Here is a 53,430-nt window from a genome sequence, read left to right on the forward strand (position 1 = left end):
TGCCGATGTGGCTCAATTGGCAGAGCAGCTGATTTGTAATCAGCAGGTTATCGGTTCGAGTCCGATCATCGGCTTTTTGGACCTTTAGCTCAGTTGGTTAGAGCAACCGGCTCATAACCGGTCGGTCCTGGGTTCGAGTCCCCGAAGGTCCATTTAATTTAATATTCTTCTGGCCCGGTGGCTCAGTTGGTTGGAGCGCCGCCCTGTCACGGCGGAGGTCGAGAGTTCGAGTCTCTTCCGGGTCGCTGCTGTTTTTACAGCTAATTTAATATTTTTTCTTTTATGGGATCTTAGCTCAGCTGGGAGAGCATCTGCCTTACAAGCAGAGGGTCATAGGTTCGAGCCCTATAGGTCCCATATGCCGCAGTGGCGGAACTGGCAGACGCCCGGGACTTAAAATCCCGTGGGTAGTGATACCCGTACCGGTTCGATTCCGGTCTGCGGCATGACCTGAAACCCTTGATTTTCAAGGGTTTTTTTGATGTCTGGATATATTTACACCCTTCTGGATCACCTCTTATTTACCCCAAAAATGGATTTTGACATCAGATTTGACAGCAGATACAAAATATTTAAGCAGTTTCAAAATAATATTCTGGTATAATATTCACTTTTTTTATAGCTGGAAACTGGAATTTCCATGCTTGATAGTTTCAAAGGTTGCGCTTTCAAAAATAAAAGTAAAATAATAGCTTGCTTTACGTAGTCAGCTGCAATATTATTAAAATATTACTGTAGATGAAAATAATCTGACAGGAGGTAGCAACTTGATTAGACAGGAAGTATTAATGCTATTTGTACAAGGGACTAAAAAAATATTAAAAAATAATCTATCCAAACTTATTGTCTATGGTTCTTATGCCCGTGGAGATTATAAGGAAAATTCGGATATTGATGTTATGATATTAACACCTCTTTCAAAAGAAGAAATAGAGCAGGTCGAAAACAGTATTTTTGATCTGGCGTTTGATCTAGAACTGGAGTCAGGGATTGTAATAAATCCAGTTCTGGAGAATGAAGCACATTACAGATACTGGCTGGGAGCATTGCCGTTTTATGATGATGTAGAGAAGGAGGGAATTGTAATTGGATGAGAGACAAAAAGATTTAAGCAATTATCGAATTACACAAGCTGATGATAGTCTGAAAGTAGCTGACTATTGTTTAAAAGAAACCAACGAGTCTATTTATATCACCCAAAATGATGAGGGAGATATGGTAATTAAGAGTATTGATACATATGAAAAGCGTGAACAGTTACTTCGGTTACGTGCCAGAGTACTTCAGGCTGAGTGGGAAAGAATAGATGGTGCCAAAACTATGAGTGCAACTGAAGCACGAAAAAATTTGAGAGAGAGACTCGGAGAGCTGTAGAGTTGACTGTCTGGATAGATACATGTGAAGTCACTGGCAACGTTCCGCGAGGTGTTTTTTGTGGACAAAGTAAGCAATAACATTTTCTCTTCATTTACTGGCACAAGTAATAGTGCAAACCGGTTTTTGATGGATTATTATTAGTATAGAGAATACATGGTCAATTGAAGGAGAATTTTTTACAATATGTGTTCTTTACAAGAATCGAAAACAAAAACAGGTTTTGCGGAGGAGGTGTATGAAGCAGGATAAAAAAGAGAAGCGGAACAATATATTATATTCGGTATTAGGTTTAGTCCTTGGCATTGCCATGTGTGGTATAGGAATATATGGTATGATTTTAAACAGAATTGAAAGCCAGGAGTACAAAAACACTACAGACAAACGAGAGGTTATTGCAGTTGTAGAATCCTGCCGTGAGATTGATAACAGTGATGATAAAGACAAAAATAAAAAGAATTCAAGATCAGTAAAATATCGGACTAAATTAGCATTTGAGGTTGATGGAAAATCCTATGAAGGAGAAGAAACCTATAATCAGAAAGTATACGTTGGTGATAAAGTTAAGGTCGAGGTTTATCGGACTTCAAAAGGAATTTATAAACTCCGCCCATATAACAATTTGGTAAATTTTGTGTTTTATTGTGTGGCAATTCCATTAGGCTTTATCATAGCAATAGCCTCGGTTTACAGTATAAGGCTGATTGTTAAAAAAGAATAAGATCATAGGATTCAGAAATGCTCCCTACTGGGCAGGAATGTGAAAGAACAAAAACCTGTCATTCAGAAGGGAGCATTTTATAATTGTGAATAAGTAGGATCAATCAAAATCTCTGGTAATATTTGTAAGCCATTTTCTTCTGAAATAGTGAATAAATACTACAGGCATTTTTTCAAGTTCATCCAAAGACATTACAAAGTATACCCAGATAGGCGGTAGTTTAAAAACATATGCGGCAAGAAATGTGAGAGGAACTGCTACAAGCCACATAAATATGGAATCAACGATCATTCCAAATCTGGAATCACCACCACCTCTGAAGCAGCCGCATATAAGACAGGTATTAATACCTTCTCCAACAAGACGCCAGGTCGTCATAATGATAAAAACGCCAAGATAATAAATGGCCGTTTCTGTCAGCTTATCCCGATAAAAATCCAGTATCAGGGGGCGAATCGCCAGAATAACGGCACATCCGATCAGGCTTACAATAATGGTTATTCTGAGCATCCGTTTCCCATATTCTCTGGCTGTATCAATGTGATTTTTCCCCAGCTCCTGACTGATAATAATGGTAGTAGCATTGGCAAAACCCCGACAGGCGATAGCACCAATGTTTACCACCATAACAGCGACGGCATTTGCAGCAACCATATCATTACCAATATGCCCAAGAATTGCTGCGAATGCGGAACTGGCAAAGCTCCAGACGAGGTCATTTATTACGGCTGGAGTTGCAATTTTCATAAAATCCTGGAACAGGATCCCCGATTTCGCAAAGAAGTATTTTATTCGGAATCTCACATTTGATTTGTTCAAGGAGTAGATGAGACAAATCAATACCTCTGCGATTCTGGCAATCACAGTACCAAGAGCAACACCGGTAACGCCAAGCTTTGGAAGTCCAAATAAGCCAAAGATGAAGGTGGCATTACAAAGTACATTGACACAAAGGGAGACAATGTATGTAACAGAAGGTAGCATTATCTTTCCGATACTTCGAAGGGCACTCATAAAAACCTGAGAGAATCCCATAAACATAAGTGAAAATGAAAGTACCCTCAAATACTCACTTCCAGCAGCAATTGTATCAGGATTGTCTGTAAAAATCTTCATAACCGTAGTTGGCATGGAAAAGGAGATAAGGAAAAATATCAGAGAGATAATTAAGGTGCATCGCTCTGCTAAGCCGAGAATCTTTTCTACAGTCTTTTTATCACCTTTTCCCCAGTACTGGGCACATAAAACGGAAGTACCGGTGGCCATACCATAATATAGACAAAAAAGAATGAAAGTATATTGGTTGGCAAGTGATGAAGCCGACATGGCAGTCTGGCTTACATATCCAAGCATTACAGTATCAGCAATATTCACCAATGTTGAAATCAAATTTTGAATCATAATTGGAAATGCCAATGTCGATGCATATTTTAAGAAATCTTTTTTATTTAGCATGTTACAGTTTTCCTTAGTTCTTACAATTTATAATATGATGATACCAGGGTCAAAAGGTCAGAAAGCCGATGCAAGCTTGCTTGCAAGAGGCTTTTTGACCTCTTGACCCGCCAAAAACATGAGTAAGTAGCCATTTTTCAAAGAAAAATGAGCGGATTACGAATGTTTTGGAGGATTGCGGGAGCAGCGTAGCTGCGTAGCAATCCGGGTATCAAATGAGTGTCAAAAGACCTTTTGACACTCATATCATTTTATTACAATCAATGAAACAGAGAAAGTGACAAATTATAGTTTAACATATCCGATTAGAATATGCTATATAAAATGTTAAAATAGGACATTGTGAAATTACTTTTTTTAAGCTAAAATGTGAGTGTGCAAAACTTTTGGTTGGGAGTGTGAGAATATGACAAAAAATCTGACTACTGGGAAAATCATGCCCATTCTTGTTAATTTTACAGTGCCTCTTGTTTTGGGAAATTTGTTTCAGCTGACCTATAATGCAGTTGACAGCATTATTGTAGGGCATTTTGTAGGAAAGGAGGCCCTGGCGGCTGTGGGAATCTGTAATCCGGTCAGCACGTTGATGATATTATTTCTGAACGGATTGTGTATGGGAGCCAGTATCCTGATGGGGATTCAGTATGGAGCGAAAGATTATGAGACTTTGCACAGACAGATCAGTACAACTCTGTTGTCTGGTGCGGTCTTTTCGTTTTTTCTCACATTGGTTTGTGTAATATTTGCTGTACCTATTCTGCTGTTATTGCAGGTAGATCCGTCCATTATGGATATGACAGTGCAATATTTGCGGATTATTTTTCTGGGATTAATGTTTACATTTTTATATAACTTTTTTTCAAGCACTCTAAGAGCATTGGGAGACAGTGCATCCCCCTTGTACTTTCTGATCATCAGTGCGATTCTGAACATTTTCGGAGACCTGTTTTTTGTTATCGTATTAAAGGCTGGAAGTAATGGATGTGCAATTTCCACAGTACTCAGTGAGGCACTTTGCTGTTTGTTTTGTATTATCTATATACAGAAAAAAGTACCGATTCTTCGTCTTGGGAAGAAATGGCTGGTTTTTGATGCCAGGCTTTTGAAAAAAACCATTGCTTACGGGTGGGCATCTGCCATGCAGCAGGCAACTGTACAGATGGGAAAAATTGCAATACAGGCACTGGTTAATACAATGGGAGTATCGGTAGCAGCAGCCTTTGCAGTGGTTAATCGCATTGATGATTTTGCCATCACACCGGAACAGAATATTGCCCATGCGATGACCGCATTAATGGCTCAGAATAAAGGAGCTGGAAAAAATGACCGTATGAGGGAAGGCTTCCGATGTGGAATGATACTGGAGCTTGTTTATGGAGCAGCAGTTATGCTGATCTGTCTGGGATTTGCCAGACCATTGATGTCATTATTTGTAAAAGATGAGGAAGTTATCGGACATGGAGTGGTTTATCTCCACTTGATTGCGGTAATGTATATTCTTCCCGCTATCACAAATTCGCTTCAGGGCTTTTTCCGTGGAATCGGAGATCTGAAGGTGACCTTGATGAGCAGTTTTACCAATATGACAGTCCGTGTCATTGCAGCGGCACCGATGGTTTTGTTATGGAATTTTGGTATTGAGGCACTGCCATATTCCTATCTGGCAGGATGGATTGCCATGCTGCTTGTAGAGACACCTTTGATGCTTCGAATTTACCGAAAAAAGTAAAAGTAAAAGAAAGGACATCCTGAAAAAACGGATGTCCTTTTTATAAAAAGAAGTGCATATTATTTGCGAAAGAGACGTTTGACAAAAGCCAGAAGATCAAAATGCCGAGTCTTCGTATAGTCATTTATAAAATTGTCACAATACATATAACGTTCTGCTATGATCCATTCTGGAACGGGAAGTGCATCCAGGGAACTTGTATATTCTGCGAATTTCATATTCACGCCTCCTTTAATTTGTTTTTTAAGTTACTTATATTCTAGCACAAAATTGAGAAAAAACTATGGGGGTGGATTCTAAAAATCAAGGGAAAAATATGTGCTGTCAACACAAAATATATGATATAATAAAGAAAAAATTTGAACATTTTACAGAATGGGTTTGGATAACAAAAAGGGAGGTTTTATGAGTTTTACAATACAGGATATGATGCTGACAGCAGAAACCAGATATGAAATGAAGTTTCTGGCCGGAAAAAATGGATGGTCCAATTCGATCAGCTGGGTACATCTTCTTGAGGATACAACGATTATACAGAATTTCTGGGGAAAGGAGCTTGCAGTGACAACCGGGCTTGGCTTTCCGGAAAAAGAAGACTGGATGCATCTGGCACAGCAGCTGAACCGGTATCATGCATCAGGGCTTGTTATTAATGTGGGACAGTACATTTATGAGGTGCCGGAAGAATTGAAAGCATACTGTGATGAAAATGACCTTCCGCTGCTGACTGTGCCTTGGGAAGTGCATTTATCAGATATGATAAAAGACTTCAGTATTCATGTATTTTTACAGGATACTACAGATGAGCAGATCGCATCCGCCCTGATTGCAGCTATTGAGACTCCGGATAATCAGGATGCATACAGAAAAGATTTATTACAGTATTTTGATGTAGATGGAAGCTTTCAAGTGCTGCTGATGACTTGTGAGGGGCTGGACTCTATGGACACAGTGGAGCGAAAAAAGCTGTCTTATCGAATACAGGTATATCTGGAGGATATCACTCACAATGGAAGCTTTTTTTATTACAACTCTGATTTTGTGCTGGTAGCGAATGCGCTTTCGGAAGAGTATTTGTGCCGTCTTGTAGAGGGTGCCATAAAAAGAGGAAAAAGACGTATGCCAGGACTGCAATTGTGCGTGGGAATCGGGAGCAGATGTATGGATATTTCCCAGCTTTCGGTAAGTTATCAGAGGGCTAAGGCAGCAGCACACATAGCGATGACACAAAAGAAGCAGGTGGTAAAGTTTGATGACTGCGGGCTGTTCCGTCTGCTTTATATGGTGGAAGATAAAGAAATACTGAAGGAAATGGAAACAGAATGTCTGGCAGCATTGGAAGAATATGACAGAAGATATCATGCCGGTTATGTGGAAACTCTTCAGTCATATCTGAAGCATAATGGAAGTATTCAGGCTGTGGCAGCAGAATTGTATACGCACCGCAATACGGTGCTGTACCGCATTGGAAATATCAGGAAAATTCTGGGAAATGAGTTGAAAACGCCGGAAGAGAGACTGCCCTATCAGATTGCATTTTATATCAGAAATATGCATGGGCAGATATAAGTATTGCGCAGTAATGTTTTTCTTGTGCATAGTGTAGCGCAGTCGTATAATAGAAGCAGTTTTTTTACATAAGTAAGATCGTAAAAAAGCAATCAAGGCAGGAAGAAATGGACATATTGCAAAACCAATCAATGTTGATGTAATTCTGGAAAATCTGGACCGGATTTTGGGAAGATAAAGCGGATAAAATGAAGGGGAAATACGTGTGAAAAGCACATAAAATAATGCAGGTCTTGTTCAGACCTGCATTATTTTATGCAACAGGGCGGAGTGTAAATTACTTTGTGTAAACCTCTCAGATTGATGATGTAATCGTAGGTTTATAGAATGCAAAAATTCCTACCAGACAGTATTTTTTCTATTATCCGGAAAATTTATCACCGTAATGAATATGCATGTCCTTCCAGTCCATAAACAATACATAAAATACTCTTCCGTATTGCTGGCTTTCTACGATTCTTCCATGGTCAAGTACAGAGAGGTAAGAGCCGTCAGCTTTTCGAAGATGAAAATGAATATAGTCATTTTCATTACCACTGTCAATCTGTTCCCAGATGCTTGCTTCTATCTGTTTCTGCTCATCCTCCCGAATCAGGTTATGAAAGCTTTTGTTTGTAAGTCGAAAGAGTTCGTCCATATCTTTATATCCGGTCATATGAAGAAACTCCTGGTTTGCATAGAACAGCTCATCATCTTCTTTGTCTGCTCTGTATATGATAAATGCACCCGGAAGATGCTCCGAGACATCCTTAAGCGCAAATCCCAGCTGTTTGCGGACACCTGACTGAAGCCCTTCTCTGTAAGCCATACATCCGTTTTTTCCATGAAGCTTTATTTCATAAAGGGCTGCATCTGCACAGCGCATAAGCTGTGAATGGTTGGAGGCAAATGCCGGATATTCCGCATATCCAAGAGAAATAGAAAAGTGCTGTTCTGTTCCCTTGTAAGCGAAGGTCTTAGGCAGTCTGGTGAATTGATTCAGCTGTGCGTCTGCCTCTTCAAAGGTATAATCAGGCAGAAGAATACAGAACTCGTCCCCACCGTTTCTTCCAAGCAATACATTCGGTGGAAAAAAAGCTTTCATGCTCTCTGCCAGACTTTTTAAAGCCCTGTCTCCGTAAGCGTGCCCATAGACATCATTAATAAACTTAAAGTCATCAATATCAAAAAGTGCGGCCACAAAATGTGCCTTCGGATTTTGGGCGATAATTTTTTCTGCTGCTTCATCAAATCCATAGCGGTTGTTAATACCCGTAAGGGAATCCGTGTGTGCCAGTATCTGAAATCTGTTTTTATTTTCTTTGGACACCAGCCATACCCGGGTAAGAACTGTCAGAAGCAGGATTACGGTAAGAAAAAATCCGGTGACTACAGCTATAAGTGTATTATTTCGCCATCCGCTTTTGGGGGTTACTTCAAATCTCCAGCTCTCTGCGCCTATTTTAAAATCATAAGAAATTGGATGGGTTAGCGGATCATCTGACTGATAAACAACTTTATAGGTGCCGTTCCAGGGAGAAGCCGTCTTTGAAATTCTATATTCATATCCAAAATTTGAAAGAGCATAAATCGAGTCTGAGAAAATATCAGGAACGCGTAGGATAACAATGGTAAATCCCCAGAAATCCTCTTGTTTGTTTGTATCCGTCAGATAAACTGGATTGCGTACAGCAATTCCATAGCCTCCCTGTTTCAATTCAAAGGGGCCTTGTGTAATGACTGTGTGATTGTCTCTTGCGTAACAGGAAATCTCTCCACGCTCTTTATCATGAATCAGATCAATTTTACCTGCTTCATTTCCCTCTGCCGGATAAATATCTGTCACAACACCATCCGGAGCAAGCTGCACGCTCTCAATAGAATCAGACATAAGATTTTCAGCAATCGTGTCAAACTGATTAATCTCTCCGTTTTCACTGATCAGGATCTGCTTTAGAGCATCCGTAATCTCAATTCCGCTCGCAATCTCATTTTTTATACGTTCCCCATAGGTTGTTGCGTTTAATTGTGCTGTTATGTGTCTCTCGTTCTTCTCGTGGGTGTCTGTTTTGTATACAATGAAACCAACAAGGCATATGCCCAGTAAAAAAATGATAAGAGGCACAAGTGTTTTTTTCTTCACCAGGTTTACCTCGCTTTATCTGTCGGAATTTTTATAATAATGCATTATATCACACAAGCTAAAAAAGAAAATGAATTTTCTGAAAAAAAAGACAATATATTTTTTTTACTACGCTCTGGCGAAATATAAAATAGTTACTGTTCACTCCGTTCACAGTAACGCGCTTCGCGATGCACAGAAATCATGCATTCGCATGATTTCGCGCCGCAATTCTCGGGTTTTCTGTGAACTTTGTTCACAAAAAACGCCTCGCGGAACGTTACCAGTGAACAGTAACATAAAATAAGTTAAGTCGAAAGTTGATAAAGAATGAAATGTGGCTTATAATTTATACTAAAACAATGTCAGGAGGAGCAAGCAATGGATATTAATATGCAAAAAAGAAATGAAGTATTGGCTCAAAATGTGATCAAAGGTCTGGAATCTCGCAATATGTCAGGCTATTACGCCGCAGACAGAGAAGCTGCTGTAAAGCAGGCACTGGAACTGATCCCGGAGGGCAGCAGTATTGCCATGGGTGGCTGCACAAGTGCTCATGAGATTGGACTGATCAAGGCATTGGAGGATGGAAATTATAATTATATTAATCGTGCAAAAATGGAACCAAGAGAAAGCCTGATGGCAGCGTATGATGCAGATGTATTTCTTTCCAGTGCCAATGCCATTACCAGTGATGGAGTTATGGTAAACATTGATGGAAATTCCAATCGGGTTTCCTGTATTGCCCAGGGACCGAAGAAGGTGGTTTTCATTGTGGGAATGAATAAGGTCTGTTCAGATCTTGATGCAGCTATGAAGCGGGCAAGAAATGTGGCAGCTCCGGCGAATGCACAGAGATTTGAGGTGAAGACACCTTGCAAAACCGCAGGGAAATGTTTTGACTGTAAATCTCCGGATACGATTTGCTGTCAGTTTCTGATTACAAGATATTCTCGTCATAAAGATAGAATACATGTTATTCTTGTAAACGATACTCTTGGACTTTAAACGGTGAGATTTATTTAGGGCGTAGCTTAGAGCGTGTAAATACACGCTTTTCCAGCCGCTTTTGTGTTACTGTTCACTTCGCGACCAGTAACACGCTTCGCGATGCGCAGAAAGACGAACCTTCTTGTGACAAGCACAAGAAGTAGCGTTTGCTGCGCAAACTTAATTCTCGGGTTTTCTGAGAGCTTTGTTCACAAAAAACACCTCGCGGAACGTTACCAGTGAACAGTAGCACTTTTGTCGAATTATAGGGAAAGTTGTCGGACGATTTTTGTTGCAAAATTTTGATATAAAACGTAGAATAATGACGGTAAGTGTGAGAAAAATGGATTTTTTATCACTGCTTAAATTGTAACCCTAAATAGCTTGGAATCACAGAAGAACAGCTTGTGTGATTCGGGAAAACGTTACCAATGAACCGTGATCTATAAGTACATATCAGGAGGAAAACAATAATGAAAATGACAACAAAAATGATTATGCTTCAGAACATTGAGAAAATGGTGATGGAGCAGCAGCGGGTGGATGAAAATGATTCCTACATCAGACAGGACAATGAGGATCTGAAGTATCTGGAAGAACGATATGACCAGCTGCAATTATCCCACACTGTAAAGCGTGTGATCGATGATTACATCGCCTGCCTGCAGACCCGGGACGAGAGATATTCAGATCTTGCTTATGCAGCTGGGATAAGGGATACTATAAGCTTACTGCAGGGGATGGGAATGCTGAATGGAACTGCTGCAATAAGTGGAAGTTTGTAAAAGTGAAATAAGTGAACTATAACTTTAGCGGATTAAAATGCAAATATTGTTATAAAGATAAAAGAGTTACTATAAGCATGATATCACCTGCGTGCAGGGATACTTGCGGAAATAGTAACTCTTTTGTGTATTAGAAGTTTTGTATCGTAGTATAAAAAATTGATACTCAGGTAATTTTTTCGGTATTTACATAAAGCTTCTTTTATGATGAAATAAAGTTGAGTAAATATATGTATGGAGGGGTGAGTTTATGTACAATATTTTGATTGTGGATGATGAAAAGAAAGAGCGGGAAGGAATTGCGCTTTTATTAAAAAGGTTTGGGTTTCCATTAAGAACAGCATTTGCGCAAAACGGAGAAGATGCGCTGAAAATAATGGAAAAAAATTATTTTGACATTCTGCTCACAGACATAAAAATGCCCTATATGGATGGAATCCAGCTTATACGTGAAACGCAGAAAAGAGGGCTGAATCCAATATGCATTATTTACAGTGCATATGGTGAATTTGAATATGCACAGAATGCCATTTCATTAGGGGTACAGGAATATCTTTTGAAGCCAGTTAAACTGGATGCGTTTAAGGCTCTTTTTGAAAAGATCATAGAAATCTGCCAGGAAAAAGAGATCGAAAAGAAAAATAGAAATGATATCATACAGGCGAAGGAAGAGGCCGCACAGCAAAAACTGAGCTGGAATCTGCTTAATTATCTGGAGTCTGAAGAACTGGAAGAGGGAATTTTAAATCATTGGGAAACTCTGGAAAATGAATTCACCAGTGTTGTGCAGGAAAAAATCTGTATACCTGTAATTATTTCCTGTTATTCTAATTTGTTTTCTATTGAATGGGAAGAGTACCTGAAAGATATCAGGGAATATTTTGGAAAAGAAACTGTGATCATTACAAACACAGATAACCAGATCGTAGTGTTATTGATCCGGGAAAGAGATTTTTATCGGACAGCAGAAACGAAAAAAGAATGTGAGATATTGATCGAAAAATCCCAGAAAAAATATCAGGTAAATATTTTTGTTATATTGGGAAAAAAGACCGAAAGTCTTACAGAACTGAAAAAAGAATATACAGAATTGAAAGACCAGCTTGACTATCAGTTTTTTGTATCCAAAAGTATGGTATTGGTTCATGATGAAGATTATTTTCTAAAAAAGGAAAATGACATGCTTTCCCTGTATTTTGAAAGGATATTTAACTGCGCCAGAATGCAGGATTATTCCGGAATAAAGAAGGAATTTGTGAAAGTATTTGCCTATATAATGAAGCAGACTGGCTTTAGTTCAATTTATGTAAAATATACTTTTACGGATGCGATGAAGCAGATCAGTGAGTACACAGACTCTAATGTGGACATGGTACCATGTATTCAGAAAATATATCAGGCAAGGACACTGGAAGAGGTAAATAAGATAATCGAAAACGTTCTGGATAGAATGCAGGAAGAGAAAAAAGAAGAGGTAAAAGAAAACCGCCTGGTCCGCATGGCAAAAGAACTGGTTTATGAAAAATACAGTGAAAGTGATTTAAATGTATCGTATATCGCAGAGCAGCTGCAGGTATCCTCTGCCTATCTAAGTACTTTATATAAAATGGAAACTGGAAAAAATCTGGTAAAATTTATTACCTGGTATCGTGTTGAAAAGTCAAAAGAACTTTTGCGTCAGACAAATATGAAAGTAAGTGATGTGGCGGAGAGGGTAGGATACCTGAATGTGTCTTACTACATTTCTATTTTCCGAAATCATGAAGGCTGCAGTCCGGTGCAGTACAGGGAAAGGGTGCAAAATGGTGAATAGGATAGCAAAAAGAATCAACAAACAATCATTTTTGAATAAAGTAAGGATCATTTACACGCTGTTAGTTATGCTTCCTGTGCTGGTTCTGGAGATATTTGTATTGTACTCATCTACAAATTTTATCAAGGAGCAGCAGCTTCTGGAAGCGAAAGAAAACATTGAGCGGAACCACCTGAATATTGAGAATCAGATAAAGATGTGCGAAAAATCCGTATTATATGTGACCTGCAACAGTGTACTAAGGGAATTTCTCAGCTTAGATGATTCTGAGTATAAGAAACGCATTCAGATGACTTCAAATGTAAATAACCTGATTTATAACGCCTGGCTTTCCAACAGCTATTTTTCAAAGATGGAGGTTTATTCCGATAAAAGGATTTCTAACAATGATGCAGTATTCAAAAAAGCTTCCGATCTGGAAGATAACAGTTGGTATGAAGCGAGTTGGAATAGCGCAGATACTTTGTGGTGGAATGAAAATGGAAAATATTTTATAACACGCAGAATTGCCATGAGCCTTCCAAATCGGGTATATGGCGTTCTCAGAGCAGAAGTAAAGGAAAAAGTTTTTTCTGACAGTATATCCATGTTCTCGGAAATGCCAGTGGACATCCAGGTGAAAAATGGTTCAGCTGTGTTGTTAGAATACAATAATGAGGGGGAAGTTAATGAAAACAGTGCTGGCTATGAAGAGGAAAGAAATCTAAATGACACCGGTTGGAAAATTATTTACAGAATTGATGCTTCTTATTTCTCAAGTGCTTTTCATCCAAGAATCATTGGTTCTGTTGTAATTGTAGTTTTACTGTTGCTGCTTGGATTTATAGGAGTTAATAAAAGTGCCAGATCTTTGCTGCACTATTTGTATCAGATTATTGACCAGGTAAAGAAAGTAAAAGATGGAAATTTTGAGATTCAGATAGCAGAAAGTTCCCAGGATGAAATTGGAGAGCTGGCGGAAAATATTAATAAAATGCTACGGAAAATACAAACGCTTATTGATGAAGTGTATAAGTCGAAACTGGATAAAAAAAGCCTGGAACTGGATCTGCTTCAGTCAAAGATTAACCCGCATTTTCTTTATAACAATCTTTCCGCAATTAATTGGATAGCCATTGAAAAAGGAGAAGACAGAATCTACGAGATAACTACGGAACTGGGTACTTTTTACAGGACTGCTCTTAACAAGGGCATAAACGTAGACCATTTGAATGTAGAAGTGGAAAATATAAAGGCCTATGTGAAACTGCAGCTTATGGCGCACGATGAAGGCTTCGATGTTGAGTATAAAATTGAGCCCTCGCTTTTAGATCAGATGGTTCCAATTTTTATTTTGCAGCCTCTGGTGGAAAATGCAATTGAGCATGGCATTGACTGCATGAGAGAAAAAAGAGGAAAAATATCCATTGAGATTTATGCAGAAAATAATGAACTCTATATGACTGTCAGGGATAATGGACTTGAGTTGTATGAAAAAATTGGTCAGGGAAAAATGTCCCATGAAGAATTTGGTTATGGGGTAAGCAATGTTGACAAGAGAATTCGTATTCTGTGTGGGGAAGGATACGGTGTGGAAATTTTTGCAGGTCCGGGAGGAACTACCTCTATAATCAAATTACGAAGAGATTTTATTACACTGGAACGAAAAGTATAGGATATAAATCTTAAAAATTTGATAATGAGATAAGTTTTTTGTTATTTTTTTCGTATCCTGTGAACGTTATACTTAAAGCAATTTAAAAATAAACGAAAGGGGTAGCAAAAAAATGAAAAAGAAAGTGATTAGCATGTTTCTTACAGCATGCACTGTATCAGTAATGGTAGTTGGAGGCGGTTCCAATCTGGTTATGGCGGATGATGCAGAGACGGTAACCTTGATGGGATGGTATGATGAGGATGACATGAATCCTATTCTGGAAAAGGTAAATGAGCAGATGGATGGGAAGTATGTGATTGAGTACACATATGTTGCAAATACTGATTATAATAATGTACTTAGCACACAGCTTGCATCTGGAGAAGGCCCAGACATTATTATGGATGGAACAAACTATCCAGCCGAAATCAAAGCTGGTAACGTGGAAGACATTTCGGATTATGATTTTGTAAAAGAGTTTAATGAGGCTGGAATGTCGCTTTGCAGTGCTGATGGAAAAATTTATGGAATTCCTTCCTATGGATGGTTTTCCGGAATCTGGTGTAATGCTTCGATTCTTGAGGAATGTGGAGTAGAAATTCCAAAAACATTTGATGAGTTTGTAGCTGCTTGCGAGACTATTAATGAAAAAGGCTATACTGCATATGGTTTTGGGATTGCGGATGACTCAACTGCAACATCCAGCTTACTGGGGTATCTGGAAAATTCTTATTATCATAATAATGAAGAAGCAAACCCTGATGGAACTGATTTCGACACCAAATTTGCTTTGGGTGAAGTAACTATGGACGGACATATTAACGACTGTGTTAATAAATGGTGTACATTAGTTGAAAAAGGACTGATCGCTTCTGAGTCTCTGGGAATTTCCTGCCAGGAAATGCTGAACAGCTTTAAAAATGGAGAAGTGGCATTCCTTCATGGAGGTCCATGGCAGTATACAGAGCTGAAAGAATCCGGAGTTAACTTTAAAATGCTTCCGCAGCTTAGTGAAACAGGAGAAAATGAATATGTTTTAGGCGGACCAGCTGCATGCTTCGGTATTAATGTAAATACGGAAAATCATGATGGTGCAGAAGCTACTTTAACAGCACTGGCTTCCGTTGAAGTTCAGCAGGCATTTGCTGATGCAAATGTTGGCGGAACCAGCTATAGAAGCGGAGTTGAGGCTCAGATGCCTGAAGAATATGAATATGTTGCAGATATTATTAACAATGGAAATATTGCATTCCCATCTGACAGATGGAGTGTAAATCTTCCAAGTCAGTCCTTGTTTGATGAGTTTACTGCTCAGCTTCAGGGTGTTATTTCCGGAGATATCAGTGGAGACGATCTTGTGAAAGCTATTGATACAAAAGCTGACTCAATCAGATATGAGTAAATTGTAATCATTTAACAAATTTAAAATTATCCATAATTTATTAAACCGATCCTGCATTTAGCAAATGAGCTTTTTGCAGGATCTGTTTTTGTGCAATAGAGGTTAATGTTATCAATAGAATTAACAAAAGTAAATGGGATATAAAAAAAACGATAGTCATATAAATTTTTTTGGATTTATAGAGAAAAAGATCAAATTTATAATAGAAACATAAAAAGAAGGAGGGCAAGGAGAGTATGAATGCCAATCATGTAAAACGAAATCTGCCATATATTTTCATGGCAATACCTGCGGTTTCTATATTTTCTGTGTTTTTTATCATTCCGCTTATTTTTACTACAAAATACAGTTTTTATAACTGGACTAATTTTTCGCCGGATATCGTTTTTTCAGGATTGAAAAATTATAAACAGCTTTTGGCAGATGGAATTATTTTGAAAGGATTAAAGAATACCCTGGTATTTGCAATCCTTACAGTATCCATTCAAAGTTTAATTTCTCTTCCTGTATCAGTGCTTCTGAATTCCAAATTAAGAGGAAGAACAATTTACCGAGGAATCTTTTTTGCACCCGCAGTATTAAGCACCTTGGTTGTTGGATATCTTTGGAAATATATCCTGTCTGCAAGTGATTATGGTTTGATAAACCAGGTGCTTTTGAAACTGGGATTTGAAAAAATCAACTTTCTCGGAAATGGAAAAATCGCTATATTTTCCATAATTGCAATTTCAGTGTGGCAGTGGTTTGGATGGTCTATGGTAATTTACATAGGAAGTTTGCAAAGTATTAGTGGAGATCTTTATGAAGCTGCTTCTGTGGATGGAGCTAACAGTTGGCAGCAGTTTTGGCATATTACATTACCAGGGCTTGCACCTGCCATAAAAATTAATTTTGTAACAAGCACGATCTCAGGACTGAAAGTATTTGATCTTGTCTTGTCAACTACAAACGGAGGTCCGGCACATCAGACAGAAACTATTCTGACATTAATGTACTCAAAATTTTCAGATGGAAATTTCGGTTATGCATCAGCTTTTGGAATTGTATTTCTGTTGATGACAATGGTTGTTTCCGCTGTAATGCTTGGAATATTTAAAAAATGGGAGGAGTATTTAAACTGATGAAAACGAAAAAAAATATTATGGAGATTTTGAAGCATGTTTATTTGCTAATTATCACGTTTATTGTTTTAACTCCTATTTATTATCTGCTTGTTACTACGTTTAAGTCAGGAACTGAAGCGGCTGCAAAGCCGATGGCACTTCCGTCTTTCTGGGATATTACACCATATATCAATGCATTTGAAAAAATGCAGTATCCAAGAGCATTTGGAAATACTCTTTTTATTACAATATGTGCTGTATTTGGCATTGTAATGTGCAGTACTATGTGTGGATATGTTTTAAACCGCAAAGAGAAAAGTAAAATTACAAAAATTATTTTTCTGGTAATTCTTTCCGGAATGATGTTTCCATACCAGATGGCAGTTCTTGGTCTGTACAAGCTGGTAAGAAGCCTGGATTTAATGAATACGCTGACAGCAGTTATTTTTATTGATATTGCTATCAATATTCCATTTGCTACTTTTTTAATGAAAAATTCCATTTCTTCAGTTCCTATAGAACTGGAAGAAGCTGCCAGAATTGATGGTGCAGGAGTATTCAGAATTTTTGGTACAATTGTGCTTCCATTGCTGAAGCCGATGATTGCTACAATCGTAATTTTAAATACTTTAAATGTATGGAATGATTTTATGGGACCGTTGTATTTTATACAGAAAAGAGAAAAAGATGTTATTTTACAGGAAGTATATCGCAATATCGGTCAGTTTTCTACAGACTGGACTAGTCTGTTTCCAATGATGGTATTAGGTATATTGCCGCTGCTGGTTTTCTATATATTTATGCAGAAATATATTATCAGTGGTGTAATGGCGGGATCTGTAAAAGGATGATATATGGAGGATTAGGTATGGAATTTATTGTTAAAGAGAATGAAAATCATCAGTTGGAAAGCATTGTAAACAAAAATGACAAATATAAAATGAACTGGGTTGCCACAGGTAAAAAATGGGGAGAAATGTTTCTTCCAGACGGAATTACAGGTAGAATAGAAAGAACGGTATCTACAAAAGGAAAGATAACTGAAAAATATATTTTTGTGAATAATCGGGATCGGGAGTATTTTCACAAAAAAGGTGAAATTGGTATTGCGGTACCGTTTCCTGATAATTATACGGCTGCTGAAATCTGTATGAGAGAGCGCTGTCATGCACACATCCGTTGCGGTGAAAGTCAGAGTTATATTGCCGGGATCAGAATGGGAGGAGAAAAACCAAATCTTGGGTTGGTTCTGAAAGAAGGCAAAATAGAAGGCTATAGCATTATAAGAAATGAAAAAGAACTCAGCAATGATCGCGGAACTATTATATTAAATCCTAAAATAAACAACTTAAAACCAGAAGAAAGAACCGTGATTCAATGGGATCTTTTCTGGTATGACGATCAAAGGGATTTTGAAGAGAAATTGCTTCATCAGGAAGGACAGCTGTTGATACAGTTGGAACATGGAATTTATTTTGAGGGCGAGAACTTAAGTTTTCATATAAAAGCAGATAAAGATATCTGGCATGAAAAAGAAATCGAAGTCACTCTTGTAGGTGAAAAAATTTCAACTAAAAAAACAGAAAACGGTAATTGCATAGATTATAAAATTAAAATGGATTCTGTAAGTCAGGGTGAAAAAGAGTTCTTCATAAAGAGAGGAGAATACAGTACATCTGCGGTTATTCTGGTATTACCAAGGGTGGAGAAGCTTGCAGAAAAAAGATGCAGATTTATTGTTGAAAAACAGCAGTATTTTTGCAGTGGAAGCCTTTTGGATGGTGCATTTCTTACTTATGATAATGAAGATAAGCGATTGGTTTATGAAAAAGAATACGATCATAACGGTGGCAGGGAAAGAGTGGGAATGGGGGCACTTCTGGCGCTCTGGCTGCAGAAAAATAAAGATATGAAAGTGGAAAAAGCACTGCAGAAATATACCGAATACATATACAGAGAGCTCTACGATGAGAATACAGGTATTGTATACAATGATGCAGGAAGAGATAATACCTGGAACCGTTTGTACAATTATCCATGGCTTGCAATTTTTTTTATGGAAAGATACAGATTGTATAATGAGGTTGCTGATCTTAAAAATATGTATAAAATTGTGAAATCTTATTATGCACAAGACGGAGCTTCATTCTATGCAATTGGAATCCCTATGCTGGAATCTGTGAATTTATTGAAATCGGGTGGTATGGAAAGAGAGGCAGAGGAACTTCTGAGATACTATGAAACACATGGCAAAATGCTTATAAAAAACGGATTATGTTATCCACCGCATGAAGTAAAATATGAGCAGAGTATTGTTGCCCCAGCAGTAAATTATCTTTTTCAGTTATACGAACTTACAGGAAAAATATTATATCTGGAAGAAGGAAAGAAACAATTAGCTGTACTGGTACTGTTTAATGGACATCAGCCAGATTTTCATATGTATGAAAATGCGGTTCGTCATTGGGATGGATATTGGTTTGGAAAGTACAAAAACCTTGGAGATACATTTCCACATTACTGGAGTTCTTTAAGTGGTGTTGCTTTTCGGGAATATGAAAAAATAACCGGTGAGAGATCATATGGCGTAAAGGCGGAAAATTCATTGCGAGGTGTACTAAGTATGATAAATAGTGACGGAAGTGCAAGCTGCGCATATGTATATCCTTTTATGGTTAACAACGTAAGATGCCAGTATGCGGATCCATGGGCAAATGATCAGGACTGGGCATTGTACTACTACTTGAAAGAGGGCAAAAATTATGACTGAGTTAGAAAATAAAGGTGGCTTTACCTTGCCTGGTGAGGCTGGTTATGAAAAATTGACCTTAGAACTTGCAAAAAAATGGGGAGCAGATGTAATAAGGGATTCTGATGGGACAGAACTGTCTCCGGAGATAACGGAGGCAGGATATGGTATTTATTCTACTATTTGTATTATCCGCGGTCATAATCCCTGGGCTATGGAAAATTTGGATAAATTGCAGCAGACTTTTCTTGTCACAGAACCGAAAACTGCAGTTGAGCATTGTCTGGAACTAGAGCTCTTAAAAGAGTTTTTTCAGGAGCAGTTTAAAATTAATGACAGTGCAGAAGCTTTGGGGTACTGGCAGGTGTATGACCGCACAACTGACAAGGAAGTAAATAAAGAAAACTGGAGTTATGATAAGAAAAAAGGTGTTGTCAGGATTGAAAACTGTGTATTATGGCACAAATATACAGTCAGTTTTCTGGCATATCGAATTTGGGAAGAAATTTCCATGTATAATCATATTACCAATAACTGGGATAAAGAGCATCTTATACCGATAGATCCTGTATACGCTGAAACACAGGTTTATTTAATTAATTGGATGAAAGAATGGTGCGAAGAACATCCTGCAACTACAGTGGTTCGTTTTACCTCTATGTTTTATAATTTTGTCTGGATTTGGGGAAGCGATGCCAGAAAACGAAATTTATTTACAGACTGGGGCTCCTACGATTTTACAGTGAGTCCTCTTGCTTTACACAATTTCGAACAGAAATATGGATATGCACTTACCGCAGAGGATTTTGTGAATCAGGGGAAATATCGGGTAACCCATATGCCGCCAACAAAAGCAAAAAAAGACTGGATGGAATTTATTAATGATTTTGTAATTTCATTTGGAAAAAAACTAATAGATATTGTGCATGAATATGGAAAAAAGGCTTACGTATTTTACGATGACAGCTGGGTTGGAATTGAACCATATAATGACAGATTTTATGAATTTGGTTTTGATGGGATTATTAAATGCGTATTTTCCGGGTATGAAGCACGTCTTTGTGCAGGTGTAGATACAGAAGTTCATGAACTCAGGCTTCATCCTTATCTTTTCCCGGTGGGGCTTGGAGGAGCTCCTACATTTACAGAGGGAGGAAATCCTACAAGGGATGCAATGCAGTATTGGAGAAATGTAAGGCGTGCATTGTTGCGTGAACCGATTCAAAGAATTGGATTAGGCGGATATTTACATCTTACGGAGAATTATCCGGATTTTTGCGATTACATTGAAAAAGTTGCAGATGAATTTCGCATGTTGAAGTCTTTTCATGAAAAAGGAAAGCCTTGGACCTTGAAAACCAAAGTAGCGGTTTTACATTGTTGGGGCAAATTGCGTTCATGGACTTTGTCTGGACATTTTCATGAAACATATATGCATAATTTGATTCATATAAATGAGGCGCTTTCAGGTTTGCCTGTGGATGTTGATTTTATTGATTTTGAGACAGCCAGAAGCGGAGATTTATCCAGATACAAAGTCATTATTAATGCAGGAAAAGCGGGTGACGCATGGAGTGGCGGTGATAACTGGAAAGACGTGAAAGTTGTTGAGGCAATTACAAAGTGGGTATATGAAGGGGGCTGTTTTATTGGAATTGGCGAGCCATCAGCAACCAGTGGATATGATACGTTTTTCAGATTGGCACAGGTACTGGGCGTAGATGAAGATAATGGGGCAAGGGTATGTCATGGAAAATGGGAGTATGAAGTAAAAGCACCACAAAATCATATATTAGATATACTGGAATGGCCAGTAATGGAACATATATACCTGACAGATAAAAAAACAGAGGTATTGGCAGAGGCTGCAGGTGGGTATCCGGGTATTACCAGACACCAGTTTGGAAAAGGAAGTGGAATTTATATGACGGGATTTGCTTTTTCAGAGGAAAGTACCAGATTATTGTTGCAATTGATATTAGAGGCTGGACGGGAAGAACAGGCAGAATGCATTACAGATAATCTGCATGTGGAATGTGCCTATTATCCAGACGCACAAAAATTAGTTGTTATTAATAATTCAGGAGAGAAACAAACAACAAAGATTGTATGTGAAGGAGCCGTTTGGAGCATGCAGCTTGAAGGATATGAAACGAGGCTACAGAATATATGTGGGATGGGAAACAAAAGGCAGTAACATTTAGCTATGATGATGGAGTTTGCCAGGACAGGAGACTGGTAGCCATGTTCAACTATTATCATGTAAAAGCAACATTCAATATAAACAGTGGAATGCAGAAGGATTAAAAGAATTGTATAAGGGCCATGAAATCGCGGTTCATACATTGACTCATCAAGATTTAACAAAGCTTGATAAAGACACTGTATATAATGAAGTTTTCCTGGATAAACAAAATCTGGAACGGATGTTTGGCTGCCAGATTACCGGTATGGCGTATCCTTATGGAACATATAATGATGAAGTGGTTCAGATACTGAAAAAATGTAAAATTCAATATGCACGGTCAGTTGTGTCTTCCGGAGCATTTAAATTACAAAAGAATTTATTGATATTTAAACCAACTTGTCATCATGCTGACGAAAATATATGGGAACTTCTGGAGAAATTTTTAAAAGAAAAAAGTGAAGAAAAGCAGTTATTTTACATATGGGGACACAGCTATGAGTTTGATGTAAATAATAACTGGAAACGGATGGAAGAAATTTTAGACAGATTAATTGGACATAATAATATCTTTTATGGAACAAACAGGGAAGTGCTTCTTCCCTGTTAATAGAAAACAAAAATCAGACTAGCATTTTATCCAGACATTCTACAATCAGTCTGACATTCTTCAGCGCACCTAAAGTGTCGCCTTTTTGCTCCAGGGAGTGGTTGCAGCCCTCGAAAATCCCGCCGGTTTTATCGGGGAAGTTTCTTGCAGCAGCGTGTATCTTGGACTCCGGCATGTATGGATCAGCGGTTCCGGCGAAGAAGAGCCCGTTGATATCGGAGAGATAACGGAGGGTAGAAGGAATTGGAGTCATAAGAAATTGATGGACTTTTCCCTTCAGCTGCAGGGCTGTTTCAAGCTGGCAGGCAATTGTGGTACCGATGCTTTTGGAAATAAAAATTATATCATCGTATTCAGAAAAAGGAACGTTTTCCAACTGGGGAAGCGTTCTTTTTATTGCCAGTTTTATGATAGGTTCCAGTTCTGCTGGAGTGCGGCCGTGGAAGGTATGAATGTCCTGACCATAGTCAAGGCGGATGATTTCATAACCACGCTCAGCAGCCATGGAAGCAGTATAATAGAGAAGGGGCTTGGTGCAGGTATAACCGACACCTGGGAAAATGATGGCAAGTTTTTTCATGTGGGTACCTCGCTTGAAATCGTAAATTGAGTTATATTGAGGAATAAAATGTAATCTGAAAGTGGTTATTGCGTCCACTTAGTTCTTGTATTTATTAAAGTATGATCCGATCAGCGTCTGTTTGAATTCATATAAGATATGAGCGTCAAAAGACCCTTTGATATAGCATCATTATATACTTCTTTCACAAAAATTGTAAAGAAATGACGGTAAGAAATATGGTGAATTATCTGTGAAGATATGCTAAAATCGTTACTGTTCAATGAAATAAGAAATAGCTTGAAATTATTAGTGATTCAAAAGCAAATTACGAGGAGTGACATTATGAAATTATTGATTGTACGCCATGGTGACCCGGATTATGATATAGATTCCCTTACAGAAAAAGGCTGGAAAGAGGTGGAGTATCTTTCACAGAAGCTTTCCAAATTAGATGTAAAAGCTTTCTATGTATCCCCCCTTGGAAGAGCGAAGGATACTGCGGCTCCGACCTTGAAAAAGATGGGAAGAACAGCTACAGAGTGTGAATGGCTGAAGGAATTTCCCTGTCAGATCTGGCGCCCGGATGTGAAAGATAAGAAGATTATTGCATGGGACTGGCTGCCACAGGACTGGATGGCAGACGAGCGCTTTTTCCAGTATGACCACTGGTTTGAGAATGAGGCTATGCAGGAAGGTCATGTGAAAGAAGAGTATGACCGTGTGATCGGGGAGTTCGACAAGCTTCTCGCGAAGCATGGATATGAGAGGAAAGGTCACTATTATAAAGTAAATGAAGAGAATAATGACACGATTATTTTCTTCTGTCATTTTGGATTGGAGTGTGTACTTCTCAGCCATCTGCTGAATATCTCTCCGATGGTACTTTGGCATGGCTGCGTGGCCGCCCCATCCTCTGTGACAACTTTGACCACAGAAGAACGCCGTCAGGGAATCGCAGCTTTCCGCATGAGCTCTTTCGGTGATATTTCCCACCTTTATGCCAACAATGAGCCGCCGGCATTTGCAGCAAGATTTTGCGAAGCGTATGGAAATAAGAATCAGAGACACGACTGATATTGTGCATTGAGAAGCGTGTTGTTGTGAAGGGCGTGAACAGTAATCTTCATAGTATTAACGGATGGTAAGAGTTATGTTCTGACTTTCAGAAGATAATGAAACGTTATGATCTGAAAACAGGACACAATGGGAAGAACAGGGATGGAATTGTGATGCCAGTTACGAATTAGTTATTTTCATTTTAGAAATTTTAGAAAAAAATTATAATTTGGACAAATACCTTTCACAATTATGAGGTATGATATATACATCTTAAGAGAAAGAACTCTTAAGAAAAACTCTTTCCTTTCCCTAAAAAATGTATAAATAAACCACCGTCTGTTGGCAAGAACGCTGACTGGGCGGTGGTTTTACGTTGTGGGAAAATGTGCGAAAGGTGAACTTGAACAAGAGGGTTACTATTCACTGGTGACGTTCCGCGAGGTGTTTTTTGTGAACGTAGTTCACAGAAAACCCGAGAATTGCGGCGCGAAATCATGCGAATGCATGATTTCTGTGCATCGCGGAGTGCGTTGCTGTGAACGGAGTGAACAGTAACACAAGAGGAAAATCCTGGCTGGACAAGTCCGGAAATATTGTCTATAGTAAATAGGAAACATATAGACAATGGAGGTACTTATGCAGTCATCAAATCAGCTGCAGGACATGCTTCATTCCATCAATCGGAAGAGCTATCCTGCTTATAAATCCCTGAAAGGGGCATATCAGTTTAAGAAATATGTTTTGTCAATTGATCATGTGCAGGGCGATCCATTTGCGTCACCGTCCCATGTCAGTGTGAAAATTTCCCACAGAGAAGCTGGATTTCCAGCGGAATATTATAAAGATAAACTGACCAGAATTACTCTGGCAGACTATCTTACCAGACAGTTTGAACAGCAGGTGAACCGCTATACTTTTCGGGCAAAAGGCTCTGGAAAAAGTGGACTTATTTCTGTGACCAGATGCGGTCAGGAGGTGCTGGAGCGAACGGCCTGTGAGATTACAGATCAGGGGATTACCGTCCGGTTTTTTGTGGGTTTTCCGGCAAATGGACGTACCATAAATGCGGGAGAGTTGGAGAAAATCTTCTTTGAATTTCTGCCGGTTTGTGTGGAAAAAGCATTTGTATACAGAAATTTAAGTGGAAAAGATCTGGAGAATACTATTTTCCTGGCAGAAGATCAGGCGTATATCAGGGAAGAATTAAAGAAGCGTTTCCTGGTTGCTTTTGTAAATGACGGCGCGATTCTGCCAAGAGAGAGCGGTATTTCATCTAAGCCGATGAAAGGGAGCGTGACATTTTCTTCGCCGGAAAGTCTTCGGGTGACTATGGCGCTTCCCCATAAGGGAAAAATAACCGGAATGGGAATACCTAAGGGAATCACGTTGATCGTTGGTGGTGGTTATCACGGCAAATCTACCCTTCTGAATGCGTTGGAACTGGGCGTGTATAACCACATTCAGGGAGATGGAAGAGAGTATGTGATTACGGATCCTACAGCCCAGAAGCTGCGCTCTGAGGATGGCAGATTTGTGAAAGATGTGGATATTTCCCTGTTTATAAATGACCTTCCCAATAAAAAAGATACCACCTGTTTTTCTACGGAAGATGCCAGCGGAAGTACTTCCCAGGCCGCAGGAATCGTGGAGGGAATAGAGGCAGGAAGCAAGGTGTTTCTGCTGGATGAAGATACATCTGCTACTAATTTTATGGTGCGAGATGCCTTTATGCAGCATGTGATCAGCCGGGAAAAAGAGCCGATCACCCCATTTCTGGAACGTGCCCGGGATCTGTATGAAAAGGAGGAAATTTCCACAATTCTGGTTGCCGGAAGCTCCGGGGCTTTTTTCCATATTGCAGATACCGTGATCCAGATGGACAATTATATGCCGGTAGATATCACGGCAAAAGTCCGGGAACTTTGCAGGGATTATCCTTTAAATGAGAATACGGCAGCTGGATTTAAAGCACCACAAAGCCATCGCATCATGTCAAAAAATACGCCGTTGAACGGTTCCAAGAAGGATTATTACGGTCATTTTAAGGTGCAGGATAAGCCGGAAAGGCTGAAAGTAAAGGTACATGGCAGAGATGGTTTTTCCATTGGAAAACAGGAAGTGGATCTGCGATATGTGGAACAGCTGATCGACAGTGAGCAGACGGGAGCTTTAGGCGCATTGCTAAAATATGCAGTGGAAAAGCTGATTGATGGGAAAAGAACACTGCCGGAAATCGTGGAGCTGCTTTGCAGTAAACTGGAAAAAGAAGGGCTGTCTTTTTTGTCAGAAGGCTATACTTCCTGCGGCTATGCGGTGCCAAGACGACAGGAAGTATATGCTTGTTTTAACCGATACAGGAGACCTTGAACCGGATTTGGCCATATCCAAAAAAGCAGTGCAAAGTATTGGACTGCGCGGCAAAAGATTTGTGCAGGAAAACCTATTTGCCGGTAGCTTTTTACCTGGTTATACGCTATAATGAATTTTGGATGAGGAAAACACAGGGATTATTTTCCCTGTGTAAAATGAAAACAGGAGAAAGGTGGATATAGATTATGGAACGTCCAAACGCATGGCTCACATATTCAGATGCTGATATGCAGGATCTGGAAACTGTGGCAAAGAAATATCGTCACTTCTTAAATGTAGGAAAGACAGAACGTGAATGTATTACACAGATTGTGAAAGAGGCTGAGGAAGCAGGCTATGTTTCCCTTGAAGAAAAGGTGAAAAATGGCGAAGCTCTGAAAGCAGGAGATAAAGTTTACCAGGTTGGAATGCAGAAGATCATTGCCCTGTATCATATTGGAGAGGATGATCTGGCACAGGGTATGAATATCCTTTGTGCGCACATTGATTCTCCAAGACTGGATATTAAACAGAATCCGTTATATGAGGATACGGATCTGGCTTATCTTGACACTCATTATTATGGTGGAGTGAAGAAATATCAGTGGGTTGCTCTTCCAATGGCAATGCATGGCGTAATTGTGAAGAAGGATGGCACTGTTGTAAATGTAACTGTCGGCGAGGATGAGGACGATCCAGTTCTTTACATTACAGACCTTTTGATCCATCTTGCAGGACAGCAGATGGCGAAGAAGGCTTCCGAGGCTGTTGAGGGCGAGAAGCTGGATATCCTGATTGGAAGCCAGCCGCTGAAGGATCTTCCGGATGACAAGAAGAAAGAGGCTGTTAAGGAGAATGTACTTCGTATTTTGAATGAGAAATACGGTGTGGAAGAGGAAGATTTCCTTTCTGCAGAGCTTGAGATCGTTCCCGCTGGCAAGGCTCGTGACTGTGGTCTTGACCGCAGCATGATCGCTGGTTATGGACAGGATGACAGAGTTTGCGCATATACTTCCCTTTTGGCTCTTCTTGAGATGGAAGCACCGAAGCGTACAAGCTGCTGTCTCCTTGTTGATAAGGAAGAAATCGGAAGCGTGGGAGCAACAGGTATGCAGTCTCACTTCTTTGAGAACAGCGTAGCTGAGGTTCTGGATGCAATGGGACAGTATTCAGATCTCAGACTGAGAAAGGCTCTGAAGAATTCCAGCATGCTCTCCTCAGATGTAAGTGCCGGCTATGATCCTGCATTTGCAGAAGCTTTTGAGAAAAAGAACTCTGCTTATCTTGGAAGAGGTATCGTTCTCAACAAGTTTACAGGTGCTCGTGGAAAATCCGGCTCCAATGATGCCAATGCAGAATATGTGGCAAGAGTCCGCAGAATTTTTGACGATCATAAGATTTGCTTCCAGACTGCTGAGCTTGGTAAGGTTGACGTTGGCGGCGGCGGAACCATTGCTTTTATCGCAGCTCTTTATGGTATGGAAGTAATTGATAGCGGTGTTTCTGTTCTCAGTATGCATGCACCGTGGGAGGTTACCAGCAAGGCGGATGTTTACGAGGCGAAGAAGGCTTATAAGGCGTTTCTTCTGGATGCGTAAGTAAGAGCTAAAGAAAATTGGAAACGAGACAAAACACGCTCTGCGAGTTTGGACTCGTTATCGCAGCAGTCGCTAAGGTTTCATGCAAGCATGGACTTTGGCTTGTTGATTGTGTAAATTATAAAAATTACCGGGCAGACTTTATATGTCTGTCCGTAATTTTTATAGAAAAAATGTTAGATCCTTTTGAAATGTGTTTTTGAAAATTCTATTAAATGAGGAGAGTTGGATTATGTTGAAAAAACAGGCACCGGGAGAGACCATCCTGAAGGTGGGAGGAATGCTCCTGCTTTTTCTTGGCGTTCTGCTGGCATTTGGAAGTGGAAACACGCTTTCCCTGGTTATGAAGGGCAGCAGTGACAGCGCAGTTGTGGAATATCTGAATCAGAACGGTATGACTTACAGCCAGCTGGTGGCAAGCAATGTGATGGTTCTGGTGGCAGGAGTAATCTACCTGGCAGCTGGCGTGGTTGGTGTGAAACAGGCTGGTAAGGTGGAGAATGCAGGCCTTTGTGTGGGAATGGGAGGCCTTCTTATTGCAGAGGTTGTGGCAGAGGTGATCGTCACCCTGAATTTCGGAGATTTTGATCCGGCATCTGTGATCCGTATGCTGATGTTCCCGGCTATTTATATGATTGGCGCTGTGCTGAACTGGCAGGCGAAGAAGACCAGGAGATAGGAAGGCACAGTACAGAATGGATAATTGTGGGAGTGTTGCCAAATTGTGACGCACATCTTGCAGAAAGCCTTTTTCAAACACGCTTTAGAATTGCTTTTTAAATAGTGCCAATCGTGCAAAAAATACCTACAAAAAAATATTTAAAAAAAATTCCAAAAAGGTGTTGACAAAACCACAGGTATCGTGTAGAATATCCATTGTTGTGAGGGACAAATACTTCACAAGTAATAAATGTGTGTTTAGCTCAGCTGGATAGAGCGTTTGGCTACGGACCAAAAGGCCGGGGGTTCGAATCCTCTAACACACGTAACTAAGAAGCGGAATCATTGAGAAATCAGTGGTTCCGTTTTTTTGATAAAATCTGAAGTACGATATTATAGAAGAGAGCGTTATATCTAGATGGGATATAGCGCTCTGTTATCTAAAATGCGATTTAATGTGAATGCATTAATATAACACTCACGTTGGTGTTAAAATTGAGATGTTGAAATAAATTTTCTTCTCGGGAACTGCAAAAAACGGATAGATTTATAATATTGTTTTCCTTACAAAAATCCATTGCTGCTTCACAGAGCATATGAGCAATGCCCCTTTTGCGAAATACCGGCTCTATATAAATATCGGACAAAAATCCGGTTTCAGAGCAGAGGGAAGAAGAAAAATATCTGGTTATGCTGCACATTCCAACTGCCCGGTAGCCACGTTTGGCAAGAAAAAATATGGTTTTGCCGTTTTGTATTGCGGCAGTGAGTCGACTACACATTTCTTCCGTTAATGCAGGAACTCCGACTTCAGCTCGAAAACCATTTTCCAGTTTTTGAAGCTGCCAGTCTTCAGAATCAGTGAGGATTTCCACTGAGATTGGGGCTCTCTCCTTTGGGGAAAAGAGCATTAGGGGATCACCCCACTGGTCAGAACCATTTTGGACAAAACCAATGCTTTGCCAGAAATGTTTTCGTCGAACGTTGCCGCTATAGTTCAGCTCTGCATAAAATGCCCCATTTTTTTCAGCCCATTTCAGAAGTGCTCTGGCACATTCTTTTCCCATACCATTTCCACGGAATTCAGGGTAAACGCAAAAGTCCATAATAAAACATTTTCCATCTTCGCTTGTGTAAATCACAGGCATTGCAAAACCTACATTTTGTTCATTTTGATAAAAAAGCAGGTAGTAGCAACGATCTTGTGGTCTTTTGTGAATTATCTCCATATGTTGTCGATATTCGCCCCCGAGGAAATGATTTTGCTCCCCGTCTACAGAATCAGGAAAAATATCACGTTTGTAGTAATTGTAAAGTTGCTCCCAGAAAGCAGCGATTTCGATTTCCGTGACTGCTTCACGGACAGTAATTCGATTTTCCATTTTAATTCCTCCAGAATTTATTCGGAGGGTTAGGCTTAGGAAGTGTGAACCCTCCACACACGATTCATTTTCATAAAAAGTCCCCCTTTCGTAAGCGTATTTTGTATTCATACACTGATTGCAGTGTTGATACCAATTATTTCTTTATAAAAGAAGTATAGGCGATAGCTTGTATTTTGGCAATCAGGAATTTATATTAATGATTCTATAAAAGAACAATCCTAACAAAAATTGCTTTTCTAACCAACTGGGATGATGATATAATAAAACTGACACAAGGAACTATTTTGGAATTTTAAATAATATTATAACTATGGTACGGTAATTCCATCAAAGGAGTGACGCTGAATGATTGATATATATACAGAAAAAAAAGAGTCAAAAGATTGGATCATTCAAAATGATTTATATTTTAATTTGAATACCGGAAACGAAGAAATGACCCAAAATGAGAAAGAACTTATTCAGCAAGTGGATAATGCCAAATTAACTTCAGATAAGCACATCGAAACAAAGTATGGATTGGGTACCATTCGTAATTTATCTTCCGGATGTAAGACTTTGCTTAATATTGTAAAACATCCTGATAAAGTGATTTGTGTAGAAGAATGCGGACCGAATGTGCTAAAAATCATTTTTGCAATGGACAACATAAAAATTTATATGTCCAGACCATCACTGGCTGATATTCCGGATAGTGCAAAGTTCAGATTCAATGATTCGGATGTAGTAACTGGCAGTAAAGGGTATAATGCTTGGTGGAGCAGGGAGTATGAAAGGAGAGAAACTGATGATTTATAAAAATATTACGTTTAAAGCGGCTCCTTTTTCCTATGATTTAGTATTTGATGACAGAATTACTCTTGTTGGTGGAGATAGTGGAACCGGCAAAACAGTTCTCTATGAAATGCTGGAAGATTTAAGGTTTACTGATGAGTATAAAAGAATTAAATTATTTAATTATAAATCGGATAATCTTTTGGAGACGCTTAAACAGTGCCGTGGTAATTTTATTGTAATTGACAATGCAGATATTTTGCTTAATGATGAAATCCGAAGATTTATCAATTTTGAATTTTCAAATCAATATATGCTGTTTTCAAGAAATTGTGATGGTCTTAATGTATCAGATAAGAGTTTCAAGATTTTGAAGGTTGAGGGAAATCGGATAACGCTGGAAGAGGAACTGTGATATGAAATACTTATGGACTGAGGATACCGGCGCAGGACTTCATTTCTGGAAATTGGTTAATCAACTTTTCTTTGAAAATGCTCTTGTAGTTGAAAGCAAGGAAAGTAATCAGGGCATTCTGAATGCAGTATCAGATTTAAGACCAGAAGAGGAAGATAAGTATTATATTGCATTTGATTATGTAGTTGATAATCAGGATATCCGTAATAAATATCGTTTGTTGAAATCCATAGCAGAAAAATCAAATGGAAGAATAATAATTCTGGATATGATCTGTTTTGAATATTTGATTCTCGCATTTGATTATCTGGTTCCATGGACTGGTTCTGGAAAGAAGGATAAAATCAGGATTCGTGAAGCTGTTTTGTCGGCAATTGAGGATCATAGAATCAATTTGAGCAAGATTGATGATGAAAAGACGCTGCAGTATCTGGCTGGCTTTAAGAGATATTCTACAGAGCGGGTAATGAAATCACTGGTAGGTGAGTTTACGCAAAATGAGAAGTGGTCTGTTAAAGGGGCACTCATGGGGGAATGCTGGTATAAAAATTGCTGTATATCAGAACATCCGAATAATCTTCGTTGCGGTAAACCTGAGACTGAGGATGGTAATGAGAAAATGAGAATGTTGATTTGTTCAGAAGAAATTCAAAAATTATTGAACGAATTAATTAGGTGAAATGGAAAGGGGGAGAAGCGAATGTTCACAGCATTTAATTCAGAAAGCCTATGGATTGGTACAGACTTGAAAAGATTTAATGAGATCCGAGATGTTTTGGATAGAGAAAACATTAAGTATAAGTACAAAGTAAAAGACCAGCTGGGAGAATGGACAGGCAGCGGAACGCTCAGGGGACGTGTGGGAAGTGCAGGAAATCCAGCGGAGCAGGCCAAGCAGTATGAAATCCTTGTGGATAAGAAAAATCTGGAGCAGGCACGTTTTGTGCTTCAGAAATAATATTATACTTTTTATAAGACACCAAAACCTTAGAGAATGTTCAAAAAGGATTTGGTGTCTTTTTTATGCAGCAAAAATAGAAATAAATTTTACATAATTTTCAGGGTATGCAACGGACGCAAAAATTTTACGTGATATATAGTGAAAAAGGAATGAAGTAACTACAAAAGAGAAAACTGGAAAATATTGTTTACAGCTTATAGCTGAAAAAATTATGGAGATGAGGTAGGATGAATATGATGAAACGAAAACTGTTATTGATTGGAGTATCAGTAAGCATGCTGATTGGTGCAGTTTCAGTAGCTGCCAGTTCTGGAGTTGAATTGCATGAATTTTTCAATGCAAAGGGAGAACGGGTAATGTATCCATATCCATTAGGTACATTTAAGGAAAATCACGATTTGAGTATTGAGGGACCGCAGGATCAAGTATCAATAGGGCAGATTATTGAAACTGAAGACGGTAAAGAACGAGTAATTGCCGTAGATGGACAAGGCAGCTATGTGACAGAGGTATTGGATCAGGAAGGAAAATAAAAAATTCTCTTTTTGCGACCAATTGTAATAAAATACGTGATATAAAGTGAAAAAGAAAGGAGGGCACAGGATGGATGATTCACAGATCATTAACTTGTATTTTGCCAGAGATGAAAATGCAATTATAGAGACAAAAAACAAATATCAGAATATGTGTTATAGGATTGCACAGAATATTTTGTATAACAGGGAAGACTCCGAGGAGTGTGTAAATGATACATGGCTTTTTACATGGAATAACATTCCGCCCAGGAGACCATCTGTTTTTTCTTCCTTTGTTTCTAAAATAACAAGAAATACAGCGATAGACCGCTATCGCAAAAGAAATGCGCAGAAACGAGTGGATTCCCATATGGAGGATATTGCAGGAGAGGTGGAAAAGATTGGAAATGCAATTTCTTCTGACATTGAGGACTACCTGAAAAAGAAGGAACTTGTAAAGTTGTTTGACTTCTTTTTAGGGAAGCTTTCCGAACGTGACCGGGATATCTTTATAAGGCGTTATTGGTATATGGATCCTATAAAAAAGATAGCGGACCGACATGCCTGTGGGGAAAGCAAGATCAAGTCAATTTTGGCTCGCAGTAGGAAAAAACTTTATGGTTTGTTAAAGGAGGCTGGCTATGAAGGAGAGTAAAGGGTGGGAATTTTTAACTGCGTTTGAGGAGATCGATGAGAAATACATCTATCAGGCGGCTAAACCATGGAAAGAAAATAAAATCGTAATAGTCCAGCATTACATAAGGGGGGTGGCCGCCTGCATCCTATTAGTGGCAGTCATTGGCGTTGGTCTTATTCATCAGAAAAAGGTGGAAGCAGCCTGGTATAAAATGACCTCCCTTATTGGGCGGATTTTAGGAATTGAGAAGGGCACAGATGAATATGTGAAAGCAATCCAAAAGACAATTGAAAAAAATGGGATTGCGGTTTCTTTGGAGGAGGTTGCTGCGGATGAAAAAAGTCTCTGGGTTGCATATTCTCTGACAGACGAAAATGACGAAAATGATATTTCCATGAACAGTGTCCAGGCAGCCGTTGATGGGGAGGCATTAGCGTTAGAAAGGCAATATGCGCTTAATAACAGCACAGGATCAGAAAAAACAGCTTCTAAATACTTTGTAGCGAAGTTTAATCGAAGTAAAGCTGATCGTTCCCAGAAATTTGAAATTGAAATAGGAACGTTTCAAAATGAAAATGGGCAGGTTGAAGAGAAGGATGCGTATGAATTTTCATTTACAGCAGATCCAGAAGTTTTGGAAGCGGATACAAAGGAGATTGACATTCAAACCTCCATACCAATTGAGAAAAATCAGACGTTTTTGCTTTCAGAAATGAAATATAATATCTTCGGGTGTACTATTTCAGGATCATTTTCTGATATGGCAGAAGATGATGAATTCTGGATTCGAGGGAAAGACGACTTAGGAAATGAATATGTTTTTGATCTCACTTCCTATGAAAAACCGAATTTGATCTTTGAATTAGAAAATCTTGAAATTCCAAATCATGCAAAACAATTAACTTTGCAGCTTTATCATTTTTCAGGAACTGCAGGAGAAATCGTTTCCTACGAACAGAAGGAATCGGAAGATGCATATATAGAAGAAATCGGAACCGTATATGGCGAAAACCAGGCACCGGAAGATCTGGCGGTTCCGGTAGGTGAGAGTATTACGGTTGATTTACAAAAGTAAATTGGGCACATTTTTGCGGACGAATCACAAGAAACCTCTGTATTGACCGCCTGCGGAAAAAGCGGAAGCATTGAGAAATCAGTGGTTCCGTTTTTTCCGCAGGGGCGATTTTATACCAAAAATCATTTTGTAATTTACATGCCACTTTGCGGTAGATTTCACTTGAATTCGGGTATTGTAGGCTGGTATGAGAAAATTGTAAATACATGGACAGTTTTGGTTTATGTTATAATATCTCAAACTTTGATTCTAAAGTTCACTTCAAGGTACATTCTGTGCCATTTGCATACTCAAGGGGAAGAGGAAGCGTAAAGGGAAAAGAAAAATATAATGCCGTGGCAGAAGTACGCGGCGGTTAAACACGGAGGAAGATATGTGCGGTATCTGTGGATTTACCGGTCACAGGAATGACCAGAAGGCTGTGATCGAGAGAATGATGAAATCCATTGAACATAGAGGGCCAGACAGTGAAGGCTCTTTTTGTGGTGGCGAGATTACCCTTGGGTTTAGAAGGCTCAGTATTATTGACCTGGAGGATGGACAGCAGCCAATGGAAAGTGCAGATGGGAATCTGCAGATTGTTTTTAACGGAGAGATTTATGATTATAAAGAACTGCGGGCCGAATTAGAGGCAGCTGGCATTTCTTTTCGCACCCATTCAGATACGGAAGTGCTGGTGAATACCATTCAGAAGTACGGGGAAAAGGCCTTGGACAAGCTGCGGGGAATGTTCGGATTTGCTGTGTGGAATGAGAAGGAGCAGACTTTGATGCTGGCAAGGGACTTCTTTGGAATCAAGCCGGTGTATTATGCGCAGATCGACGGGCATTTCGTATTTGCATCTGAGATCAAGAGCATTCTGGCGTTTCCAGGGTATAAGAGAGAAGTGAACAGACTGGCGTTGGAGCAGTATCTGTCCTTTCAATATTCAGCACTGGAAGAGACCTTTTTTAAAGGAATTTATAAGCTGATGCCGGGGCATGTGCTTATTTATAGAGATGGAAAATATGAAATAAAATCGTATTTTAAAGCCAGACTTACACTCGGTCAATGGGAAGAAAGTCAAGAGAATTCAAATGTTGGGACTCGCAGGGATGAAAATGTCAATGAGTTAAAAGAAAACAATCCAGACATGCAGCCGCTTCAGGCCAGGCTTGAAACCATCCTGGACGATTCCGTAAAGCACCACATGTTAAGCGATGTGGAGGTTGGCGCATTTCTGTCCGGCGGTGTGGATTCTGGCTATTTGGCAGCAGCTTCCGGAGCAGACCAGGCCTTTACTGTAGGCTTTGACGAAGGCAATCGCTACAATGAGGTGGAAAAAGCTGCCCAGGTTGCGAAAGCAGCAGGCCTTAGGCACCATGTAAAAATCATTTCCAAAGAAGAATTCTGGAATTCCCTTCCAGACGTCATGTACCATATGGATGAACCTTCAGGAGATGCATCCGCAGTTGCCCTTTATTTTCTGGCACAGGAAGCTGCGAAGCATGTGAAAGTAGTGCTTTCCGGCGAGGGCGCGGATGAGCTTTTCGGTGGATATAACATTTACCGGGAGCCGGAAGCTCTGAAAATGGTTGGCTGGATCCCATTTGGAATCAGAAGGGCTGTGGGCCGGCTGGCAGCGAAACTGCCAGATGTGAAAGGCAGGGACTTCCTGATACGCGCAGGAAAGAAAGTAGAAGAACGATTTATCGGAAATGCATATATTTATGGTGAAAAAGAGAAAAATCAGATTTTAAAAGGAGGCGTGACAGGGCAGACAACCCAGGAATTCCTGAAGCCGTTTTATAAAGAAATTGAAAATGACCGTTTCCTTGAAAAGACAGACAGAACTAAGCACACACATAAAGTGTGCCGTATAGAAAAGAAAAGTGGAAGGGATGGATTGGGGAAATCTCACCTTCAGGATATGGAGAAAATGCAGTCCGTAGACCTCAATTACTGGCTTCCCGGCGATATCCTCCAGAAAGCGGACAAGATGAGTATGGCTCATTCCCTGGAAGTGCGGGTGCCGTTTCTGGACAAGGATGTATGGACGCTTGCAGCTGGGCTGCCTAAGGAAGCTAAGATTGCTGATGGTACAACGAAGGATATTTTCCGAAAGGCGGTCTCGAAGTATATCCCTCAGGATACTGACGGAAGGAAGAAGCTGGGATTTCCAATCCCCATCCGTGTGTGGCTGCGCCAGGACGACTGGTATCAGATGGTGAAAGAATTGTTCACATCAAAAGAAGCTGAAGAATTTTTCCATACAGAAAAATTGCTCCAGCTTCTGAGAGAACATAAAGAAGGGAAAAAGGACAACAGCCGCAAGATCTGGACAGTTCTTGCTTTCCTGATCTGGCATCATACATTTTTTTACAAGGAAAGTTCTGAACGTCAGCTGCAAAGTAACTGACTTTCCTATATGGTGATGTCGCCAGAGGTCCCCTGTCCGTTTAGAAATCCTTCCGCTCTGCTTTTCTGGACTTTTTCACAGAATACATTTTCTCATCTGCCAGATTGATATAATCATTCAAGGGCAGATCCGGATCATCGGCAATTACCCATCCGATGCTTGCCTCAATGGGGAAGCCCATACGGCTATTGGCAGAAAACACTTCCAGAGAATCCAGAAGGGTATGAGCCAGCTCCTGTATTTTCTGTTTATTATAATCAGGAATCACGCATACGAATTCATCTCCTCCATAGCGTATGGAAACGGACTCTGCCGGACAGTGCTGCCGCAGGACGGAAGCAATGCTGCTGATAGCAAGATTTCCCATATCATGCCCAAAGGTGTCATTGATATATTTCAGGTGATCTGCATCCACAAACATGATTCCAACTGGCTGATTTTCCTGCATGCACTGATGGAAAAGAGGCATGGCAAGCTTCTCGTAAGCCATCCGGTTGTAGAGCCCGGTGAGAGAATCATGGATGTAAAGCTGAGAAAGCTGTTTATTCATTTTACGCAGGGTAAGTCTTGCATACAGGGCTTCCATGGAAGTCTGGAGTGCATTTAAGGTTTCGAACAGGAACTGATGCTCCAGAAGATAATCACAATTGGTGATGATCAGAAATCCAATCTCCCGTTCACGAAAATGCAGAGGACAGAACTGGTAAATATTTTGTCCTTTGGTAGCTTCTGTCTGTGGAAGTGAAAGAATTTCTTTCAGATTAAGCTGAAGCCGGTTCGTACCATCCAGGGGCGGGTAAACCAGTGCCATCTCCTCCGGGTATCCTTCTGTCTGATAAGTATCCTCCGGAAGCTCAGGCAGTGCATCTATATTTTCGCTCATAAAGATATCCGGGTTCAAAAACAGATAAATATTTCCGCAACCATGCTTTGTCAGCCAGTTCTGCATACGTCCTGCAAGCTCTGTGTATCCTGTACAGTCCAGGAGAACACGGTTCAGATCCATCATCCAGTTTTGCATATCGCTCTGGCGTGCTTCTGCTACAATGCGCTTGATTACATACTCTCCACGGTCAGGTGGATTCTGGGAAATACAGCCGCAGCTTTCCTGAAAAACGTAGGTGAAAGGTGCGTATATATAAGTCTCCTCTGCATTTCCATTCCAGATTTTTTCCAGCATTAAAAGGGCATTTTCCATGATATCGGCTTTGGAGAAGCCTACCGTGGTAATTCTGGGCTCATAATAGGAAGCCTTATCTTCGTTGTCAAAACCGGTTACCAGAAAATCCCCGGGAATGGAATATCCGGCTTCCTTGGCAGCCAGACAGACGCCTACAGCTGTATTGTCGTTGACACAGACAAAGGCATCTGGAAGCAGGTTTTTCTCTTTAAATGTGGAAAATGCCTGGATTCCGGTTTCAATTTCATAATTATGATGGATCACGCGCTGCTCCTCGAAAGGAATCCCATGGCGAAGAAGGGCATCCCTGTAAGCTTTGAAGCGGAGCTGATTTTCCCTGTTAAATTCTGGTCCGCCGATGAAGTTTAAGGTACGGCATCCGTGCTCTGCGATCAGGTGCTCAACAATCCGGGTAATGGCTTCGTAGTTGTCAATTCCGGAATGGTACAGTCCTGGAATCTGCTCAAGAAGAGAAATTGCTGGGATGTTGCTGAGCTTCGCGCGTTCAATTATCTCTGCAATCAGGTCTGACTGGGACACGGTGGCAAGATCCAGAAGGATGCCGTCAAATTCTGAAAAATCCGGAAGCCGTGCAATGTTATATTCTCCTGCATTATGCTTCTCATCCATACTGAAATTCCCAAAGCTCTGAAAAATATATAAATCCATATCTGACTGGTGGGCAGCCATGTAATTTCGATATCCCTGAATCCAGGTATAGGTTACATAACGTCCCCAGCCATCTGTAATAAGTGCTATTTTTTTCATGCAAAAATCTCCCGAATAACAGATTTCACAATGTTGTGAAAAACTATAAACATTGTGAATATTATATCGAATTTTTTATGGAAATGCCACATTTTCTGTGAAAAAATATGTAAAAAATTAAGAAGAAAAATTTGGTAAAGGTGATTTTTAACAAAATAATTTTCGAAAAAGCGAAAATGCAGATGTTGAGAATTATTCTCAATTCCCCTCCTTTTCATAACCGGATAAAAGAGGTATGATAAATATAAGTTAGCATAAACTAACAAAAGACAGAATGATGAATGCTTGTAATTGTTTTTTATGAAAAATGTTCATGAACGATAATGGTTTACAGGGAGGAAAAGAGATGTTTCTTGAAATTAAAGATTTGAAGAAAGGCTTTGGTTCCGGAGACAGTAGGACAGAGGTTCTTCGGGGAATTGATTTTTCTGTGGAAAAAGGGGAATTCTGCGTGCTTCTTGGACCGTCTGGTTCTGGAAAATCCACACTTTTGAACATTATCGGGGGAATTGATGAGCCAGATGAGGGCTATATTTCCATAGATGGGGAAAAAACAGGAGATATGAAGGAGAAAGCGCTGACTCTTTACCGCCGGAAGCATCTGGGATATGTTTTCCAGATGTATAATCTGATTCCCAATTTAAATGTAAAAGAAAATATCGAGGTGGGAGCATATCTTAGTGATAAAGCGCTTGATATTGATGAACTGCTTCATACGCTGGGGCTTTATGAGCACAGACATAAGCTGCCCAACCAGCTTTCCGGCGGTCAGCAGCAGAGAACGGCCATTGGTCGTGCCATTGTAAAAAATCCGGACATTCTTCTCTGCGACGAGCCTACAGGCGCACTGGATTACAACACATCTAAGGAAATTCTGCGTCTGATCGAGCAGGTCAACCAGAAGTACGGAAATACCATCATCATGGTTACCCACAACGATGCCATTAAGAATATGGCAGACCGCGTAGTGAAGCTTCGTGACGGTCAGATCCGCAAAAACTATCTCAATGAGTCCAAAGTCGCAGCTGACGATCTGGACTGGTAAGGCGGTGCGCTATGAAGAATCCATTGTGGAAACGTCTTCCAAGAGAACTGAAAAGTGATTTTGGAAAATATATTGTGATCTTTCTGTTTATGACACTGACCATAGGCTTTGTCTCGGGCTTTCTTGTGGCTGATGACAGTATGCTGGCTGCCTATGACGAAGGTTTCGAAAAATATAACATCGAGCATGGCAACTTTACCCTTTCTTCGAAAGCCAGCGAAAGCGATTTAAAGAAAATTGAAAAAAATGGAAAAGTACGAATCTGCGAAAATTTTTATCGGGATGAGGCTACAGATGCGGATCTGGATGGAGAGGAAGAGGGAACCATGCGCATCTATCAGGAGCGTACCGATATGAATCTTGTGTGCCTGATGTCAGGTGCAATGCCGTCTGCAAAGAACGAGATTGCCATTGATCGGATGTATGCAGATAATAACAAGCTGAAGGTTGGTGACAAGCTGAAAATCGCAGGAGAAGAACTGACAGTTACCGGATTTGTGGCATTACCCGACTACAGTTGTTTATTTTCCGATAACAGCGATATGATGTTTGATGCTGTAAAATTTGGTGTGGGTATTATGACCGAGGAAGGTGCGGATGCTTATGGAACAACCCATCTGGAGTACCGCTATTCCTGGCAGTATGAGACTGCACCAAAGGATGATATTGAAGCAAAAAACATGTCTGAGGATTTCCTGGAGGTTCTGGTCAAATATGGAAATGTGACAGGCTTTATCCCGGCCTATTCCAATCAGGCCATCACTTTTACCGGTGAAGATATGGGCGGTGATAAGGCTATGATGGAGGTGCTGCTGTATATTCTGATCGTCATCATTGCTTTTGTGTTTGCAGTTACAACAAATAATACCATTACAAAAGAAGCTTCTGTGATTGGGACTCTGCGTGCTTCCGGATATTCCAGAAGAGAACTTCTGTTCCACTATATTTCCATGCCGGTGATCGTAACTGTGGTTGCTTCTGCTCTTGGAAACGTGCTGGGCTACACCTCCTTTAAAGATCTCTGCGCAGGTATGTATTATGGCAGCTACAGCCTGCCGACCTATGAAACACGCTGGAATGCAGATGCATTTATATTGACCACAGTGGTTCCGGTAGTGATCATGTTGGGAATCAATTTGATTCTGATTTCAGGGAAACTGCGTCTTTCTCCTTTGAAATTCCTGCGTCATGATCTGTCTGCTTCCAAACGGAAAAAAGCTGTGCGTCTTCCGAACTTTAAGTTTTTCAACCGCTTCCGGCTGCGTATTATCCTGCAGAATAAGTCCAGTTATCTGACTTTGTTTATTGGAATCTTTTTTGCAAATGTACTGCTGCTTTTTGGAATGATGATGAAGCCGCTTCTGGATCATTATCAGGAAGAAATTTTGAAGAACATGATCGCGCCGTACCAGTATGTGCTGAATGTACCGGAGGAACCAGATGAAGATGAGAAATATACGGTTATGGGAATGTTGCAGAAATTTCTTACTCCATCTTTGAAAACCAATGAGAAGTCAGCAGAAAAATTCTGCCTGAATTCCATGAAAAATGTATTGCCAGATCAGGAAGGAGAGACCATAACGGTCTATGGAATCGCGGACGATAGTGCGTATGTAAGCGTGGAACTTCCAACTGATGGAGTTCTGATTTCTGACGGTTATGCAGAAAAGTATAAGATAAAGACCGGGGATACCGTTGTGCTGAAGGAAGCTTACGGAAGTGAGACCTATGAATTTTTGGTGCAGGGAATCTACGATTATCCGGCATCTTTGACGGTATTTATGCCGATTTCCTCCTACAGGAAAACCTTTGGGGAAAAGGAAGATTACTTTAACGGTTATTTTTCCCGGGAAAAGATCACAGATCTGGATGAGGATCTGATCGCAACAACAATTACGGAGGACGATCTGACAAAGGTCAGCCGTCAGCTGGATGTGTCTATGGGAGAAATGTTCCAGCTGATCAATGTATTTGCAGTTGTGCTGTTTGCCCTCCTGATCTATCTGCTTACCAAGCTGATCATTGAAAAGAATGCCAATGCCATTTCTATGGTAAAGATTCTGGGGTATGAGAACAGAGAAATCAACAGCCTGTATCTTACATCCACTACTTGGGTGGTGATCTTGTCCATTTTACTCAGTCTGCTGCTGTCTACCTGGACGATATATGGAATTTACGGATATCTGATGTCATCCTTCTCAGGCTGGCTGACCTTATATCTGAAACCAGCGGTTTATCCGGAGATGTTTGCGATGGGAATGGGAGCGTATGTGCTGGTAGCCTTGTTGCAATTTAGAAGGATCAAGAAGATTCCAATGGATGTGGCGCTGAAGAATGTGGAGTAAGAGAATTATAAGAAAATAGAATATTGGAGGATATTGGGACAGACTTCTATTTCTTCGGGAGTTTGCCCTGATTTATGCTGAGATTTTATTTTTGACAATACGTTTTGAGGGGCCGGGTTAATAGTAGCAGCCAGGTTGGAGTAGTGTTCTGGTTACTATTCACTGGTAACATTCCGCGAGGTGTTTTTTGTGAACGTAGTTCACAGAAAACCCGAGAAGTGCGGCGCGAAATCATGCGAATGCATGATTTCTGTGCATCGCGAAGCGCGTTGCTGTGAACGGAGTGAGCAGTAACGTGTTCTGTTTATTGAGAGATTTATTCATATTTTCATGTTGTGATTTGACGAAGTTTCGTATATACTTTCCCTTGTAGCCCAAAGTGGATATTTTGTATCCGAGCGGGACCTGCTGCGTATAATAATGAGAGCAGGTGCCCACACATTTTTTTCAGAAGAGGAGATACGAACATGGATTACGCAAAAGAATCCTTAAAGATGCACTATGAGTTAAAAGGTAAAATTGAAGTTGTTTCAAGAGCAAAGGTTGATTCCAAGGATGCTTTAAGCCTTGCTTACACCCCTGGTGTTGCACAGCCTTGCCTTGAGATTCAGAAAGATATTAATAAAAGTTATGAACTGACCAGACGTTGGAATACGGTTGCTGTAGTAACTGACGGTACCGCTGTTCTTGGCCTTGGAGATATCGGCCCGGAGGCTGGTATGCCGGTTATGGAGGGCAAATGTGTTCTGTTCAAAGAGTTTGGTGATGTAGATGCTATTCCGCTTTGTGTTCGAAGCAAGGATGTAGATGAGATTGTGCAGACCGTTCGCCTTCTGGCTGGAAGCTTCGGCGGTGTAAACCTGGAGGATATTTCCGCACCGAGATGCTTTGAGATTGAGAAGAAGCTGAAAGAGTGCTGTGATATTCCGATTTTCCATGACGACCAGCATGGTACTGCAGTTATTACACTTGCAGGTGTGATCAATGCGCTGAAGGTTGTTGGCAAGAAAATCGAAGACATTAAGATCGTTACTTCCGGAGCAGGAGCTGCCGGAATCGCAATTATCAAACTTCTTATTTCTATGGGACTTAAGAACGTTATTATGACAGACCGTAAAGGTGCAATTTACGAAGGCCGTGAGGGTCTGAACCCAATCAAGGAAGAGATGGCGAAGATCACAAACGCCAATCATGAGAAGGGCTCCTTGAGTGAAGTGATCAAAGGTGCTGACGTATTTATTGGTGTTTCCGCACCTGGAACCCTTACTCCGGATATGGTTCGCACTATGGCGAAAGATCCGATCATCTTTGCCTGCGCAAACCCGACTCCTGAGATTTTTCCGGATGAGGCCAAGGCAGCAGGAGCAGCGGTAGTATCCACAGGTCGTTCCGACTATCCGAATCAGGTGAACAATGTTCTCTGCTTCCCGGGAATCTTCCGTGGTGCCCTTGATGTCCGTGCATCTGACATCAACGACGAAATGAAGATTGCCGCAGCTTACGCCATTGCAGGCCTGGTAAGCGACGAAGAACTCTGCGCTGATTATATTCTGCCAGCAGCATTTGATTCAAGAGTGAAAGATGCGGTTGCGAAGGCTACTGCTGAAGCTGCCATTAGGAGCGGAGTGGCTAGGATCTAAAATTCTTTATATATCCGTTTGTTTTCTTCTGCGGAGAATAACTTTAAACGATGCCCGATGCGAATTGCCTTTGAATCCGTTCCATGCCCGATCAAAGGTGTTTTCGCAATGGGCGTCTTTTTTTCTGTGAATTCAAGAAGCAGTTTTGCCATATCTGGCTGACAGTTATCCGCCTCCATTTTCGTAAACGTCCCCAACAAAATCCCATTTACTTTCTTAAATACCCCCATCTGGCTCAACTGGCTTAAATAAGTCACCATCTGCGGCAGTTTTCCTCCAAAGGACTCCAGAAGCAGGATTTTCTCTCGCATATCCGGCCAGTAGGGCGTGCCAGCCAGCTTCAAAAGGCACCGTATATTTCCTCCTACTACAATTCCCTCCATATGAGTTCCCTGCACAAATTCATAAGGGAAATCATAAAGAGAAGAGGATCCCGCCAAGGTAGTATTAAGAAAGTCCGTTATCTGGGACTGGCTGTGATCGTAGGTGAGATTTCGTATCTGGTACAGGACAGAAGATTTCCCTGTTCGGGCATAAATGGCATTTATAATTGTTGTCAGATCACTATATCCCCAAAAATGCTTTTTTCCGTAAGCAATGGTCTGAAAATCCAGATAGGATAAAATCTCGTTGGCCATATCCCCGCCAGATACGTCAAAAATATCCGTGACAGAATCATCCTCATAAAATTTCATAAGAGCCCCGGCACGCTCCCTGGCAGTTCCAGCCTGTCCGTTTTCATCTCCATAAAGGTAAGGGCTAAGATCTACTTCTAGTCCGGATTTTTCCAGAATCTGCACCAACATTTTTATTGTTTCGGCCTGTTCTGGCCTAAGTCCGTTGGAACAACAGACAATCCCGATTTTGCTTCCCTGTTTCATAAAAAGTAATCCTTTCTTTTCAATAAAGTACATGTGATTTTTTTATACATGTAACTTTTTCACAGATTTTACTATCTAAAACAATGTATGAAGCATAAAAATACGCTCATTCAACACTTTTTATCTTCTTTTACATTATAAACAATAATTCCCCATAAATCCACCATTCATACTGGAGCGTGTTTGAAAAAGCATTCCCGCAGTTAATGTTCACTGGTAACGTTCCGCAATCTGTACGCCCCACTTTGCGGTATATTTTGTAGAAATTTTTTTTAGCACACTCTGGAATCTCGAAACATTTTCAAAAAGCACTGGTCAAAATTTACGATATTGCAGTGAAAAAAATGAGAAAAAAATGCAAATAAATTATTGACAGCTTATATAAATTAGAATATACTAATCAACGTAAGCAAAACATAATAATGAATAGATGTTTCTAAAGCACAAAAAAGGAAGGATGATATGATGCCGTTATCAATGGTAAACGAAGGAGAGCCGCAGGTGATTAAAAAAGTCGGCGGTAAAGAAGAAACCCGTAAATTCCTTGAAAATCTTGGGTTTGTACAGGGAGCCACAGTAACCGTTGTAAGCGAGATCAGCGGTAACATGATCGTGAATGTGAAAGATTCCAGAGTTGCCATTGGCAAGGATATGGCGAATCGGATCATGGTCTGAAATCCAGAAAAAAGGAGCAAGTATTATGAAAACATTACGGCAAGTTGGCGTAGGGCAGACTGTCACAGTGAAGAGACTGCACGGCGAAGGACCAGTAAAGAGACGTATCATGGATATGGGAATCACCAAAGGGGTACAGATCTATGTACGTAAAGTTGCACCGCTTGGAGATCCTATTGAAGTAACCGTAAGAGATTATGAACTGTCTCTGAGAAAAGTCGATGCAGAAATGATAGAGGTAGAATAAATACTGTACAGGATATAGTACTTTGCTGTGTGTACATAAGGGAAAAGTTACTGCTCACATATTTTTGAGAAACATTTTACAAATGTTGTCATATGAACAGTGGCAAAATCAGCACAGCATGAAATTGCATGTTCTGGAAGTGAACAGGCAATTTTTTTTACCTGATTGGTTAGCGAAACCTAATAAAAGGTTGAAACACTAACAAATGAAAGCTGATTAAAACAATCGGCAGCACAGGGCAACTAAAATCAGCAGAAGCTGTATATAATAAGCCCGGAAAAAGAAAATCTGGAAAGAAAGAGGAGGCATGAAAATGTCGATTAAGATTGCACTTGCAGGTAACCCTAACTGCGGCAAGACCACATTATTCAATGCACTGACCGGCTCTAACCAGTTCGTTGGTAACTGGCCCGGTGTAACAGTAGAGAAAAAAGAAGGTAAACTGAAAGGTCATAAGGATGTAACCATCATGGACCTTCCTGGTATTTATTCCCTTTCCCCATACACACTTGAGGAAGTGGTTGCCAGAAATTACCTGATCAATGAAATGCCAGATGCGATCATCAACATCGTAGATGGTACAAACCTTGAACGTAACCTGTATCTGTCCACACAGATCATGGAGCTTGGTATTCCGGTAGTTATGGCTATCAACATGATGGACCTGGTTCAGAAATCCGGAAACAAGATCCACATTGACAAATTGAGCAAAAAGCTTGGCTGCGAAGTAGTTGAGATTTCCGCTCTGAAAGGAACCGGAATTATGAAAGCTGCTGAGAAAGCAATCAGCGCAGCACAGAGCAAAAAGAAAACCGTTCCGGTTCACGAATTTGCACAGGATGTTGAGGATGCGATCAAATCTGTTGAGAATAAGCTGACAGGAACTGTTGCAGAGGCTCAGAAACGTTTCTTTGCAATCAAGCTTATCGAGAAAGATGACAAGATCGTAGAGCAGATGAAGAGCGTTCCGGATGTGTCTTACGAAGTAAAGGCTCTGGAAGATAAATTCGATGATGATACAGAGAGTATTATCACAAACGAGCGTTATGTATACATCTCTTCCATTATTGGACAGTGCTATACAAAATCCTCTACAGGAAAGAAGCTTACAACCTCCGATAAGATCGACAGAATCGTAACCAACAGATGGCTGGCGCTTCCGATCTTCGCAGTTGTAATGTGGGTTGTTTATTATGTGTCTGTAACCACTGTTGGAACTATTGTAACAGATTGGACAAATGATGTACTCTTCGGTGAGATTATTCCTCCGGCAGTTGAGTCTGCTCTGGAAGCTGTAAATTGCGCTGCATGGCTGCAGGGACTGATCCTTGACGGTATTGTTGCCGGTGTTGGCGCTGTACTTGGTTTCGTACCGCAGATGCTGGTTCTGTTCCTGTTCCTTGCATTCCTTGAGTCCTGCGGTTACATGGCTCGTGTTGCATTCATCATGGACAGAATCTTCCGTAAATTCGGTCTTTCCGGAAAATCCTTCATCCCAATGTTGATCGGTTCCGGATGTGGTGTTCCTGGAGTTATGGCTTCCCGTACAATCGAGAACGACCGTGACCGTAAAATGACAATTATGACCACAACATTTGTTCCTTGTGGTGCGAAGCTCCCGATCATTGCAATGATTGCAGGTGCATTCTTTAACAACAGCGGATGGGTTGCGACAAGCTGTTACTTTGTTGGTATCGCAGCAATCATCTGCTCCGGTATCATCCTTAAGAAAACAAAAATGTTCGCTGGCGAGCCGGCACCATTCGTTATGGAGCTTCCGGCATATCACTGGCCGACAGTCGGCAATATTCTGAGAAGCATGTGGGAGAGAGGCTGGTCTTTCATCAAGAAAGCTGGTACCATCATTCTTCTTTCCACAATCGTTCTCTGGTTTCTCATGGGATTCGGCTGGGAAGGCGGTTCCTTCGGAATGGTAGAAGAACTGAACAACAGTATTCTTGCCAAGATTGGTTCTGCTATCGCCTGGATTTTTGCTCCTCTTGGATGGACAAAAGCAGGAGAGGGCTGGAAGATGGCAGTTGCAGCCGTAACAGGTCTTATTGCAAAAGAGAACGTTGTTGCTACATTTGGTATGCTCTTCGGATTTGCAGAGGTTGCAGAGGATGGAGCTGAGATCTGGGGAAATCTTGCACAGGTTATGACTCCAATTGCAGCTTATGGATTCCTGGTATTCAATCTTCTTTGCGCTCCGTGCTTCGCGGCTATGGGTGCAATCAAGAGAGAGATGAACAACGCAAAATGGTTCTGGTTTGCAATCGGTTATCAGTGTGGTCTTGCTTATGTAGTTTCACTTTGCATTTATCAGATTGGTACACTGCTTACAGGCGGCGGATTTGGAATCGGAACTGTTGTAGCATTTGTTCTGGTTGCAGCATTCCTGTACCTGCTGTTCAGACCATATAAAGAGAGCAACAGCTTAAAAGTTAATACAAAGAGTATTGCTTAAGCAAAGTTCTTAAATAATTCAGCCTGTATCCCTTAAAGAGATACAGGCTGGAATTTTTATATAAGGGGAAATCACAATAGTATTTCGTTTTGGAAAAGAGATGTTCTGCAGCAGTGAAGGCGCGAACCGTTATGATTTCTCTTTATATAGAAATTCCAGCTCCTGGCATAAAATCACACAGAAATCAAAAAGGATGGCGATGAAAATGATGAAAAATGCAGTTGAAGAAAAAGCATATGAAAATCAGGAAGCATATCAGCGCACACAAATGCAGAAAGATATGATTTTTGAACGATTACGCGAACAGGGCTGCAGGATCACCAGACAGCGCCAGCTGATCCTGGATATTATTCTGGAGGAGGAGTGTTCCTGCTGCAAGGAAATTTATTACAAGGTGCAGGAGAAAGATCGAAATATTGGACCGGCCACAATTTACCGCATGGTAAATATGCTGGAAAAAATCGGCGCCATCAGCCGCAAGAACATGTACCGGATTTCCAGCTGTGAAGCATGCTGCCAGGAAAATGGCTGCACTGTAAGACTCAGCGATGATACTGTCTGTAAGCTGCCTTCTGAAGTCTGGAAACAGGTTGTAAGAGCTGGATTGAAAAATATGGGCTATATCGGAGATCAGGATATTGAAAGTATTGAGATGACCATGTCAAAGTGCGGGGCTTGAAATCTGGCAGTGACAGAATGAAGGCATATAAAAATAACAGTTATCTGGGGAAGAAAACTAGATTTTTTTCAAACACGCTCTAAAACAGGAAAATAATGAGAATATTTCTCGATAAGCAAAATAGCACTGGGAATTTCAGAAAAACTGATATATAATACCAAAATATTGAAAAACAATTAACAACAATAACGTTTCACTATAAGGAGGAATTTAATCATGGCAAGTTTTAAATGGGACAAGACAGGACTTTTTGCAGCAGGTGTTTTATTCGGAACTGCAGGTATCAAGCTTCTTTCAAGCAAAGATGCGAAAAAAGTTTACACAGAGTGCACAGCAGCTGTTTTAAGAGCAAAGGACTGTGTAATGAAGACGGTTACAACTGTTCAGGAAAATGCAGGTGATATCTATGCAGATGCACAGCAGATCAATGAGGACAGAAAAGCAGCTGAGGAGCCGTTTGAGGATGAGGCAGCTGAGAGCGAGACTGAGTTTAAAGAAACTGAAGAAGCTGAGACAGAGGAAACTGCTGAGTAAGATGGCAGTGAAATACATTGCAAACATATTGGGGACTGCCGTTTTTGCGACAGTCCTCTTAATTGTTGCTGTTCGTTCGAAAAGTTCTGCAGGATATTTTGGGTGAACAAATTTTACTGAAAACGCGAAGAGTGTAGCGCGAAGTGATTGTGGTGAACGTAATGAACAGTAACTCTTGCTTTGAAGAAAAAGTAGGTGAACAAGTTGAAATTTACAATTAAACATGAGAAAAAAGGGCGTATCAGAGTCCATCTTTTTCAGAAATATATGAATTTTACCCAGGCAGATACCCTTCAGTATTACCTGGAAAATCTGGATGGAGTAAAGAAGGCTCAGGTCTTTAACCGTACCAGTGATGCTCTTATTTACTACACCGGAGAGCGGAATGAACTGTTGAAGGCAATTCAGGCGTTTGGTTACAGCCGTGTCAGCGTACCGGCCCAGGTGCTGGAGAATTCCGGAAGAGAATTAAATGAGACTTATAAGGAGAAGCTGGTAAATAAAGTTATTTTCCATTACGGACGTAAGCTGCTTTTGCCATATCCATTGTCTGCAATCTATACCACTGCAATGTCTGTGAAATACATCTGGCTGGGGGTTAAGACACTCTGGAAGCGTAAGATCGAGGTTCCGGTTCTGGATGCAACTGCAATCGGTGTTTCTATTTTCCGCGGCGACTTCTCCACAGCCGGTTCTGTTATGTTCCTGCTTGGAATCGGAGAATTGCTAGAGGAGTGGACCCACAAGAAATCTGTGGATGATCTGGCACGTACCATGTCTCTGAACACTGGTAAGGTATGGCTTCGCAGTGAAGGAACAGAGGTGCTGGTGGACGCAGACAAGATTCAGGCTGGTGACCTGGTTGTGGTACATATGGGAAACGTGATCCCATTTGACGGTTTGATCGCAGAGGGCGAGGCTATGGTAAACCAGGCTTCCCTGACTGGTGAATCTGTTCCTGTAAGAAAAGTGGAAGGAAATTCTGTATACGCAGGTACGGTTGTGGAAGAGGGCGAGGCTGTCATTACTGTAAAAGCAGTTGGTGGTTCCAGCCGTTATGAGAAGATCGCAGCCATGATTGAGGATACTGAGAAGCTGAAATCCGGTCTTGAGAGCAAGGCCGAGCACCTGGCGGACAGACTGGTCCCATACACACTTGGCGGTACAGCACTTACCTATCTGCTTACCAGAAATGTAACCAAGGCTGTCTCCGTATTGATGGTTGACTTCTCCTGTGCCCTGAAGCTGGCAATGCCGGTTTCCGTACTTTCCGCTATCCGGGAGGCAGGAGAATACAAAATCACTGTGAAAGGCGGTAAATTCCTGGAGGCAGTTGCGGATGCCGATACGATCGTATTTGACAAGACTGGTACGCTTACCAAGGCAGAACCTACAGTAGCTGAGGTTGTCCCGTTTAATGGACAGAACGAAAATGAACTGCTAAGAATTGCAGCCTGCCTGGAAGAACATTTTCCCCATTCCATGGCGAAAGCTGTTGTAGACGCAGCGAAGAAGAGAAAACTGGATCATGAGGAAATGCATTCCAAAGTAGAATACATTGTGGCTCATGGTATTTCCACAACCATTGAAGGGAAAAAAGCAATCATCGGAAGCTCCCATTTTGTATTCGAGGATGAGAAATGTACCATTCCGGAAGGCATGGAAGAGAAGTTTAAAAATCTTCCAAATGAGTATTCCCATCTGTATCTTGCAATTGAAGGAAGTCTTGCAGCTGTTATCTGCATTGAGGATCCTCTCCGTGAGGAAGCTCCTGCAGTTGTAAAAGCGCTGAAAAAAGCCGGATTCAGCAAGGTGGTTATGATGACCGGAGACAGTGAACGTACAGCCAGGGCTGTTGCTGCCAAGGTCGGCGTTGACGAATATTATTCTGAGGTTCTTCCGGAAGATAAAGCAAGCTTCGTGGAAAAAGAGAAAGCAAAAGGACGCAAGGTTGTCATGCTGGGTGATGGAATTAACGATTCCCCGGCACTTTCTGCAGCTGACGCAGGTATTGCAGTAAGCGAAGGCGCTGAGATTGCAAGAGAGATCGCAGACATCACTATCGGTGCGGATAATCTGGAAGGTATCGTAGTTCTGAAGCATATCAGTGACGCGCTGATGAAGCGTATCCACAATAATTACAGAACGATCGTAGGATTTAACACTGGTCTGATTCTGCTGGGCGTTGCCGGAATCCTGCAGCCGACTACCTCAGCATTGCTTCACAATACTTCAACATTGCTGATCGGTATGAACAGTATGAAGAATCTGGTGGGCACTGAGGAAATCTGAACGGATGTGTCGCGCATTGCGGACATTGTAAAAAAATCGGGTTCTGATTGCGGGAATGATTTTTCAAACACGCTCTGCGGTAATAGTGGAACTTCTGAATATAATCAGAGAGTTAATGAGACTGTTTTTCATTAGCTCTCTTTTTTTTTGCTTAGTACTTGACAGAAATAAAGGATTAGTGTAAACTAACACCATAAAAGTTAGCATAAGCTAACCGAAGCGTAGAACTATAAAAATATATAATCAGCACATTTTACATAAAATAAAATGTAAAGGACTGCAGCAACTAAAACATATTTCAGAAGTGCAGGCGTTACTGGGAAGGTTGTAAACAGTAAACGGAAAGCTTCTAATTTTTTTAACAAAGGGTTAGAACAGACTAACGAAAATAAGGAGAAAACATTGCATGGAAGCAGGGAGGTTTCTTCATTTTCAGAAGCTTCAGGAAACCCGGAAAGGACAATTTACATGAGTATTGTAATCATCGGCGGAAATGAGAGAATGGTATGTCAGTATACCGATATCTGCAAAGACTATGGATATAAGGCGAAGGTTTTTCCAAAAGAGAACGGCGCCATCCGTAAAAAAATCGGATGCCCGGATCTGATGGTGCTTTTTACCAATACAGTGTCCCATAAAATGGTCATCAGTGCATCCCAGGAAGCAAAGAAAAACAACATTCCGGTAGCGCGCATCCATACCAGCAGCGCAAGCGCTTTAAAGTGTGCGCTGGATGAGCATGCGGTGATGGCATAAAAAAGATAAGGAGTTTATCATGATTGAGAAATGTCTCATTGAGCACTGTGCTCCCACCCTTGCTTCATTAAAAGCAGCCAATCTTTTCAATGCCTGTTGTGAAGAGGGAGAAAATATAGACCTTCAGATTTCCAGGTGGAATCAGCTGATGAATCCAAAGGGCGTGAAGCTGCTGGCACTTCGCAGTCGTGGTAACCGTTCTCTGGTTTATGTATACCGGGAAAAACAGCTGGCACAGAATCTGAATCGTCCTGGAGTTGCCCGGTTTCTGGAAAAATATGGATATGAAAATACAGAACCGGAACAGTGCCTGGCGTTACTGAAGAAGCGCTTTGAGGCATCAGAAGATTTTCCACATGAGATTGGGATTTTTCTTGATTATCCACTTGGGGACGTAATTGGTTTTATCCAGAATGGCGGACAGAATTATAAATGTTCCGGCTGCTGGAAAGTATATTGTAATGAATGTGAAGCATTGAAAATGTTTCAGAAGTACCATAAATGCCGCGAGGTTTATCGGAATCTATGGGCAAAAGGCAGGAGTGTTCTGCAGCTGACAGTGGCTGCCTGACATACAATGAAAGTCCACTATGGGTGACAGCCAAAAAGCGATAAGAGTCACGGAAAAGCTGACTTTCGTTATTAAAGTGCCAGATGTGGAGGAAACAAACATAAATAATCTCGCAGGCTGGCAATAAAATTATAAAAGAAAGAGGTTAAGAGAAGTTATGAGTAAAGTAGCAGTTGTATATTGGAGCGGAACTGGCAATACAGAGGAAATGGCAAATAAAGTAGCAGAGGGTGCAAAAGCTGCTGGTGCTGAAGTAGAAGTGATCAGCGCTGACGATTTTGACGGAACAGATATCAGCGGTTTCGACGGTGTAGCTTTCGGATGCCCTGCAATGGGAGATGAGGAGCTTGAGGATTCCGTATTCCAGCCGGTATTCGAAGCATGTGAGCCAAAGCTTGCAGGCAAAAAAGTAGCGCTCTTCGGCTCCTACGGATGGGGAGATGGCGACTGGATGCGCAGCTGGGAAGAAAAATGCCAGAACGACGGCGTTGCACTTGCTGTTGATAGTGTAATCTGCAACGAAGAGCCAGATGATGAGGCTCAGGCAGCCTGCATTGAGCTTGGAAAAGCTATCTGCTGATTGGAACTGTTTTTGAAAAAAACAGAATATAGATTATTATAACAATAATAACATTTACAGCCGCTATTAGTGCAAATAACGTATGATATGCCCCTTGTCAAGTAGACAGGTGAAATATCTAAAGGTAAGCGACAAAAATACCTACATTTCATTTTGGAGT

Annotated in this window: 48 protein-coding genes and 6 tRNA genes; 46 read left to right on the forward strand and 8 right to left on the reverse strand. The window is 40.6% G+C overall.

Going from position 1 to position 53,430, the window contains the following annotated elements; all coding sequences use genetic code 11:
* Position 1: 1 nt before the first annotated feature.
* The 8 genes from AB5706_RS19645 (at position 2) to AB5706_RS19680 (ending at position 2,095) form a co-directional block, all read left to right on the forward strand.
* A tRNA-Thr gene (locus AB5706_RS19645) sits at positions 2 to 74 on the forward strand.
* Between the two features lie 4 nt (positions 75 to 78).
* A tRNA-Ile gene (locus AB5706_RS19650) sits at positions 79 to 152 on the forward strand.
* Between the two features lie 19 nt (positions 153 to 171).
* Positions 172 to 245: transfer RNA gene (locus AB5706_RS19655), tRNA-Asp, on the forward strand.
* Positions 246 to 284: 39 nt separating this feature from the next.
* Positions 285 to 357: transfer RNA gene (locus AB5706_RS19660), tRNA-Val, on the forward strand.
* Between the two features lie 3 nt (positions 358 to 360).
* Positions 361 to 446 (forward strand) — tRNA-Leu (locus tag AB5706_RS19665).
* A gap of 321 nt (positions 447 to 767) precedes the next feature.
* Positions 768 to 1,094 (forward strand): nucleotidyltransferase family protein, encoded by a 327-nt coding sequence (locus AB5706_RS19670; protein ID WP_325064572.1) that lies wholly within the window; start codon positions 768 to 770, stop codon positions 1,092 to 1,094.
* A complete protein-coding gene (locus AB5706_RS19675; protein WP_330382821.1) occupies positions 1,087 to 1,374 on the forward strand; it encodes a hypothetical protein in 288 nt (95 codons plus the stop codon). Before AB5706_RS19670 ends, AB5706_RS19675 begins: the two co-directional genes overlap by 8 nt.
* Before the next feature lie 238 nt (positions 1,375 to 1,612).
* The gene (locus AB5706_RS19680; protein ID WP_173771619.1) at positions 1,613 to 2,095 is read left to right on the forward strand and encodes a hypothetical protein; all 483 of its coding nucleotides are present in this window, start codon (positions 1,613 to 1,615) and stop codon (positions 2,093 to 2,095) included.
* Between the two features lie 99 nt (positions 2,096 to 2,194).
* Here AB5706_RS19680 and AB5706_RS19685 read toward each other — a convergent pair whose 3' ends face one another.
* A complete protein-coding gene (locus tag AB5706_RS19685; protein ID WP_173771621.1) occupies positions 2,195 to 3,550 on the reverse strand; it encodes an MATE family efflux transporter in 1,356 nt (451 codons plus the stop codon).
* A gap of 406 nt (positions 3,551 to 3,956) precedes the next feature.
* Between AB5706_RS19685 and AB5706_RS19690 the strand changes: the two genes are divergently transcribed.
* Positions 3,957 to 5,279: an MATE family efflux transporter gene (locus AB5706_RS19690; protein WP_173771623.1), complete on the forward strand. Its 1,323-nt coding sequence runs from the start codon at positions 3,957 to 3,959 to the stop codon at positions 5,277 to 5,279.
* Positions 5,280 to 5,338: 59 nt separating this feature from the next.
* Here the strand turns inward: AB5706_RS19690 and AB5706_RS19695 are convergent, their stop codons facing one another.
* A complete protein-coding gene (locus AB5706_RS19695; RefSeq protein WP_173717527.1) occupies positions 5,339 to 5,497 on the reverse strand; it encodes a hypothetical protein in 159 nt (52 codons plus the stop codon).
* A 187-nt stretch (positions 5,498 to 5,684) separates the two neighbouring features.
* On the opposite strand from AB5706_RS19695, the gene AB5706_RS19700 reads away from it, so the two are divergent.
* Positions 5,685 to 6,848: a PucR family transcriptional regulator gene (locus tag AB5706_RS19700; RefSeq protein WP_173771625.1), complete on the forward strand. Its 1,164-nt coding sequence runs from the start codon at positions 5,685 to 5,687 to the stop codon at positions 6,846 to 6,848.
* 361 nt (positions 6,849 to 7,209) lie between these two features.
* Here the strand turns inward: AB5706_RS19700 and AB5706_RS19705 are convergent, their stop codons facing one another.
* Positions 7,210 to 8,970: a diguanylate cyclase domain-containing protein gene (locus AB5706_RS19705; protein ID WP_173771633.1), complete on the reverse strand. Its 1,761-nt coding sequence runs from the start codon at positions 8,968 to 8,970 to the stop codon at positions 7,210 to 7,212.
* A gap of 360 nt (positions 8,971 to 9,330) precedes the next feature.
* On the opposite strand from AB5706_RS19705, the gene AB5706_RS19710 reads away from it, so the two are divergent.
* From AB5706_RS19710 to AB5706_RS19760, 11 genes are all read left to right on the forward strand, one after another.
* Positions 9,331 to 9,957 carry a lactate utilization protein gene (locus AB5706_RS19710; RefSeq protein WP_173771635.1) on the forward strand — a complete coding sequence of 209 codons (627 nt, stop codon included), beginning with the start codon at positions 9,331 to 9,333 and terminating at the stop codon, positions 9,955 to 9,957.
* Between the two features lie 455 nt (positions 9,958 to 10,412).
* On the forward strand, positions 10,413 to 10,724 hold the full coding sequence (locus AB5706_RS19715; RefSeq protein WP_118581890.1) for a hypothetical protein: 312 nt from the start codon (positions 10,413 to 10,415) through the stop codon (positions 10,722 to 10,724).
* Between the two features lie 250 nt (positions 10,725 to 10,974).
* Entirely contained in the window at positions 10,975 to 12,537 is a 1,563-nt protein-coding gene (locus AB5706_RS19720) for a response regulator transcription factor (protein ID WP_173771637.1), read from the forward strand.
* On the forward strand, positions 12,527 to 14,191 hold the full coding sequence (locus tag AB5706_RS19725) for a sensor histidine kinase (protein ID WP_173719144.1): 1,665 nt from the start codon (positions 12,527 to 12,529) through the stop codon (positions 14,189 to 14,191). The genes AB5706_RS19720 and AB5706_RS19725 overlap by 11 nt, the downstream gene beginning before the upstream one ends.
* 112 nt (positions 14,192 to 14,303) lie before the next feature.
* Positions 14,304 to 15,575, forward strand: a complete 1,272-nt coding sequence (locus AB5706_RS19730) for an ABC transporter substrate-binding protein (protein WP_173719145.1) — start codon at positions 14,304 to 14,306, stop codon at positions 15,573 to 15,575.
* Positions 15,576 to 15,811: 236 nt separating this feature from the next.
* Entirely contained in the window at positions 15,812 to 16,696 is an 885-nt protein-coding gene (locus tag AB5706_RS19735; protein WP_173771639.1) for a carbohydrate ABC transporter permease, read from the forward strand.
* Positions 16,696 to 17,529: a carbohydrate ABC transporter permease gene (locus tag AB5706_RS19740; protein ID WP_118581874.1), complete on the forward strand. Its 834-nt coding sequence runs from the start codon at positions 16,696 to 16,698 to the stop codon at positions 17,527 to 17,529. The genes AB5706_RS19735 and AB5706_RS19740 overlap by 1 nt, the downstream gene beginning before the upstream one ends.
* Before the next feature lie 17 nt (positions 17,530 to 17,546).
* Complete coding sequence (locus AB5706_RS19745) at positions 17,547 to 19,448, forward strand: hypothetical protein (RefSeq protein ID WP_173771641.1); 1,902 nt, start codon at positions 17,547 to 17,549, stop codon at positions 19,446 to 19,448.
* Positions 19,441 to 21,624 carry a 1,3-beta-galactosyl-N-acetylhexosamine phosphorylase gene (gene gnpA / locus AB5706_RS19750; RefSeq protein ID WP_173771643.1) on the forward strand — a complete coding sequence of 728 codons (2,184 nt, stop codon included), beginning with the start codon at positions 19,441 to 19,443 and terminating at the stop codon, positions 21,622 to 21,624. Before AB5706_RS19745 ends, gnpA begins: the two co-directional genes overlap by 8 nt.
* On the forward strand, positions 21,597 to 21,734 hold the full coding sequence (locus AB5706_RS19755; RefSeq protein ID WP_368366284.1) for a hypothetical protein: 138 nt from the start codon (positions 21,597 to 21,599) through the stop codon (positions 21,732 to 21,734). Before gnpA ends, AB5706_RS19755 begins: the two co-directional genes overlap by 28 nt.
* 5 nt (positions 21,735 to 21,739) lie before the next feature.
* Positions 21,740 to 22,222: a polysaccharide deacetylase family protein gene (locus AB5706_RS19760; RefSeq protein WP_278951415.1), complete on the forward strand. Its 483-nt coding sequence runs from the start codon at positions 21,740 to 21,742 to the stop codon at positions 22,220 to 22,222.
* 13 nt (positions 22,223 to 22,235) lie between these two features.
* On the opposite strand, the gene AB5706_RS19765 is transcribed toward AB5706_RS19760, so the two are convergent.
* A complete protein-coding gene (locus AB5706_RS19765) occupies positions 22,236 to 22,802 on the reverse strand; it encodes a PLP-dependent aminotransferase family protein (protein ID WP_173771647.1) in 567 nt (188 codons plus the stop codon).
* A gap of 324 nt (positions 22,803 to 23,126) precedes the next feature.
* On the opposite strand from AB5706_RS19765, the gene AB5706_RS19770 reads away from it, so the two are divergent.
* From AB5706_RS19770 to AB5706_RS19795, 5 genes are all read left to right on the forward strand, one after another.
* The gene (locus tag AB5706_RS19770) at positions 23,127 to 23,858 is read left to right on the forward strand and encodes a histidine phosphatase family protein (protein WP_173771649.1); all 732 of its coding nucleotides are present in this window, start codon (positions 23,127 to 23,129) and stop codon (positions 23,856 to 23,858) included.
* A 621-nt stretch (positions 23,859 to 24,479) separates the two neighbouring features.
* Positions 24,480 to 26,210, forward strand: a complete 1,731-nt coding sequence (locus AB5706_RS19775; RefSeq protein ID WP_173771651.1) for an ABC-ATPase domain-containing protein — start codon at positions 24,480 to 24,482, stop codon at positions 26,208 to 26,210.
* Positions 26,211 to 26,398: 188 nt separating this feature from the next.
* Entirely contained in the window at positions 26,399 to 27,790 is a 1,392-nt protein-coding gene (locus tag AB5706_RS19780; protein WP_173771653.1) for an aminopeptidase, read from the forward strand.
* 232 nt (positions 27,791 to 28,022) lie between these two features.
* A complete protein-coding gene (locus tag AB5706_RS19785) occupies positions 28,023 to 28,469 on the forward strand; it encodes a metallophosphoesterase family protein (RefSeq protein WP_173771655.1) in 447 nt (148 codons plus the stop codon).
* 233 nt (positions 28,470 to 28,702) lie between these two features.
* A tRNA-Arg gene (locus tag AB5706_RS19795) sits at positions 28,703 to 28,776 on the forward strand.
* Between the two features lie 126 nt (positions 28,777 to 28,902).
* Here AB5706_RS19795 and AB5706_RS19800 read toward each other — a convergent pair.
* Positions 28,903 to 29,832, reverse strand: coding sequence for a GNAT family N-acetyltransferase (locus tag AB5706_RS19800; RefSeq protein ID WP_368366285.1), 930 nt, complete (start codon positions 29,830 to 29,832; stop codon positions 28,903 to 28,905).
* Between the two features lie 348 nt (positions 29,833 to 30,180).
* Here AB5706_RS19800 and AB5706_RS19805 point away from each other — a divergent pair, with 348 nt between their 5' ends.
* From AB5706_RS19805 to asnB, 8 genes are all read left to right on the forward strand, one after another.
* Positions 30,181 to 30,633, forward strand: a complete 453-nt coding sequence (locus AB5706_RS19805; protein WP_173771658.1) for a DUF4869 domain-containing protein — start codon at positions 30,181 to 30,183, stop codon at positions 30,631 to 30,633.
* Positions 30,623 to 31,024 (forward strand): ATPase, encoded by a 402-nt coding sequence (locus tag AB5706_RS19810; RefSeq protein ID WP_148461800.1) that lies wholly within the window; start codon positions 30,623 to 30,625, stop codon positions 31,022 to 31,024. The genes AB5706_RS19805 and AB5706_RS19810 overlap by 11 nt, the downstream gene beginning before the upstream one ends.
* Position 31,025: 1 nt before the next feature.
* Positions 31,026 to 31,703 carry a hypothetical protein gene (locus AB5706_RS19815; RefSeq protein WP_148461799.1) on the forward strand — a complete coding sequence of 226 codons (678 nt, stop codon included), beginning with the start codon at positions 31,026 to 31,028 and terminating at the stop codon, positions 31,701 to 31,703.
* A 21-nt stretch (positions 31,704 to 31,724) separates the two neighbouring features.
* On the forward strand, positions 31,725 to 31,982 hold the full coding sequence (locus AB5706_RS19820; RefSeq protein WP_148461798.1) for a hypothetical protein: 258 nt from the start codon (positions 31,725 to 31,727) through the stop codon (positions 31,980 to 31,982).
* A 230-nt stretch (positions 31,983 to 32,212) separates the two neighbouring features.
* On the forward strand, positions 32,213 to 32,518 hold the full coding sequence (locus AB5706_RS19825; RefSeq protein WP_148461797.1) for a hypothetical protein: 306 nt from the start codon (positions 32,213 to 32,215) through the stop codon (positions 32,516 to 32,518).
* A gap of 70 nt (positions 32,519 to 32,588) precedes the next feature.
* Positions 32,589 to 33,155 carry an RNA polymerase sigma factor gene (locus AB5706_RS19830; protein WP_173734944.1) on the forward strand — a complete coding sequence of 189 codons (567 nt, stop codon included), beginning with the start codon at positions 32,589 to 32,591 and terminating at the stop codon, positions 33,153 to 33,155.
* Positions 33,142 to 34,212, forward strand: coding sequence for a DUF4179 domain-containing protein (locus AB5706_RS19835; RefSeq protein WP_173734943.1), 1,071 nt, complete (start codon positions 33,142 to 33,144; stop codon positions 34,210 to 34,212). The genes AB5706_RS19830 and AB5706_RS19835 overlap by 14 nt, the downstream gene beginning before the upstream one ends.
* Positions 34,213 to 34,585: 373 nt before the next feature.
* Entirely contained in the window at positions 34,586 to 36,610 is a 2,025-nt protein-coding gene (gene asnB / locus AB5706_RS19840; RefSeq protein WP_173716982.1) for an asparagine synthase (glutamine-hydrolyzing), read from the forward strand.
* Positions 36,611 to 36,650: 40 nt separating this feature from the next.
* Here asnB and AB5706_RS19845 read toward each other — a convergent pair whose 3' ends face one another.
* The gene (locus tag AB5706_RS19845; RefSeq protein WP_148461793.1) at positions 36,651 to 38,558 is read right to left on the reverse strand and encodes a diguanylate cyclase domain-containing protein; all 1,908 of its coding nucleotides are present in this window, start codon (positions 38,556 to 38,558) and stop codon (positions 36,651 to 36,653) included.
* Between the two features lie 346 nt (positions 38,559 to 38,904).
* Between AB5706_RS19845 and AB5706_RS19850 the strand changes: the two genes are divergently transcribed.
* The 3 genes from AB5706_RS19850 to AB5706_RS19860 all read left to right on the forward strand — a co-directional run bounded on the left by AB5706_RS19850 (position 38,905) and on the right by AB5706_RS19860 (position 43,588).
* Positions 38,905 to 39,603: an ABC transporter ATP-binding protein gene (locus AB5706_RS19850; RefSeq protein ID WP_118581841.1), complete on the forward strand. Its 699-nt coding sequence runs from the start codon at positions 38,905 to 38,907 to the stop codon at positions 39,601 to 39,603.
* Between the two features lie 11 nt (positions 39,604 to 39,614).
* Entirely contained in the window at positions 39,615 to 41,948 is a 2,334-nt protein-coding gene (locus AB5706_RS19855) for an ABC transporter permease (RefSeq protein WP_173771660.1), read from the forward strand.
* 467 nt (positions 41,949 to 42,415) lie between these two features.
* On the forward strand, positions 42,416 to 43,588 hold the full coding sequence (locus AB5706_RS19860) for an NAD(P)-dependent malic enzyme (protein ID WP_195392210.1): 1,173 nt from the start codon (positions 42,416 to 42,418) through the stop codon (positions 43,586 to 43,588).
* Here the strand turns inward: AB5706_RS19860 and AB5706_RS19865 are convergent.
* Both AB5706_RS19865 and AB5706_RS19870 read right to left on the reverse strand, forming a co-directional pair.
* Positions 43,585 to 44,469 (reverse strand): LD-carboxypeptidase, encoded by an 885-nt coding sequence (locus AB5706_RS19865; RefSeq protein ID WP_195392209.1) that lies wholly within the window; start codon positions 44,467 to 44,469, stop codon positions 43,585 to 43,587. The two genes, AB5706_RS19860 and AB5706_RS19865, sit on opposite strands and share 4 nt — an antisense overlap.
* A gap of 210 nt (positions 44,470 to 44,679) precedes the next feature.
* Entirely contained in the window at positions 44,680 to 44,781 is a 102-nt protein-coding gene (locus tag AB5706_RS19870; protein WP_368365045.1) for a DUF6783 domain-containing protein, read from the reverse strand.
* A 150-nt stretch (positions 44,782 to 44,931) separates the two neighbouring features.
* On the opposite strand from AB5706_RS19870, the gene AB5706_RS19875 reads away from it, so the two are divergent.
* From AB5706_RS19875 to AB5706_RS19915, 9 genes are all read left to right on the forward strand, one after another.
* Positions 44,932 to 45,144: a FeoA family protein gene (locus AB5706_RS19875; RefSeq protein WP_118581835.1), complete on the forward strand. Its 213-nt coding sequence runs from the start codon at positions 44,932 to 44,934 to the stop codon at positions 45,142 to 45,144.
* 25 nt (positions 45,145 to 45,169) lie between these two features.
* Positions 45,170 to 45,391 (forward strand): FeoA family protein, encoded by a 222-nt coding sequence (locus AB5706_RS19880; RefSeq protein WP_118581832.1) that lies wholly within the window; start codon positions 45,170 to 45,172, stop codon positions 45,389 to 45,391.
* 313 nt (positions 45,392 to 45,704) lie between these two features.
* Positions 45,705 to 47,858 (forward strand): ferrous iron transport protein B, encoded by a 2,154-nt coding sequence (feoB, locus tag AB5706_RS19885; protein WP_173769944.1) that lies wholly within the window; start codon positions 45,705 to 45,707, stop codon positions 47,856 to 47,858.
* Positions 47,859 to 48,063: 205 nt separating this feature from the next.
* Entirely contained in the window at positions 48,064 to 48,537 is a 474-nt protein-coding gene (locus AB5706_RS19890) for a Fur family transcriptional regulator (RefSeq protein WP_243249213.1), read from the forward strand.
* A gap of 216 nt (positions 48,538 to 48,753) precedes the next feature.
* A complete protein-coding gene (locus tag AB5706_RS19895) occupies positions 48,754 to 49,071 on the forward strand; it encodes a DUF6110 family protein (RefSeq protein ID WP_118581826.1) in 318 nt (105 codons plus the stop codon).
* Positions 49,072 to 49,275: 204 nt separating this feature from the next.
* The gene (locus AB5706_RS19900) at positions 49,276 to 51,363 is read left to right on the forward strand and encodes a heavy metal translocating P-type ATPase (RefSeq protein WP_243243715.1); all 2,088 of its coding nucleotides are present in this window, start codon (positions 49,276 to 49,278) and stop codon (positions 51,361 to 51,363) included.
* A 468-nt stretch (positions 51,364 to 51,831) separates the two neighbouring features.
* Positions 51,832 to 52,119, forward strand: coding sequence for a DUF2325 domain-containing protein (locus AB5706_RS19905; protein WP_118581906.1), 288 nt, complete (start codon positions 51,832 to 51,834; stop codon positions 52,117 to 52,119).
* Positions 52,120 to 52,138: 19 nt separating this feature from the next.
* On the forward strand, positions 52,139 to 52,690 hold the full coding sequence (locus AB5706_RS19910; RefSeq protein ID WP_118581820.1) for a DUF3793 family protein: 552 nt from the start codon (positions 52,139 to 52,141) through the stop codon (positions 52,688 to 52,690).
* Positions 52,691 to 52,847: 157 nt separating this feature from the next.
* The gene (locus AB5706_RS19915) at positions 52,848 to 53,270 is read left to right on the forward strand and encodes a flavodoxin (RefSeq protein ID WP_148461782.1); all 423 of its coding nucleotides are present in this window, start codon (positions 52,848 to 52,850) and stop codon (positions 53,268 to 53,270) included.
* The last annotated feature ends 160 nt before the right edge of the window (positions 53,271 to 53,430 follow it).

It is taken from the genome of Ruminococcus sp. RTP21484sp1_RTP21277st1_D2_RTP21277_210401 (genome assembly GCF_040924225.1).
In the GTDB taxonomy this organism is placed as follows: Bacteria; Bacillota; Clostridia; order Lachnospirales; family Lachnospiraceae; genus Blautia_A; species Blautia_A faecis.

Excerpts from the sequence above, each read along its gene's own strand:
- AB5706_RS19890 (WP_243249213.1), top strand. The coding sequence starts at position 48,064 with ATGATGAAAAATGCAGTTGAAGAAAAAGCATATGAAAATCAGGAAGCA.
- AB5706_RS19740 (WP_118581874.1), top strand. The coding sequence starts at position 16,696 with ATGAAAACGAAAAAAAATATTATGGAGATTTTGAAGCATGTTTATTTG.
- AB5706_RS19700 (WP_173771625.1), top strand. The coding sequence starts at position 5,685 with ATGAGTTTTACAATACAGGATATGATGCTGACAGCAGAAACCAGATAT.
- gnpA (WP_173771643.1), top strand. The coding sequence starts at position 19,441 with ATGACTGAGTTAGAAAATAAAGGTGGCTTTACCTTGCCTGGTGAGGCT.
- AB5706_RS19685 (WP_173771621.1), bottom strand. The coding sequence starts at position 3,550 with ATGCTAAATAAAAAAGATTTCTTAAAATATGCATCGACATTGGCATTT.
- AB5706_RS19770 (WP_173771649.1), top strand. The coding sequence starts at position 23,127 with ATGAAATTATTGATTGTACGCCATGGTGACCCGGATTATGATATAGAT.
- AB5706_RS19720 (WP_173771637.1), top strand. The coding sequence starts at position 10,975 with ATGTACAATATTTTGATTGTGGATGATGAAAAGAAAGAGCGGGAAGGA.
- asnB (WP_173716982.1), top strand. The coding sequence starts at position 34,586 with ATGTGCGGTATCTGTGGATTTACCGGTCACAGGAATGACCAGAAGGCT.
- AB5706_RS19860 (WP_195392210.1), top strand. The coding sequence starts at position 42,416 with ATGGATTACGCAAAAGAATCCTTAAAGATGCACTATGAGTTAAAAGGT.
- AB5706_RS19855 (WP_173771660.1), top strand. The coding sequence starts at position 39,615 with ATGAAGAATCCATTGTGGAAACGTCTTCCAAGAGAACTGAAAAGTGAT.
- AB5706_RS19830 (WP_173734944.1), top strand. The coding sequence starts at position 32,589 with ATGGATGATTCACAGATCATTAACTTGTATTTTGCCAGAGATGAAAAT.
- AB5706_RS19835 (WP_173734943.1), top strand. The coding sequence starts at position 33,142 with ATGAAGGAGAGTAAAGGGTGGGAATTTTTAACTGCGTTTGAGGAGATC.
- AB5706_RS19865 (WP_195392209.1), bottom strand. The coding sequence starts at position 44,469 with ATGAAACAGGGAAGCAAAATCGGGATTGTCTGTTGTTCCAACGGACTT.
- AB5706_RS19690 (WP_173771623.1), top strand. The coding sequence starts at position 3,957 with ATGACAAAAAATCTGACTACTGGGAAAATCATGCCCATTCTTGTTAAT.
- AB5706_RS19785 (WP_173771655.1), top strand. The coding sequence starts at position 28,023 with ATGTTGAAAAAACAGGCACCGGGAGAGACCATCCTGAAGGTGGGAGGA.
- AB5706_RS19825 (WP_148461797.1), top strand. The coding sequence starts at position 32,213 with ATGAATATGATGAAACGAAAACTGTTATTGATTGGAGTATCAGTAAGC.
- AB5706_RS19780 (WP_173771653.1), top strand. The coding sequence starts at position 26,399 with ATGGAACGTCCAAACGCATGGCTCACATATTCAGATGCTGATATGCAG.
- AB5706_RS19765 (WP_173771647.1), bottom strand. The coding sequence starts at position 22,802 with ATGAAAAAACTTGCCATCATTTTCCCAGGTGTCGGTTATACCTGCACC.
- AB5706_RS19800 (WP_368366285.1), bottom strand. The coding sequence starts at position 29,832 with ATGGAAAATCGAATTACTGTCCGTGAAGCAGTCACGGAAATCGAAATC.
- AB5706_RS19755 (WP_368366284.1), top strand. The coding sequence starts at position 21,597 with ATGTGGGATGGGAAACAAAAGGCAGTAACATTTAGCTATGATGATGGA.
- AB5706_RS19745 (WP_173771641.1), top strand. The coding sequence starts at position 17,547 with ATGGAATTTATTGTTAAAGAGAATGAAAATCATCAGTTGGAAAGCATT.
- AB5706_RS19710 (WP_173771635.1), top strand. The coding sequence starts at position 9,331 with ATGGATATTAATATGCAAAAAAGAAATGAAGTATTGGCTCAAAATGTG.
- AB5706_RS19875 (WP_118581835.1), top strand. The coding sequence starts at position 44,932 with ATGATGCCGTTATCAATGGTAAACGAAGGAGAGCCGCAGGTGATTAAA.
- AB5706_RS19915 (WP_148461782.1), top strand. The coding sequence starts at position 52,848 with ATGAGTAAAGTAGCAGTTGTATATTGGAGCGGAACTGGCAATACAGAG.
- AB5706_RS19810 (WP_148461800.1), top strand. The coding sequence starts at position 30,623 with ATGATTTATAAAAATATTACGTTTAAAGCGGCTCCTTTTTCCTATGAT.
- AB5706_RS19845 (WP_148461793.1), bottom strand. The coding sequence starts at position 38,558 with ATGAAAAAAATAGCACTTATTACAGATGGCTGGGGACGTTATGTAACC.
- AB5706_RS19815 (WP_148461799.1), top strand. The coding sequence starts at position 31,026 with ATGAAATACTTATGGACTGAGGATACCGGCGCAGGACTTCATTTCTGG.
- AB5706_RS19730 (WP_173719145.1), top strand. The coding sequence starts at position 14,304 with ATGAAAAAGAAAGTGATTAGCATGTTTCTTACAGCATGCACTGTATCA.
- AB5706_RS19725 (WP_173719144.1), top strand. The coding sequence starts at position 12,527 with ATGGTGAATAGGATAGCAAAAAGAATCAACAAACAATCATTTTTGAAT.
- feoB (WP_173769944.1), top strand. The coding sequence starts at position 45,705 with ATGTCGATTAAGATTGCACTTGCAGGTAACCCTAACTGCGGCAAGACC.
- AB5706_RS19805 (WP_173771658.1), top strand. The coding sequence starts at position 30,181 with ATGATTGATATATATACAGAAAAAAAAGAGTCAAAAGATTGGATCATT.
- AB5706_RS19680 (WP_173771619.1), top strand. The coding sequence starts at position 1,613 with ATGAAGCAGGATAAAAAAGAGAAGCGGAACAATATATTATATTCGGTA.
- AB5706_RS19695 (WP_173717527.1), bottom strand. The coding sequence starts at position 5,497 with ATGAAATTCGCAGAATATACAAGTTCCCTGGATGCACTTCCCGTTCCA.
- AB5706_RS19910 (WP_118581820.1), top strand. The coding sequence starts at position 52,139 with ATGATTGAGAAATGTCTCATTGAGCACTGTGCTCCCACCCTTGCTTCA.
- AB5706_RS19895 (WP_118581826.1), top strand. The coding sequence starts at position 48,754 with ATGGCAAGTTTTAAATGGGACAAGACAGGACTTTTTGCAGCAGGTGTT.
- AB5706_RS19820 (WP_148461798.1), top strand. The coding sequence starts at position 31,725 with ATGTTCACAGCATTTAATTCAGAAAGCCTATGGATTGGTACAGACTTG.
- AB5706_RS19715 (WP_118581890.1), top strand. The coding sequence starts at position 10,413 with ATGAAAATGACAACAAAAATGATTATGCTTCAGAACATTGAGAAAATG.
- AB5706_RS19880 (WP_118581832.1), top strand. The coding sequence starts at position 45,170 with ATGAAAACATTACGGCAAGTTGGCGTAGGGCAGACTGTCACAGTGAAG.
- AB5706_RS19775 (WP_173771651.1), top strand. The coding sequence starts at position 24,480 with ATGCAGTCATCAAATCAGCTGCAGGACATGCTTCATTCCATCAATCGG.
- AB5706_RS19735 (WP_173771639.1), top strand. The coding sequence starts at position 15,812 with ATGAATGCCAATCATGTAAAACGAAATCTGCCATATATTTTCATGGCA.
- AB5706_RS19850 (WP_118581841.1), top strand. The coding sequence starts at position 38,905 with ATGTTTCTTGAAATTAAAGATTTGAAGAAAGGCTTTGGTTCCGGAGAC.
- AB5706_RS19905 (WP_118581906.1), top strand. The coding sequence starts at position 51,832 with ATGAGTATTGTAATCATCGGCGGAAATGAGAGAATGGTATGTCAGTAT.